We start from the raw sequence: 56,214 nt of genomic DNA, 5'->3' as shown, positions 1-56,214 counted from the left end.
GCTGGAGTCCGCCCAGACCCCGAAGCGCCAGGTGGACTGGCTCAGCCCCAGGCACAGCATCACCACCCAGACAAGTATCCCGAGCTGGGGGTAGCGGAAGTGCGCGCCGACCATCCGGGTCACCCCGATGCCCGCCATCGGCGCGGCGAAGAGCAGGCCGAAACCGATGTGCTTGAAGAGCGACACGGAGGTGTGCAAGTGGATCTGGTAGGCCGGGGCCAGCAGCGCCGTCCCGCACAGGGTCACCGCGAGCAGTGATCGCCAGCGCCAGCCGGGGCTGCTCATACGCAGGGAGAGCGGGGACTCGTTCATCCGGCTCCGCCGGATGTACGACACCAGTCCGCCGAGGGCGGTGAGGAACATCAGCCCGCCCCACTCCCAGGATTTCTCGATGAGCGACCAGGTGCTGTCGGTGCCGTGCTCTCGGTTGGTGGTCGTCTGCTGAACACCGGACAGGACGTCCGTGTACTTCGCCCCGAGCAGGATGAGGCCGCCGACGAAGACGGCGAGCAGCACACCGCGCAGCAGCGCACGCCACTTCCGGTGCGGCCAAGAGGTCAGCACTGCGAGCACGATGATCGTCGGCAGGTACAGGGCTGAGGCGTACTTCACCGCGACGGCCAGCACCGCGATGGGGGCCGCAAGCAGCACGACGGCGATGGGCGCACGGTCGGTACGCACCACGATCCAGGTCGTCAGCGCGAGCAGGAACAGCGCGGCGGCGTCGTACGTGGCGAAGTTGCCCATGACGATCGCCGACTGGGTGACCGCGAACATGGCGGCCGCCACCAGGGCCACCCGTTCGTTGAACATGCGCCGGGTGAAGGTGTAGAGCAGAATCGTGCTGCCCAGCATGAACGCCAGGCTGAGCAGCCGGGCGCCGATCAGCCCGAAGGTGCCGTCGACGGCGGCCGCCAGCACCGGGTACAGCACGGGCGAGCCCGAGAAGTACGTGTTGTAGTTGATCGGGGTGGGAGTGCCGTGCAGGAGGTGGGCGATCTCCATGTGCCCGGCGTAGAGGTAGAGCGCCTCGTCCTGGAAGGCGGTGTTGTCCAGGCGAAGCGACAGCACTGCCTGGATGGCCAGGATGGCCAGCAGGATGGCACGGCTGACCCAGTCCCTGCGGCGGCTGGGCGCCGCGTCCCAGCCGGCCTCGGGGCTCTCCGGCACGTGGTACGCGGGCTCGGGCTCCGGCTCGTGGTCCTGGTGGCCGCCGGCGTCTCCGTACGACTCGTACGACGGGTACGCCTGGTACTGCGGATAGGCCTCCTGCTGCGGGTACGCCTCGTACGTACCGTTGTCCTCGTAGGTTTCTTCCTGCGGCGGGTGGGAGGCGTATGCCGCCGGCTGCCGGTCCCACCTCTGGCGCGCCGCGTAGCGCGCATCGTTGGTCTCAGGTTCCATCACGGTTTCCGGACGTCGAAGCCGAAGCGGTCGTCAGCGGCGAGGCGCTTGAACTCGGCCAGGGCCAGCGGGCTCACCTTCAGCCGCCAGTCGGCGCGCTTGCGGTAGTCGAACCAAACAAATCCGAGGAGATCGTCATCGGCTGCGACGCCCTCGAAGAGATTGCGGACGTCGGCACGCCGGCGCTCACCGGGCTCGGCGGCCGTCTCGACGATGATGAAGGGCTTCTTGCTGAAGGTGCGGACCTGGCGCATCGTCGGGCCGAAGACGCTGTCGAAGGCGTTGTCCGACTGCAGGGTGAAGTAGCCGATCATCCCGACCCAGTCGACGTACCCGTCGCCGGGGTAGTACGGCTTCAACTCGACCTGCTTCACCGGGTTGATCACATTGGGCGACCAGGCCCAGATCACGTTGGCGGCGCCGGCGTCGGCGAAGACGTCGTGGATGTGCCGCCAGGCGGCCACGAACTCGGCGGCCGTGACGTGCTTGGTGCCCCAGTTCTCCCAGCCGCCGTTGAACTCGTCGGCGAAGTCCAGGACGACGGGCAGGTTGAGCTTGCGGACCGCGGTCGCGTACTCCTTGATGTAGTCGTCGTCCTTACCGGCCGCGATGTCGGCCAGGGTGATGTGGAAGGGCTCCCACGACATCAGCGTGAGGGCACCGGACTGCCAGGCATTCCGCACGCCCGAGGCGTCGAAACCAGCACCCCACTCCGCGTAGTACGCCACCAGGTTGGGCTGCTTGCCGGTCATCGCGGCGTACTTCTCCACCGGCGCCATCGAATGCGGCGCCTTGTCCTCGGCCACACCGAGGTACTTCTTGTCGGGCTGCAGCAGCGGACTCACATCGTAGGGAAAGGAGGCCGGAGCGCTCGCCTCGTTGTTGCCGCGCGGCTCGGCGCCCTCCGGCGAGCCGGACCCGGAGGGGCTGCAGGCGGTGAGCGCCAGCAGGGCCGCCGCCACCAGGCCGGCCGATGTCCGGATGATCTTCGCCGTCGGCCTCATGCCGCACTCCCCGCCCGCGGCTGCACCAGTACACGTCCGACGACCACCGCGTAGAAGAGCCCGGACGAGAGGACGAGGGCGAAGTCCAGGGGATCCATCGACAGCATCCGCCACACCGCGACGCCCACCCAGACCAGGGCGGTGCCGCCGCCCCAGGCCCACATGCCGATCCAGAAGCGCCGGGTCTTGTTCTTCTTGGCGCCGGAGGAGCCGGTGGGCTGCCAGCCCATCCGGTTCTTGCGGAGGATGTCCCAGATGGCGAAGACATGCGCCCAGCCGTACATCATGCGCGCGGCCCAGGCCTCGAGACGGTAGGGGGCGCGGTGCCAGAGGGGGAAGATGATCGTGGTGTAGAGGATGCTCGGCACGACGAGCGCCAGGTTCTCCACCCGGAGCTTGTCCGGCATGGCCAGCAGCAGCACGATCGGGATGACGGGCGCCGCGAAGGTGAACAGCGCCGTGTGGATGTAGTAGAAGAAGCCGGACATGTAACACATGCGGCTGGAGAACCTGATCTTCGAGTCCCAGAACTTGCGGCTTCCCAGCAGGCTCATCGAGCCGGAGCACCAGCGGTACTGCTGGTTGAAGAACGCGCCCGCGTTGTCCGGGCACACGCCGGTCGAGACGGGGACGGGCACGTAGCGCACGTCCCATCCGAGGTTGCGGAGGTCGAAGCCGGTGTGCACGTCCTCGGAGTGCTCGATCAGCGTGGTACCGCCGTTGGTCTCCAGCGCGGCCCGTCGGTAGACAGCGCAGCTACCCACACAGATCGCGCCATCACTGCCCTGCCGGGCGACCTGCACGGACCGGTAGAACAGCTCCTGCACGGCGCCGGCGCCCCGCTCGATCCAGTTCTGCGAATCGAGGACGCGGAAGAACTGCGGGGACTGGACGATGCCGATGCGCTCGTCCGCCGCCATATACGGAATTAGCTCTTCCAGAAGATCGGAACGCGGTGTGAAATCGGCGTCGAGGATGAGGATGTACTCCCCATCCGTCTGCGCGAAGCCGAAGTGGAGGTTACCCGCCTTCTTGAACCAGCCGCGATTCTCCCGGGTGCCGTAGCGGAACCCGAAGTCCCTTGCCATGGCGGCCAGCTCGGGGCTCGCACCGTCGTCGAGGACGAAGGGCACGCACCGTCCGGGGTACCGGTCGGCAAGGGCGCGCACATGCGTCCACGTGTTGTGGAGGACCTCGATGGGTTCACCGCACACGGGAAGGAAGACATCCACGGACGGATACACCTGCGGACGCCACTCCCGCACGAGGCGCTTGTGCGCCTTCATGTCGAAGTCCCGGGTCAGCGCGTTGACCCGAAGCGAGATCAGGTAGTACACCACGGTGAAGACCAGCAGTGGCATGTAGATCCACATCCACGGCGTGGACTGTGCCAGCTTGAACTGGCTCACCACCAGGCAGCAGAAGCTGATCAAGGAGAAGACCGTCAGGACCCACAGATGCCGCTTGGCGTACGAATACTTCTCGCGGTCCGTCGGCGGGATCGGCAGCAACCCCACCTGCGGGGCATGCTTGCGCGTCCCGTGACGCCGATTCACGGCAGGCTGACGCCCCCGGCTTCCCCCCGCAAACGCAGGTTGAAGAGAACTCATTTTCACTCCCCGAGCCAGCGGCCCGTATACCCCCACCCTTTACTCGGCCTCCATGAGTCGAACACGAGGCCGAGCATCGGAAGCATATATGAGACTCCCGGCGGCGCCAGATACCCAAGGGGCATCGACTGTCCGTTATGTGCATCTTGCATATAGGAAGAAGCACAAATTTTTCGTTACGGAATGATTGCCACCGGGGATGGCTCGAACTGATCGGCCCAGGCAGACCGTTCCCGGCGAGGGCTGCACGGCGGGCGGACCGGAGAGCGGCGAGAGGTGTCCCACGTCACGCGAGTCGGTCCGGCGTGTCCGCGGCGTCCGGGGCGTCCGGGGCGTCCGCGCACAACAACGGGCCCGGACCACCCATGGCCGGTGTCGCCACGTCCCCGGCCGACCGGACGACGTACACCTCGCCGCCGTGGGCCCCCTCGCGATCGGCTTCGGCGCCCGGTTCGCCCGCATTGCGGTCGACATGCCGCTCGCCCTGGTCTTCGCCGCCGCCCTCACCGCCTCGGGGCGGCACGAGAAGGTCGGCGATGTCCTGACGGTGCGTCCGTCCTCCGGCTGCGCTCCTCCCCGCGGCTCGCCGCTCCGGGCGGGGAATCGGACCGGGAACGCCGGCGAAGTGGCTTTACGGGGGCCCACGATGCTGCTCTAGCATCCGTGGTGTGACTGACCCCGTGGAGAACCCGGAAGACGCGGCTGCCGCTCCTGGGCGGAGCCCCTGGAACACCCCGTCCGCCCCCGAGCCGTCCGCGGCGCCGGGCGGTTACGGGTACCCGCAACAGCACATACCGCAGGAGCAGCAGCCCGGGTACCGGCAGTCCGGCTTCGGGCCGGCCACCGGCTACCAGCAGCCCTCCTACTCGCCCCAGCCCGACTGGCAGGCCCTGGCCGACGCCAACGAGACCACACAACGTCGCCGCCACAGGCTCAGGACGGGTCTGATCGTCCTGGTGGCGTGCGTGCTCGGGGTGGGAGCGGGCGTCGTCGCACTCCACTACACGAAGGACACGAACGGCTCGGCAGCCCCGTCGCCCTCCCCCAGCGCCTCGGCCTCCGCGTCCACCTCCGCCGCGGCCGATTCGCCCACGGTCCCCGGGGAGGACAACGCCCTCGCGGACAAGTCCGGGCAGAACAACCTGATCCTCGGGCCGGACGCCGGGGTGAGCAAGGTGACCAACGGCTTCGTGGTCAGGCTCAGGAGCAACGGCAATTCCTACGCCCAGTCGGCTGACCAACTGATCGACGTCACCAAGAGCTTCACCGTCTCGGCATGGGTCTACAACGAGGCCCCGGGCGGCTCCCGCTCCGCGATCAGCCAGGGTGACGGGGTCTCGCCCTCGTTCAGCCTGGGCCGGGAGGCCTCGGGTGCCGACCGCACGTGGGTCTTCAAGGTGCAGACCGCCGACGGCGGGGCGGACAGCACAATCCTGCAGGCCGAGGCGGCCGCGAACGTCAACACGGTCGGCCAGTGGGCTCTGCTCACCGGCACGTACGACGCCGGGAAGAAGACGATCGCGCTCTACGTGGACGGGAATCCGGCCGATTCCACGAAGGTCCCCGGGGTCTGGGCCGGAAAGGGTCCGCTGCAACTCGGCCGCGTCCGTACGCACGGGGTGTGGGGAGGCTACTGGGCCGGCGTCCTCGGTCACGTCATGGTCTGGGACCAGGCACTGGCACCGGACCAGGTAGCGGGCCTCAAGAAGGGTGCGGCGGGCGGGAGCGCCAAGCCCGTCGCCTCCTGGCTGGTCGGCTGACGAGCGCTTTTGCCCGTTCGCCATCACGAGTTGGTCACACCATCGACTGTGTTTCGCGGTATTGGACTAGAGTCGCAACCGTTCCGCACTTCATCGACTGCCGGATGAGCGGCGGGCTTCGCTGGCCGGAGTTCCCCGTCATCGCCACCAAGCGTCGGCGACCCTTCCCGTGCGCCGAGATGCCTTGCGGAGAAACTCATACGGGCGTGCCGCCCCGACGAGCGCCCGGGGGGGGATGACACATGAGAAGCCTGTCCGGAGTCGTCCCTGCGCGCGGCGAAGTGTCCCCCCTGCCCGGTGCCACGGCCCCGGCGGCCGAGGGCCGGGACTCCGCAGAGCGGTGCGGAACGACATGAACGACCCGGCCGACGAGCCCGACGAGCACGCTCCGGAACCGGACCCCGAACCGGATCAGCCGTCCCCCCGCCAGGCACCTGTGGACCAGCAGGACCGGGGGACACGCCGGCCTCCGGCCTCGCCGAAACGCAGGATGGCCGGTGCGGCGGTGGCCGTGGTGGTCGCCGTCGCTCTGGGGGCGGGGCTCTGGTCGGTGCCGACAGTGCGCACGGTGCTGCTCCAGTCCTTCACCCGGCAGCCGGCCCCGTTCACCGAGATCTACTTCACGGCTGTGCCGCGCTTCGACGGCAGCACGCTGATCGTCCCCGTCGCCGTGAACGCCCACGGCACGGGCCCCGCACCGCTGCGGCTGAGGCTGACACTGGAATCGGCCAGGGGCAAGGTTGTGGCCACCAGGACGGTCGGGCTGAAACCCAAGGACGGCAAGGCCGTACCCGTCGTCACTCGCTTCACCAAGACCACGGGCACGACCCTCGTACGGGTGGCCCTCGTCGGGCACGAGCAGACCTTGCACTACAACTTCGTGACGCCGAAGGCCATGACAGGGCCGCTCGGTACGCCGCCCCCTGACGTACGAGACTGAAGCCTGATGCGACGCACCATTTTGCAGATCACCCCGTACTACCCACCCCACCTCGGCGGGCTCGAACGCGTGGTGGAGCACCTCGCCGTCCAGCTCGGGCAGCGGCACGACGTGCGGGTCATCACCACCGGCCTCGGTGCCGACGGCGGACCGCGCCGCTACGGCGCCGGCCGGGTGACCATACGGCGGCACCGCGCGGTCGAGGTCGCGCACACCGCGCTCGCACCGGGCCTGCCCGTCTCGCTGGCGGTGCGCGCGCCGCGCGACGCCGTGCTGCACGTGCACTGCGCGCACGCGTTGATGCCCGAACTCGTCGCCGTCATCGCCCGCTTGCGCGGACAGCGCTTCATCCTCCATTTCCACCTCGACGTCGAAGCCTCCGGGCGCCTGGGTGGGCTGCTGCCCGCCTACAAGAAGCACGTCTTCGGACGGTCGATGCGCGCCGCCGCCGGGGTGATCGTGCTGACCGAGGAGCAGGGCGCCTTCGTCCGCGAGGCGTACGGCGTCCGGGCGGACAGGGTGTTCGTCGTCCCCAACGGCGTGGGGGCCGGCTACTTCATGCCGGTGCGGGAGACGGCACAACGTCCCCTGCGGTTGCTGTACGTCGGCCGCCTGAGCTCGCAGAAGAACGTGGCGCGGCTGCTGGAGGCGACGGCCCTGCTGCGGGAGCCGGTGCAGCTGCGCATCGTCGGCGACGGCGAGTTGCGGGAGAAGCTGGAGGCGCACGCCGCCGAACTGGGGCTGCGCAACGTCGAGTTCTCGGGCAGGCTGCTCGGCGAGCAGCTGGTGCGGGCGTACGCGGACGCCGACGTCTTCGTGCTGCCCTCGGACCGGGAGGGCATGCCGCTGGTCGCCCTGGAGGCGATGGCCGCCGCCCTGCCGGTCGTCGCGACCGACGTCCCCGGCACCGCCGAACTGCTCAAGGGGGTCGGGCTGCTGGCCGCTCCCGAACCGGCGGCGCTGGCCGCCGCCATCGACTCGGTGGCCGCCGACCCCGGTCTGCGCCTGCGGCTCGCCCGGAGGAGTGCAGCGGCGGCCCCCGACTACTCCTGGGAGGCCGTGGCGGCCCGGGTCGAGCAGGTCTACGCCCATGTCTACCCCGAGCCCGGCGTATGACGGCCCATGGCACGGGAAGCAGCGCTCCGCGCGCAACCTCCCGCCCGTCGTGGGCCGTCGAAGCGGACGGCGCGGATCTGGAGACGGAGAAAGAGCCGGAACCGGAACCGGCCGCGAGCGACGCGGCGGCGGGCGATGCCCAGGCCGCCGGCCTGCGGCTCCCGGGCCTCGTCCGGGGGCGCCTCGGGGTGCTGCTCTCCATCGCGGTGGCCTGTGTTGTGGAGATGCTGCCCGGCGTGCCCGGGGTGCTGCTGACGGTGGCCGGCCTGTGGCTGCTGTTCGGGGCACCCGTCGCGGTGTGGCGCGGCGTCGCCTCCCGGGTCGTGTCCACCAGGGACGGCAGCCTCCTGCTCGCCGTCGGCATGGCGGTCGTCACGGATCTCGTGATCGCCCTCGCCGTGAACACGCTGCTGCCACTGGCCGGGGTGGAACGCCCGCTGACCAGGGTGTCCCTGGCCGGGGCCACGGCGCTCACGCTCATCGTGATCGGCGCGTTCGTACCGGAGGAGGAAAGGGCCGGCACGAGCAGGTCCTGGCTCCGCAACGGGCTGCCGCCGGGCGCAATCCCCGTGGGGGCGTTCGCCGGCGTCGCCCTGGTGCTGTCGGTCGCGGGGCCCATCAGGCTGAACAACGGCTACGGCGGGGCGGTCAGCACGGCCGCGATTCCGGCCGTCATCGCGCTGCTGGTCCTGCTCATGGTCCGCCGCCGGCGCTACCCGGTCACCGTTCTCGAGACCGGCCTGTTCCTCGGCGCGACCGCGCTGCTCATGCTGAACTCGTTGCGCGGCTGGTCCATCACCGGGCACGACATCCAGCGCGAGTACGAGTACTACCGGCTGACGCTCGGCGGATCGCTCTGGGACGTCTCCACGTACCCCGACGCCTACAACGCCTGCCTGAGCATCACGTTGCTGCCGGTGAGCGTGTTCCGGCTCACCGCGATCCCCGACGTCTACATCTTCAAGATCGTGCTGCCGGTGCTGTTCGCGCTCACCCCGGTGCTGGTCCACCGCTCCGTCCGCAACGTCGCACCGCATCTGGTGTCCCTGTTGTCGGCCGTCTTCTTCATGCTCTTCCCCACCTTCCTGTCCGACATGACCTTCCTCGGCCGCCAGGAGATCGCGTTCGTACTGCTCGGCTGCGGCATGGTCGTGCTCACCGACTCCGGGCGGCCCCTGCGCGTACGGCAGCTCGCCTTCGCGGTGCTGTTGGCCGGCATCACGCTCTCGCACTACTCGACGATCTACGTCGTGATCGTCGTCCTCGGGGTCGCCCTCGTCGCCGACGTGATCTGGCGCACGGTGGACCGCTTCACGTCCAGGCGCGGGCGCCGGCGCATACATCGGCCCGCAGCGGCCGCACCCTTCCTGACCTGGTGGATCGTGGTGGGCGCCGCGGTCATGGCACTGGTCTGGGCGGGCCCGGTCACGCACACGAGCGGGCAGTTGCGGAGCACGCTGAACGCGGTCGTGCAGGAGATCAGGAACCCGGGGCACGCGGGCGTCGGTTCGTCCGACACCTCGTACAGCCTCTTCGGAGGCGGGCCCTCGCTGACGGCCGAGCAGCGGCTGGCCGACTACCGCGAGGAGACCGTGCGGGAGACGACCGCCGACCGGGCGAAGGGGACGTATCTGCCCCTCGATACCGTGGACGCCTACGCGACCCCTGTCGTGCCCAAGCAGAACATGGCCCCCACCGCCGCGGGACGGGTGCTGGAGGGCATCGGCCTGAAGGCGACCACGGTCAACTCCCTGCTGCGCCAGTTCACCGCCGGCATGATGCAGCTCCTGCTGATCATCGGTCTCATCGTCATCGACGTCGGGCGACGCGGCGCCTTCCGCCCACAACGCGAGCAGACCACGCTGGCCATCGGCGCCATCGCCCTCCTCGGGGTCCTCACGGTCGTGCCCCAGCTCTCCGTCGACTACGGCGTGCTCCGCGCCTTCCAGCAGGGCCTGTTCTTCTTCGCGCCCTTCATCGCGGCGGGCATGCTCTCCGCCCTGCGCTGGGCCGGGCGCCGTCGGACCGTGACGGTGTACGCGCTGGTGGCGGCCCTCTTCCTGGACCTCACGGGCGTGGTGCCCAAGCTGCTGGGCGGCTATCCGCCGCAGTTGCAGCTCAGCAACGCCGGCCAGTACTACGACGTCTACTACCCGAGCGCAGAGGAGCGCATGGCCGCCTACTGGCTGTCTCAGCGCTTCGCGGCCGAGGGCAAACCGTCCCTGGTGCAGACGGACCGCTTCACCTTCAACCGGCAGCAGACCATCCTGACCGGACCCGTCGTGGGCGATGTCTTCCCGACGGAGCTGCGCACCGACTCCTACGTCCTGCTGGGCACGTCGACCGTGCGCACCGGACGCATGACGTTCTCCTACCGGGGCGACCTCGTCACCTTCCGCTACCCCACGCGCCTCCTCGACACGACGAAGAACGAGATCTACAGCAGCGAGGGGGCGAGGATCTACCGATGAGGGTCCTCCTGGTCAGCCACTACTACCCGCCGCACGTCGGCGGCATCGAGAACGTCGTCCGGATGGAGGCCGTGCACCTCGCCGCGCGCGGTGCCGACGTCACGGTGCTCACCAGCGGCGCGCGCAGCGCGGTCAGCCAGGAGGACGGCGTACGCGTCGTGCGGGTCGCGGCGTGGAACGGCGCGGAGCGGGCCGGCGTGCCCTTCCCCGTCCTGGCGCCCCGGCTGCTGACGGCCGCACTCCGCTGGGCCCGCCGGGCGGATGTGGTCCATGTGCACGACTGCCTGTACCTGACCTCGTGGGCGGCGGGGCTCGCCGGCATGCTCACCCGCACTCCGCACCTGGTCACCCAGCACGTCGCCCTGGTCGAGCACCCGTCCGCGCTGGTGCGCGGGGTTCAGCGGGCCGTGTACGCCGTCGCCGGACGCGGCCTGCTGCGGCGGGCCCGTACCGTGATCACCCTCAACGCCTCGGTCGCGGACTTCGTACTGCGCCACGGCGCCCCTCCCGCCCGGACCCGCCACCTCGCGAACGGCGTGGACACCGCCCTCTTCCGCCCGCCCGCCTCGGTCGAGGAGCGGGCACTGGCCCGCGAGCGCTTCGGGCTGCCCGACAACCGGCCGCTGGTGCTCTTCGTGGGGCGCCTGGTGCCGAAGAAGGGCTACGACCTGCTGCTGTCCGGCCACGACCCCTCCGCCGGCTACGACCTGGTGTTCGCCGGGGACGGCGACTCCGCCGCCCTGGCAGGCCTGCCGGGCGTGCACCACCTGGGCGGACTGCCCCCGCGGGAACTGGCCGAGGCATACCGGGCCTGCGACGTCTTCGCGCTGCCGTCGACCGCGGAGGGCTTCCCCCTCACCGTCCAGGAGGCCATGGCCTCCGGCCTGCCCGTCGTCACCACCGACGACCCCGGCTACGCGCCCTATCGTCTCGACCGGTCGCGCGTCACACTGCTGGACCGGGACGCCGAGGAGATCCGTTCCGCCTTGTCCGCACTCGCCGGGGACAAACAGCGGCGCGAGCGCATGGGCCTGTACTCTCGCGAGCTCGCGACGACGGCCTTCGCCTGGGAGGAGCACGTGAGCGCCCTGTCCGAGTGCTACCGCGAGGCGGTGGGAGCAACCACATATGGCTAGGAACGGCAAGCGCGCCCTGACGCAGGACCAGGTGTACCGCAACTCCTTCTTCCTGATGGCGTCCACGGCGACCACCGCCGGCCTGGGCTTCGTCTTCTGGGTGCTGGTGGCACGCTTCTACAGTCCCGAACAGGTCGGACTGGCCACCTCGCTCATATCGGCGACTTCGCTCATCTCGTACCTGAGCCTGTTCGGGCTCAACAGCACACTGATCCGCTTCCCGGCGCCCGCCGCGTCCCGCAACGGACAGCTGACCCAGTCGATCGTGCTGGTCAGCCTGGTCTCGTTCGTGGTCTCCGCCGTCTACCTGCTCGGGCTTCCGCTCTACGCGGAGAAGCTGACCTTCATCCGCGACCATGCGACGGCGGCCGCCGCGTTCGTGATCTTCTGCATCTGCGCGACGGTGAGCCAGCTGACCTTCTCGGTCTTCGTCAGCGCCCGCATGGCCCATCAGAACGCGCTGGTCTACGGACTGCTCCAGGGACTGGTCAAGCTGGCGCTGCCGGTCGCGCTCGTCGGCTACGGCTCGGTCGGCATTCTCGGTGCCAACGGCGTCGGCTACGTGGTGACGGCGCTGGTCTCCCTGCTCCTGATGTACCGCCGGCTGGGCTTCCGCTTCCATCTGCTCGCCCGGGGCACGCGAATGCGGGAGCAGTTCCGCTTCTCCCTGGCGAGCTACATCTCCAGCCTGCTCAACCTCGCACCGCTCCTGGTCCTCCCGATGATCGTCCTGCAGCAGCTGGGAGCTGCGGCAGCGGGCTACTACTTCATCGCCTTCCAGATCGCCAACCTGCTCAACTCCGTCTCCTTCTCGGTCGGCGAGGCCGTGTTCGCCGAGGTCTCCTACGACCCCTCGCGCTTCTCGGTACTGCTGCGCCGTGCCGCCGGCATCATCGCCGCGGTACAGATACCGTCGGTGGTCGTCGTCGCGCTGGGCAGCGGACTCATCCTGCGGATGTTCGGCGGCCCCTACGCGATCCGTGCGCAATCGCTCCTCGTCGTACTGGCCTGCGGAGCACTTGCCGTCGCACTGAACACATGGGCCAGTTTCGCCCTCAAGCTGGCCCGGAAGATGACGCCACTGGTCCTCAGCAATGTCGTCTACGCCGTGGTGACCATCGGTCTTGCCGCGATGTGGGCGCCGCGCGGACTGGTCTGGCTCGGCTGGGCCTGGGGTCTGGGCAACCTCGCCAGCGGCATCTACGCGGCGGTCGCCCTGCTCGGCCGGCGAACCGCCGTGCCACGATCGCCGGAACCGCCCCCCGGCAACGCCGTGAACGAACCCGAAATGAGCCCAGTCGAGGGGTACCACCGGTGAAGATCGTCGTCATCAACGCCTACGTAAGAGAGAACGCGGGGGACGCGGCGCTGCTGTCCGTCTGCCTGCGCCACGTCAAGGAAGCCTTCCCGGATGCCGCCCTGGCCATCGCGGGCATGGAGGACGCCGCCACCCACCGCTCGTTCGAAGAGGTGGACAACCTCGGATCGATCCGCCGCTATGTCGCCGACGGTGGGGTCCCCCGATCACGGCGGCTGCTGCGCAAGCTCGTGGTGGCCCTGGTGGGCACAACGGCCCTGCTGCTGCCCCGAGCCCTCGCCAACGTGCTGCTGAAGCTGCTTCCCGCGGAGGCCCGCCGGGAGGCCGACGCCGTGTCGCGGGCGGACATGGTGGTGTCCATGGGCGGCGGGTACCTCCTCGCACGACCCGGACTCGACGGGTACCAGAACGTGTTCTTCGTTCTGCTTCCGGTGCTGCTGGCGCAGAAGTCGGGAGTGCCCGTCGTGTTCGCGCCCCAGTCCTTCGGCCCGTTCCCGGGCAAGCCGCAGCGCCGGCTGGTCGGCCGGGTACTGCGCCGCGCGGCCCTGGTCCTCGCGCGCGAGGACGTGAGCGTCGGCCTGCTCGAGGAGTGCGGCGTCCCCGCGCGGCAGGTGCGGCGCGCGGTCGACTCCGGCTTCGCGTTCGCCCCCGAGGTCACCTCGGACTGGCGGAGCAGGCTCGGGATCGGGACGCAGGAGCCGCTGGTCGGCCTCACCGCGCGCCGCTGGCTCGCCCCCGCCGCACAGGAGCGCTACGAGCGCGCACTCGCCGCCACGATCGACGCGCTCCAGGCGGACGGGGCCCGTGTGGTGCTCATTCCGCAGGTGACCACGGACTACCTGGGCGACGACGACCGCATCGTCGAACGGCGGACAGCGGACTACTGCCGGACCTCTCCGCTGCGGATCGAGGAGCGCGTCGACTACCGCGACCTCAAGGGGCTGTACAGCGAGTGCTCCCTGCTCATCGGGACCCGCTTCCACTCGGTGATCTTCTCGCTCACCAGCGGCGTCCCGTGCGTGGCGATCGAGTACGAGCACAAGACCCGGGGCATCATGGCCGATCTCGGCCTCGGGGAGTGGGTCCTGCCGATCGCCGAGGTCACGCACGCGGACCTGTGGGCGCTGGTCTCCAAACTGCGCGCGAATCCCGAGGAGTACCGTATGGCGCTGCAGCAGCGGCTGCCTGCGTACATCGCTCAGGTCGAGGAGTTCCCCGCACTGCTCCGCGCCGCCGCGGGCGCGAACGAGCGCGAGCGGTCCGAGAAGGTCGCGTGATGGCAGGCACGGACCCGTTCCGGGACCGCGGCCGGGGGACCCGCACGGTGGCGGTGGTCGCCCCCTACTACCCGCCCAAGGTGGGCGGCGTGGAGAACTACGCCGCCCGGATCGCCCGCGCCGTCGCCGAGACCCCCGGGCTGCGGCCCGTCGTCATCACCACGCGGCTGTCGGGGCTCCGCACCACGGTGGACACCGAGGAGGGGGTGCAGGTCGTCCGGCTCGGCGCCTGGCTGCGGCTGTCCAACACGCCGCTCAGCCCCCTGTGGCCGCTGCAACTGCGCCGCTGGCTGCGGCGGACCGGCGCCGAGGTGGTCAACGCCCATGCGCCCGTCCCCGGCCTGGCCGACCTGGCGGTCGCCTTCTCCGGGAAGCGGCCCGCCGTCCTGACCTACCACGCGGGCTCGATGCACAAGGGCGAGCCCGGCAGCGGCGCGGCGGACCGGCTCATCGGCATGTACGAACGGCGCGTGCTGCCGCGGGTGTTCCGGCGGGCCCGGGCGCTCGTGGCGGTCTCGCCGGTCTCGCTGGCCGCCGGGCACCCGCACGCGGTCGAGATCAGCCCCGGCGTCGACATCGAGCGGTTCACCCCCGGCCGGCCGGCCTCCGAGCGCCCCCGCACCATCGTCTACGTCGGGCGCATGGACCGCTCGTCGGCCTGGAAGGGCGTCGACGTCCTGGTGACGGCCTTCGCCGAGCTGGCGGCCGAGGTGCCCGGCGTACGGCTGCGCCTGGTGGGCGGCGGTGACGCCGTGCAGGACCACCTGCGGCTCGCGGCGGAACTCGGCGTCGCGGAACGGGTGGAGGCGGCCGGGGAGCTCACCGGGGACGCCCTGGTCGAGGCGGTGCGGACGGCCGCCCTCGCGGTGCTGCCGTCGCGCACCGAGGCCGAGTCCTTCGGCATGGTGCTGGTCGAGGCGATGGCCTGCGGCACCCCGGTGGTGGGCTCCGCCGTGGGCGGCATCCCGCACGTCGTGACGGACGGCGAGACCGGGCTCCTGGTCCCGCCGGGGGACCCCGCCGCGCTGGCCGCCGCCTGCCGCAAGGTGCTGACCGACGGCGTGCTCGCCGACCGGCTGGGCGTAAGGGGCCGGCAGGAAGCCGAACGGCGCTTCGCCTGGAGCGGCCTGATGGAGCGCTACATCAGGCTGTTCCAGGCCTTGTAGCCCCGGCCGGACCGCCGGACGCTCAGCCCTTCTTCGCCTCGTAGGCGGCTATCGCCGCCTTGAACGCGTCGAAGGACGGCTTCTTCGATCCGTCGTAACGGCGCATCCCGTAGTAGAGGGCCCGGTCCTTCTTGTCCCCGGCGATCGCCCCGTCCTGGTCGGTGTACCAGAACATCGCGTCCACGTGCGGGTTCGCCACCGCCGCCGGGATAGTGTCCGTGGCGATCTCGGCCTGGCGGGCCTCGGTCACGTGCGTCGTGCCGGGGGGACTCACCTTGCCGTCCGACGCCGCACCGGGTCCGCTGGTCGGTGCTCCCGTCTCGGTCAGCCAGATGGGGACATCAGGGGTGCCGTACTGGGCGAGGATCCCCACCAGGTTGTCGCGGAAGCCGCTGATCCGCTCGAAGGCCGTTCCCCTGCCAGGTGTGGCGCTGGGCAGGGTGGGATAGTTGAACGGGTGGTAACCGACGGCGTCCACGTACTTGTTGCCGCCCAGCTTGCAGACAGCGGCCAAGAAGTCCGTCTGCGACATCCGGTGGGACTCGGCCTCGGTGTCGGCCACCGCCAGACCGCCCATGACCACGTACGCCTTGGAGTCCGCCGCACGCAGCGCCTGGCTCGTGGCCCGGAGCAGTGCCGTGTAGGCCTTCGGGTCGGGGGCCGGCCGCCAGAAGCCGATGTTCTCCTCGTTCCACACCTCCCAGGTGTGGATCCCCATCGCGGAGTACCGCTCGGCGGCCAGCTTGGCGAAGTCGGCGAAGATCTCGGGGTCGGCGGGTGCGCAGCTCTGGCCGGACGTACAGCCCGCCGCACGCGCCCACTTCGGGGTGTAGGCGAGCACAGGGAGCACCTTGAGACCGCGGGCCTCGGCGGCCTTGGCCACCCGGTCGAAGCGGTGCCACGAGTAGGTGTAGGGCGAGTCCGGCTGGATGTTGTTCCACGACAGGTCCATCCGGACCCAGGTGACGCCGACCGCGACCGCGTCGTCCAGACCCCGCGCGAGGTCCGCGTCCGACTTCCACGTCAGGGTGTCGCCGTACGAGATGCCCATCTTCACCTCGCGCACGCCGCCGGCCTCCGCCCCGGAAGGCGACGACGACGGCTTGCCGGTGACGGGCGGCGAGGCCGCAGGGCTTTTCGACGGCATGGACGCGGCGACGACGGTCGCGACCGCGGACACCACGAACGCCACAAGGGCGACGAGCAGGCGCTGCCGTCGACTGGGATCCTTCACCATGCGCACAGCGTAGGCCAACCATTCATCAGGTCCTCCCGCCCCGGGACGCGCCCGTCAGGCGGTGTAGTGCTCGCTCGGCACTCGTTCCCACTCCGCGTCGCTCACCTGGGACGACTGCGCCGGCCGCTGCGCGGTCATCAACGGCGTCGGTTCGGGCCGCGTGGAACGGTCGTACCACTGGGCCCGGGTGGCGGTGCGCAGCGCGTTGTCCCGGAGCCGGTGGCGGAACAGCTGCGACAGGTTGGCCACGCCGTCGGACAGCGCGTTGAGCTTCACCTGGCCACCGCGGGGCCGGTACTCGATGGGCACCTCCATACAGCGGAAGCCCTCCCGCACGGCGGCGTTCTTGATCTCCTGCGAGAAGCCCATACCGTCGGAAGTGACCTTGAGGGTCTCCCAGATGTAGCGGCGGAACACCCACATGCCGCTCTGGGAGTCATGTATCCCGCTCTTGAACAGCACGCGGCTGAGGAGGCTGAGGGCGTGGTTCGCGACGGTGTGGGAGGGCTTCATCGCCGCACGGTTCTCCCGGCCGAGCCGGTTGGTGTTGAGGAACTCGACCTGGTGCTCGTCGACGATCCTCAGCAGCCGGGGCAGGTCGTCGAAGGGGTAGGTGCAGTCGGCGTCACCGGTGGCGATCACGTCGCCGTACGCCGCGGCGATCCCGGCCTTGTAGGCGTTGCCGTAGCCGCGCAACGGCTGGTGGACGACCCGGGCTCCGTAGGACGCGGCTATCTCGGCGGTGCCGTCCGTGGAACCGTTGTCCGCTATGACCACCTCGACGCCCCAGCCCTCCGCGGCGAGTTCCTCGAGCGGGATCGTCCCGAAGACGTGCGGCAGGTTCTCGGCCTCGTTCAAGGCGGGAATGACGATGGACAGAGTGGACACGGCAGGCTCCCCCAGCTGGCAGTGTGCGCAGAGGCCAAGTCAAGACCCGGCTTCCGTGCTCTCCCACCCCCAGCCGGACCGTCCGATAGCACCAGACACTGTAGACGACGGTCAGCACAGCAGAATCACGGATACGCGATCGTAACCGAAAATCACATGTTCACCAACGGCTCTTAATCTTCCGGTTGTCGCCACTCCCCCCGTAAGTTCATTGCGAGCACCGGTATATGACGGTCCATCGGCGATGAATCCGCCGACGGTTCGGCCGAACACCCCCTGCTCCGTGCGGCATCCGCCGCCCGCGAACGCACCAGGGGCCCGCACCGCCGGCGGCGGTGCGGGCCCCTGAGGGGTGAACAGGCGTCAGCGGTGGTGCGTCGGCGAGACCGTGACCTCGACCCGCTGGAACTCCTTGAGCTCCGAGTAGCCCGTGGTGGCCATCGCCCGGCGCAGCGCGCCGAAGAAGTTCATCGAGCCGTCCGGCGCGTGCGAGGGGCCGAGCAGGATCTGCTCGGTGGTGCCGGCGGTGCCGAGGTTCATCCGCTTGCCGCGCGGCAGCTCCTCGTGGGTGGCCTCCATGCCCCAGTGGAAGCCGCGGCCGGGGGCGTCCGTGGCGCGCGCGAGCGGGGAGCCCATCATCACCGAGTCGGCGCCGCAGGCGATCGCCTTCGGCAGGTCGCCGCTGGAGCCGAAGCCGCCGTCCGCGATGACGTGCACGTAGCGTCCGCCGGACTCGTCCATGTAGTCCCGGCGGGCCGCCGCGACGTCCGCCACGGCGGTGGCCATCGGCACCTGGATGCCGAGCACGCTGCGCGTGGTGTGGGCGGCGCCGCCGCCGAACCCGACCAGGACGCCCGCGGCGCCGGTACGCATCAGGTGGAGCGCGGCGGTGTAGGTGGCGCAGCCGCCGACGATCACCGGGACGTCGAGCTCGTAGATGAACTGCTTGAGGTTGAGCGGCTCGTGCGAGCCGGAGACGTGCTCGGCGGAGACCGTCGTGCCGCGGATCACGAAGATGTCGACGCCTGCGTCGACGACGGCCTTGGAGAACTGCGCGGTGCGCTGCGGGGAGAGCGCGGCGGCGGTGACCACGCCGGCGTCGCGCACCTCCTTGATGCGCTGCCCGATCAGCTCCTCCTTGATCGGCGCCGCGTAGAGCTCCTGCATGCGCCGCGTCACGGAGGCGTCGTCCAGCTCGGCGATCTCGGCGAGCAGCGGCTCCGGGTCCTCGTAGCGGGTCCACAGGCCCTCGAGGTTGAGGACGCCGAGGCCGCCGAGGTTGCCGATGCGGATCGCGGTCTCCGGGGAGACCACCGAGTCCATCGGCGCCGCCAGGAACGGCAGCTCGAAGCGGTAGGCGTCGATCTGCCACGCGATCGAGACCTCCTTCGGGTCCCGCGTACGGCGGCTCGGGACGACGGCGATGTCGTCGAATGCGTACGCCCTGCGGCCGCGCTTGCCCCGCCCGATCTCGATCTCAGTCACTGTCGCTATGCCTTTCCTCGTGTCCTGCCCGACCAGTATCCCAGCCAGGGCAGGCGAAAGCCCGCGACCGTGGAAGGCCGCGGGCTCCGCCGTGTCCGCGCCGTACGCGCACCGCGCGCCGGTCGCGGATCAGCGACCGTGGTAGTTGGGCGCCTCGGTCGTCATCTGGATGTCGTGCGGGTGGCTCTCCTTGAGGCCGGCCGCGGTGATCCGCACGAAGCGGCCCTTCTCCTTCAGCTCCGGGATCGTGGCCGAGCCGACATAGCCCATGGAGGAGCGCAGACCGCCGATGAGCTGGTGGGCCACCGCGGCGAGCGGGCCGCGGTAGGGCACCTGGCCCTCGATGCCCTCGGGGACGAGCTTGTCCTCGGAGAGCACGTTGTCCTGGAAGTAGCGGTCCTTGGAGTACGACTTGGCCTGGCCGCGCGACTGCATCGCGCCGAGCGACCCCATGCCGCGGTACGACTTGAACTGCTTGCCGTTGATGAACATCAGCTCGCCCGGCGACTCCTCGCAGCCCGCGAGCAGGCTGCCCAGCATCACCGTGTCGGCGCCGGCGGCGATCGCCTTGGCGATGTCGCCGGAGTACTGCAGACCGCCGTCGCCGATCAGCGGCACACCCGCCGGGCCGGCGGCCAGCGAGGCCTCGTAGATCGCGGTGACCTGCGGGGCGCCCACGCCGGCGACCACGCGCGTGGTGCAGATGGAGCCGGGGCCGACACCGACCTTGATGCCGTCGGCGCCGGCGTCGATCAGCGCCTGGGCGCCGTCGCGGGTGGCGACGTTGCCGGCCACCACGTCGATCCTGATGTTGGCCTTGACCTTGGCGACCATGTCGAGGATGCCGCGGCTGTGGCCGTGGGCGCTGTCGATCACCAGGAAGTCGGCACCGGCCTCCACCAGCCGCTGGGCGCGCAGGAACGCCTCGTCGCCGACACCGACCGCCGCGCCGACCAGGAGGCGGCCCTCGGCGTCCTTGGCGGCGTTGGGGTACTTCTCCGCCTTGACGAAGTCCTTGACCGTGATGAGGCCCTTGAGCCGGCCCTCGTCGTCGACCAGCGGAAGCTTCTCGATCTTGTGCTTGCGCAGCAGCTCCATCGCCTCGATGCCGGAGATCCCGACCTTGCCGGTGACCAGCGGCATCGGCGTCATGACCTCGCGGACCTGGCGGGAGCGGTCGCTCTCGAAGGCCATGTCGCGGTTGGTGACGATGCCCAGCAGCTTGCCGGCGCCGTCGGTGACCGGGACACCGCTGATGCGGAACTTGCCGCAGAGCGCGTCGGCCTCGGCGAGGGTCGCGTCCGGGTGCACGGTGATGGGGTCGGTCACCATGCCGGACTCGGAGCGCTTGACCAGGTCGACCTGGTTGACCTGGTCGTCGACCGACAGATTGCGGTGCAGCACGCCCACGCCGCCCTGGCGGGCCATCGCGATGGCCATCCGGGCCTCGGTGACCTTGTCCATCGCGGCGGACAGCAGCGGGATGTTCACGCGGACGTTGCGGGTGACCCGGGAGCTGGTGTCGACCTGGTTCGGCACGACGTCCGAGGGCCCTGGGAGGAGGAGCACGTCGTCGTAGGTCAGTCCGAGCAGTCCGAACTTCTCGGCTACTCCGTCGGCGTTCAGCGTCATGACACCTTCCCCATGGTCTTGCCCAGCGAGATGTTCAATGCTAATGGCTCTCGCGGGAAACCTTTTCCGGTCCCGACCGCGGCCCGCGTGACAGGGATGCGCGCCGGGGACGGGAGCGAGGGGCTAGGCGCTCAGCCCGCGGGCTCCCGCGGCTTCCTCGGCGAGCGCGCGCAGCCGGGACAGCGCCCGGTGCTGCGCCACCCGGACGGCCCCCGGGGACATCCCGAGCACCTGTCCGGTCTCCTCGGCGGTGAGCCCGACGGCGACCCGCAGCAGCACCAGCTCCCGCTGGTGCTCCGGCAGATTCGCCAGCAGGCCCTTCGCCCATTCGGCGTCGCTGCTGAGCAGCGCCCGCTCCTCCGGCCCGAGCGAGTCGTCGGGCTGCTCGGGCATCTCGTCGGAGGGGACCGCCGTCGAGCCGGGGCCGCGCATGGCCGCCCGTTGCAGATCGGCGACCTTGTGCGCCGCGATGCCGAACACGAAGGCCTCGAAGGGCCGGCCCTGGTCGCGATAGCGCGGCAGCGCGCACAGCACCGCGAGGCACACCTCTTGGGCGAGGTCGTCCACGAAGTGGCGCGCGTCACCCGGCAGTCGCGACAGCCGGGTGCGGCAATAGCGTTCGGCGAGCGGGTGCACATGGGCGAGCAGGTCGTGGGTCGCCTGCTCGTCGCCCTCGACGGCTCGACGTACGAGAGCCCCTATGGCTGTCTCTGTGCCGGTGGCCTCGTCGCGCATCCATCCATAGTGCCTCGCCGAAGCGCGCTCTGTGGCCTCGGCGGGGTTGTTGTGCTCCGAAGCGTTATGCGAAGCGCCCTGCGGCGCGTTCCGAGGGACCGCACCGGCCGTAGTCATGTCGCGCACCCGCCGCCCCGCCCGCCCGTGTCCCCGAGAGTCCATGCCTCAAGCATGCGCCCTCGGAGCGGAAACCGGTACGAGCGGGGCAGCCCCGCAGCCGCCCCACAGTCCATCGGCCCCTCGCCGCTCAACTCGACGGCCTAGCGCACCAGGCCCCAGCGGAAGCCGAGCGCCACCGCGTGGGCCCGGTCCGAGGCGCCGAGTTTCTTGAACAGGCGTCGCGCGTGCGTCTTGACGGTGTCCTCGGACAGGAAGAGCTCGCGTCCGATCTCGGCGTTGGAGCGGCCGTGGCTCATGCCCTCCAGCACCTGGATCTCACGGGCGGTGAGTGTCGGCGCGGCGCCCATCTCGGCGGAGCGCAGCCGGCGCGGTGCGAGCCGCCAGGTCGGGTCGGCGAGGGCCTGGGTGACCGTGGCCCGCAGTTCGGCGCGCGAGGCGTCCTTGTGCAGGTATCCGCGGGCACCGGCGGCGACGGCGAGCGCCACCCCGTCCAGGTCCTCGGCGACCGTGAGCATGATGATGCGGGCCCCCGGATCGGCGGACAGCAGCCGCCGTACGGTCTCGACACCGCCGAGTCCGGGCATCCGGACGTCCATGAGAATGAGGTCCGAGCGGTCGGCGCCCCAGCGGCGGAGGACTTCCTCGCCGTTGGCCGCGGTCGTTACGCGCTCGACACCGGGCACGGTCGCGACCGCGCGGCGCAGCGCCTCTCGGGCGAGCGGGGAGTCGTCGCAGACGAGAACGGAAGTCATGACCGTCCTCCGCAGCTGATCCGCGTCACGTTGAGCCTCCAGGCTGTACGAATCGTCACTGGTGGGGTCGACGGCCCCGGGCACCTGCCCGATGCGTTCGGCCGCCAACCACTTCCGCACCTTCAACGACCCTCACTCGAAAGAGTTACGGAGTTTGCGGACGCTCTCCGGCACGGTGCGTGCCCGGCTCGCCACGCATCAGCAACACCGCAGGTCGTGACCGTGGGACCGGATACGGAACGAAGGACATCGGGCGCCCGGTTGCCGGACACCCACCCGCCGACCGGGGGGTCAATGTCAGATTTTGCCTGTTTGGCGGCTTTTTACCCGCATGGCGGGAGTTCGTTGGCGATTTTGTGATGAATCATATTTACATCTACTTGGACAGTAGATGTACCGTCGACATCACCTCCCGCAGAGCGTCTGGAGCGTCGCCTGGGAGGCAGTCCCGTGCAGCCCACCTCTCGAGGAGATGAGCAATGGCAGACTTCTCCCGCCTCCCGGGCCCCAACGCCGACCTCTGGGACTGGCAGCTGATCGCCGCGTGCCGTGGTGTGGACAGCTCGCTGTTCTTCCATCCGGAGGGAGAGCGCGGTGCGGCGCGGAGCGCGCGTGAAGCGGCCGCCAAGGAGGTGTGCATGCGCTGTCCTGTGCGCGCCGAGTGCGCGACCCACGCCCTGACGGTTCGCGAGCCCTACGGGGTCTGGGGCGGGCTCACCGAGGACGAGCGCGAGGAGATGATGGGCCGGTCCCGCAACCGGGTCATGAGCTCGCACGCCGCCGGCGGACACTGAACACCGGGCTTCACCCACTGAGGAAACGTTTCCCCCTCCCCGTACCGCGGGGAACCGGACCGGGCGCCCGAGCGGCGCCCTTGTCCTGACGGGCCCCTGGGCCCGCGGGCCGCTTGGAACCGCCGAACCGCAGCCGCACCCCCGCGTCACGGCCGCCCGCCGTGACGGGGCGACGCCGGCACCGCACATCCCCCATGGACTTCGGGCAGCTCTGGGCCCAGGCTGAGGAGCCATGGACCTCACCGGGGAATTCACGTTCGATGCCGGCATCACCTACCTGAACACCGCGTCGGCGGGCGTCGGCCCGCGCCGGGCCGCCGACGTACTGCGCACCGCCGTGGCCGCCTGGTCCGACGGCAGCGACGACTGGGTGCGCAACGAGGCCGTCCTGAACACCACCCGCGCCGCCTACGCCCGGCTGACCGGCGTGACGGCCGACCGGGTCGCCGTAGGCTCCTCCGTCAGCACCCACGTCGGGATGATCGCCGCGGGCCTTCCGGCGGGCGCCGAAGTCGTGCTCGCGGAGGGCGACTTCAGTTCCCTGGTCAACCCCTTCGCCTCCCGCCCCGACCTCGCTGTTCGCACCGTGCCCCTGGAGGGCGTGGCCGACGCCGTGCGCGCCACCACCGCGCTGGTCGCCGTCAGCGCGGTGCAGTCCGCGGACGGCCGCGTCGCCGACCTCGCCGCGGTCCGCGAGGCCGCCGACCGGCACGGCGCCCGCGTGCTGGTCGACGCCACGCAGGCGGTCGGCTGGCTGCCGCTGGCCGCCGGCGCCTACGACTACGTGGTGTGCGGCGGCTACAAGTGGCTGCTCGCCCCCCGCGGCGTCTCCTTCCTGACCGTGCGGGAAGGCGCCGAGGACGGCGTGTCCCCGCACTTCGCCGGGTGGTACGCGGCCGAGGACCCCTGGGACGACTGCTACGGACCGGTGGCCCGGCTCGCCCGCTCCGCGCGGCGCTTCGACGTCCTGCCCCCGTTCCTGCCGTACCTGGCCGGGGCGGCCTCCCTCGGGCTCATCGAGGAGGTGGGTGTCGGGACGATCGGCGCCCACGACATCGCGCTGGCCGAGCGCTTCCGGGCGGGACTGCGCGAACTCGGCCACAAGGCCGTGCCGCCGGGTGCGCACGACTCGGCGATCGTCGCCGTCCCGGGCCTGGGGGACGCGGCGGAACGACTGGCCGCGGCCGGCATCCGCCTCTCGGTCCGCGCCGGGAACCTGCGGGCGGCGTTCCACCTGTACAACACCGAGGCGGACGTGGACCTGCTGCTGCGCGTGCTCGCGCGCTGAGCGGCCGGAAAACGCGTCGCCATGCCACGGGCGGCCGCCGTACCGTCGCGGGATGAGAGTGCTCTCGGTCAACGTGGGACGTCCCCGGCCGAACCCCTGGAAGGACACGGGCGTCACGGGCATCGACAAGCGGCCCGTGACCGGTCCGGTGGCCGTGACCGCGCCGGGCCCCAAGGGCACCGGCGCGGTGGGCCTGGCCGGCGACCGGGCGTACGACATGCGCCACCACGGCGGCCCCGACCAGGCCGTCTACGCCTACGCCCGCGAGGACCTGGACGGCTGGCAGCGGGAGCTGGGCCGGGACCTGCGCGACGGCGTGTTCGGGGAGAACCTGACGACCCTCGGCGTGGACGTCAACGGTGCGCTGATCGGCGAACGTTGGCGGATCGGCGGCCCGGCGGGCGCGGTCCTGGAGGTGTCCTGCCCGCGCGTTCCCTGCGCCACCTTCCAGGGCTGGCTGGACGAGGCCGGCTGGCTCCGGCGGTTCACCCGCGCCGCGCTGCCGGGCGCCTACCTGCGGGTGGCCGAACCGGGCGGGATCCGCGCCGGCGACCCGGTGGAGGTCGTCCACCGTCCCCGCCACACGGTGACCGTCGCCCTGGTCTTCCGGGCGGTCACCCTGGAACCCCGGCTGCTCCCCGCCCTGTTGGCGGCGGACGCGCTCCCGGAGGAGATCCGCGCCGCGGCGCGCAGGCGCACACCGTCCCACTAGCCTTTCGGGGCATGACGACTTCACTCATCACGGGAGCCACCGCGGGCCTCGGCGCCGCCTTCGCCCGCCGGCTCGCGAGCGACGGCCACGCCCTCGTCCTCGTCGCACGCGACGAGCAGCGGCTGGAGGAACGCGCCGCCGAGCTGCGCCGCACCTACGCGGTGACCGTGGAGGTACTGCCCGCCGACCTGTCGACGGACAAGGGCATCGAGGCGGTGGAGACCCGGCTGGGCGACCGCGAGCGCCCGGTCGGCGTACTGGTCAACAACGCGGGCTTCGGCAACCGCGGTGCCTTCGGCGACGTGCCGATGGCCGAGGAGCTGACCATGCTCAAGGTGCACTGCGAGGCCGTGCTGCGGCTGACCGGCGCGGCGGCCGCGGCCATGAAGGAGCGCCGCCGCGGCTTCATCGTCAACGTGGCCTCGGTGGCGGCCTTCGTGCCGCGCGGCACGTACGGCGCGAGCAAGGCGTGGGTGGTCAGCTTCACCCGGGGCGCGGCCCGGGAACTGTCCGGCAGCGGGGTGCGGCTGATGGCGCTGTGCCCGGGCTTCATCCGCACCGAGTTCCACGAGCGGGCCGGCCTGGATACCGCGGGCATCCCCTCCTGGGCGTGGCTCGACGCCGACAAGGTGGTCGCCGCCGCCATCCGCGACCTGGCCCGCGGCCGCACGCTCAGCGTGCCCGACCCGCGCTACAAGGCCGCGGCGCTCGCCGCCAAGCTCGCCCCGAGCGGAGCCATGGGCTCGGTCTCCGCATCGGCGGGACGCCGCTTCGGTCCCCTCTACCCCCGGGACTGACGGGGGCCGCGAGGCTCACCGGGCAGGCCGAAGGCCCCCGTTCCCGCACCGGGAACGAGGGCCTTCGCGCGCACTCAGTGGGAGTGGCCGTGACCGTGGCCGTGACCGGCCTCGGCGGGCTCCTCCTCCTTCTTCTCCACCACGAGGGTCTCGGTGGTGAGAAGCAGGGAGGCGATGGAGGCGGCGTTCTCCAGGGCGGAGCGGGTGACCTTGACCGGGTCGATGACGCCGGCCTTCACCAGGTCGCCGTACTCGCCGGTCGCAGCGTTGAAGCCGTGGCCCTTCTCCAGCTCGGCGACCTTGGAGGTGATGACGTAGCCCTCCAGGCCGGCGTTCTCGGCGATCCAGCGCAGCGGCTCGACCGCGGCGCGGCGGACGACCGCGACACCGGTGGCCTCGTCGCCGGACTTGCCGAGGTTGTCCTCCAGCACCTTGACGGCGTGGACGAGCGCGGAGCCACCACCGGAGACGATGCCCTCCTCGACCGCGGCGCGGGTCGCGGAGATGGCGTCCTCCAGACGGTGCTTCTTCTCCTTGAGCTCGACCTCGGTGGCCGCGCCGACACGGATGACGCACACGCCGCCGGCCAGCTTGGCGAGGCGCTCCTGGAGCTTCTCGCGGTCCCAGTCGGAGTCCGTGGTGGTGATCTCGCCCTTGATCTGGTTGATCCGGCCCTCGATCTCCGAGGAGTCGCCCGAGCCGTCGACGACGGTGGTCTCGTCCTTGGTGACGGTCACGCGGCGGGCGTTGCCCAGCACGTCCAGGCCGACCTGGTCGAGCTTGAGGCCGACCTCCTCGGCGACGACGGTCGCGCCGGTGAGGGCGGCGATGTCGCCCAGCATGGCCTTGCGGCGGTCACCGAAGCCGGGGGCCTTGACCGCGACCGCGTTGAAGGTGCCGCGGATCTTGTTGACCACCAGGGTGGACAGGGCCTCGCCCTCGACGTCCTCGGCGATGATCAGCAGCGGCTTGGAGGCGCCCGCCTGCAGCACCTTCTCCAGCAGCGGGAGCAGGTCCTGGATGGAGGAGATCTTGCCCTGGGTGATGAGGATGTACGGGTCCTCCAGGACGGCTTCCTGGCGCTCCGGGTCCGTCACGAAGTACGGCGACAGGTAGCCCTTGTCGAAGGCCATGCCCTCGGTGAAGTCCAGCTCCAGACCGAAGGTGTTGGACTCCTCGACGGTGATGACACCGTCCTTGCCGACCTTGTCGATCGCCTCGGCGATCAGCTCGCCGACCTGCTTGTCCTGGGCGGACAGCGCGGCGACGGCGGCGACGTCGTCCTTGCCCTCGATCGGGCGGGCCGAGGCGAGCAGCTCGTCCGACACGGCCTTGACGGCGGCGTCGATGCCCTTCTTCAGGGAGGCCGGGGAGGCGCCGGCGGCGACGTTGCGCAGACCCTCGCGGACCAGCGCCTGGGCGAGCACGGTGGCGGTGGTGGTGCCGTCACCCGCGATGTCGTTGGTCTTGGTCGCCACCTCCTTCACCAGCTGCGCGCCGAGGTTCTCGTACGGGTCGTCGATCTCGACCTCACGGGCGATGGTCACGCCGTCGTTGGTGATGGTCGGGGCGCCGAACTTCTTGTCGATGACGACGTTGCGGCCCTTGGGGCCGATCGTCACCTTCACGGTGTCGGCGAGCTTGTTGACTCCACGCTCAAGGGCGCGACGGGCGTCCTCGTCGAACTTCAGGATCTTGGCCATACCGGCGGAATTCCTCGTCTTTGGGTTCTCGTCAAAGACCGCGCCCCGGGCCCCCGGTCCGTGCGTGGACTCGGTGTGCCCGGGGCGTGGTCACGGCATTTCTCGGTTACGAGCGGCGCCGGATTTACTTCTCGACGATCGCGAGGACGTCGCGAGCCGAGAGGACGAGGTACTCCTCGCCGCTGTACTTGACCTCGGTGCCGCCGTACTTGCTGTACAGCACGATGTCGCCGACCTTGACGTCGAGCGGGATGCGGTTGCCGTCCTCGAAGCGACCCGGACCGACGGCCAGGACGACGCCCTCCTGGGGCTTCTCCTTGGCGGTGTCCGGGATGACCAGGCCGGAGGCGGTGGTCTGCTCGGCATCCAGCGGCTGGACCACGATGCGGTCCTCGAGCGGCTTGATGGCAACCTTGGTGCTGGCGGTCGTCACGATCCGACCTCCCCCTTCAAAGGGCTCACGGGAGTGTCTGTCTGGGGTGGCGACCTGGTAGGCCCGTCGTCGCGGGTGCCGGACCTGCCCGTCGCTTTGTTGCTGGCACTCGACATGGCCGAGTGCCAGGTCTGAGATTATGACGCGCTTAGCACTCGGTCAAGCGGAGTGCCAACGCCGCGCCGTACGCGGTCGACCGGGACCGGGGCAGCCACCGCGGCGCGGGACAATGGACGACGTGGATCTCGACGCGTTCTCCGCCCTGCTGACCGACGAGGGGCAGCGCCTGCTGGCCGCCCTCCGCGACTACGACCCCGCGGACGAGATCGCCACCGCGACCCGGCTGCGGCGCGCGCACGACGCGGCCCTGGTCTCCGCGGCGCTCACCCAGGCGCGGCTGCGGCAGCGGGCCGAGGCGAAGTTCGGCGAGGACGCGTACGCGATGTACTTCACGCCCCACGGGGTGGAGCAGTCGACGCGGGCATCGGTGGCCCGGCACCGCGCGGAGCGCTTCGCGGCCCTCGGCGTGCGGCGGCTGGCCGACCTGTGCTGCGGGATCGGCGGCGACGCGATCCCGCTGGCGCGGGCCGGCGTGGACGTGCTGGCCGTCGACCGCGATCCGCTGACGTGCGCGGTGGCCCGGGCCAACGCGCGGGCGCTGGGGCTCGCGGAACGCATCGAGGTGCGCTGCGCCGACGTCACCGAGGTGGCGGCGGACGGCTTCGACGCGGTGTTCGTGGACCCCGCCCGGCGCGGCGGCCGCGGCAGGATCTTCGACCCCGAGGCGTACTCCCCGCCGCTGTCGTGGGCCGTCGCGGCAGCCCGAAAAGCGCCGCTGGCCGCGCTCAAGGTCGCGCCGGGCATCCCGCACGAGGCGGTGCCGCAGGACGCGGAGGCGGAGTGGGTCTCCGACCACGGCGACGTGAAGGAGGCCGTCCTCTGGTTCGGCACGGCCGCGGGTACCCGCCGGGCGACCCTGCTGCCCTCAGGCGCCTCCCTGCCCGCCGCGGGCCTCCCCGACCCCGCCGTCCGCCCGGTCGGGCGCTGGCTGTACGAGCCCGACGGCGCCGTCATCCGGGCCCACCTCGTCGCGGACGTCGCGGCGCAGGTCGGGGGCGGGCTCATCGACGCGACCATCGCGTACGTCACCTCCGACGAACCGCGCCCGACGCCCTGGGCGACCGCGTACGAGATCACCGACGTGCTGCCGTTCAGCCTCAAACGGCTCAAGGCGCTGCTGCGGGAACGGGAGGTGGGCGTGCTGACCGTCAAGAAGCGGGGCTCCGCGGTGGAACCGGAGGAGGTGCGCCGCAAGGTCCGGCCACAAGGGCCGAACGCGGCGACGGTGTTCCTGACCCGGGTCGCGGGTGCGCCGAGCATGCTGCTCGGCTCGCCTGTTACCCCGCCCTCCCTCCCGTGTGCCCCGTGAAGTCCGTTCGCCCCGACGCGCGTTGTACGGGGGCCGGGTCCGGGGCCTCCGGGGCTGCCATTCTGGACAGCACATTTAGGTGCCTCAGGCACCCGGCCTGATCACCCCGGGTCATGCACCCAAATATGCTCCAGTGTCCAGAACGCCACCCCTCCGACCCCGCCCCCTCCGTGAGTTGTCGCGCCTGATCCCCGGTGGGTGGTCTGAAGCGGCACCGTGCTCGGCGCCGCCGTCGGCGCAGCGCTGTCGATTGCGGGGGAACGGCCACCCGGCACCGCTGAGTACGGCCCGGCGGTCCGATCTGAACGCCTCCTGGGTGCGTCACCCGGCGGTCCTTGCGACGCTTCCTGGGGCGTTGGTGGGGCGGCGCGGTCTGAGGACCCTCAGGCGGCGATGCGCTGAAGGTGCGTTCCGGGGATGCGGCGCGGCCGCGCCGCGCCGACGGATGGCCTGAGCACGGTGCCGCTCCACACCCCCCACCGGGGATCAGGCGCATGACGAGACCTGAGGGGGCGGGGTCGGAGGGGTGGCGTTCTGGACACTGGAGCATATTTGGGTGCGTGACGGCGGTGCTCAGCGGAAAGCCCCTGAGGCACCTAAATGTGCTGTCCAGAATGGCAGCCTCGGAGGCCTCGAACCCGGCCCCCACACAACGCGCGTCGGGGCGCCCTGACTTCACAGGGCACACGGGCGGGAGGGCGGGGAAAAAACCTGACCGGACGCGAAGCGTCAGGGCACGGGCTCGAAGCGCCAGCGGTGGACACCCCGCCGGCACAGCGCCAGCGGCGGATCCGGCAGTTCGGGGAGTTCCGCGTCGTACGCGGCGTCCCACCAGGTGATGACCAGCACCCGGTCCTGGGGGGCCGAGAAGGTCTCCCGGCGCAGCGGGGCGGGCGTCAGCGTCCGGGCGCGGACCCACGCGAGGAGTTCGGGCCCGCGGCCCTCCGCGGCGCGGGCCTCCCACATCAGGGCGACGGTCATGAAGAGTAGAGGTTGTCCTTGCTGAGCTCGTGCACGTGGTCGTGGTCGTGGGTGTGGGTGTGGCCCGGCACGGACACGTCGGTGACCAGCAGCGAGGAGTCGGCAGGGAGGTCCCACGTCGAGGACGGGCGGTTGCGGGCGACCATCTCCGCGCCGAGTGCCGCCACCATCGCGCCGTTGTCGGTGCACAGCTTGGGCCGGGGCACGCGCAGCACGATGCCCGCGTCGTCGCAGCGTTCCTGGGCCAGTGAGCGCAGCCGGCTGTTGGCGGCGACACCGCCGCCGATCATGAGGTGGTCGACGCCGTTGTCCTTGCAGGCGCGGATCGCCTTGCGGGTCAGCACGTCGGCCACGGCCTCCTGGAAGGAGGCGGCGACGTCGGCGACGGGCACGTTCTCGCCCTCGCGGCGCTTGGACTCGATCCAGCGGGCCACGGCCGTCTTCAGCCCGGAGAAGGAGAAGTCGTACAGCGGGTCCCGCCCGCCCGTGAGGCCGCGGGGGAAGCGGATCGCGGCCCGGTCGCCCTCGCGCGCGACGCGGTCGATGGCGGGGCCGCCGGGGAAGCCGAGGCCGAGCACGCGGGCGACCTTGTCGAAGGCCTCGCCCGCCGCGTCGTCGATGGTCGCGCCGAGCGGACGGACGTCGCCGGTGATGTCGGGGGCCAGCAGCAGCGAGGAGTGCCCGCCGGAGACCAGCAGCGCCATCGTGGGCTCGGGCAGGGCGCCGTGCTCCAGCTGGTCGACGCAGATGTGGGAGGCCAGGTGGTTCACGCCGTACAGCGGCTTGCCGAGGGCGTAGGCGTACACCTTGGCGGCCGAGACGCCGACCAGCAGCGCGCCCGCAAGGCCGGGTCCGGCGGTGACGGCGATGCCGTCCAGGTCGGAGGCGGCGACGCCGGCCTCCTTCAGCGCGCGCCGGATGGTGGGGACCATCGCCTCCAGGTGGGCGCGGCTGGCGACCTCGGGGACGACGCCGCCGAATCGGGCGTGCTCGTCCACGCTGGACGCGACCGCGTCGGCCAGCAGCGTGTGTCCGCGCACGATGCCGACACCGGTCTCGTCGCAGGACGTCTCGATGCCGAGGACAAGGGGCTCGTCAGCCATGGGTCGTCTCAGTTCCTTGTAGACCTGGTGCTTCTCGTGTGTCCGCCGTCAGATCGCCGAGCCGCATGACCAGGGCGTCGACGTTGCCGGGCTGGTAGTAGCCGCGCCGGAATCCGATGGGCTCGAAGCCGAAGCGCTCGTAGAGCCGCTGGGCGCGGATGTTGTCGACCCGCACCTCCAGCAGCACCTCGTGGCACTCGAACGACGTGGCCTGGTGGAGCAGTTCGCGCAGCAGGCGGGCGCCGAGGCCGGTGCCCCACTGGTCGCGGGCGGCGGCGATGGTCTGTACGTCGCCGGTGCCGGCCACGGCGGCCAGACCGGCGTAGCCCACCAGGCGCCCGTCCTTCTCGGCGACGACGTAGTGCCGGGTCGCGGCCGGGTGCCGGGCGTCGGCGAGTTCGGACCAGAACATGCCGCGCGACCAGGCGTCGTCGGGGAAGAGCAGGTGCTCCAGCTCCATCACCGGCTCCAGGTCCCACCAGCGCATCTCGCGCAGGACGGCGGTCACTGCGGCAGGACCGCCTTGTAACCGGCCGGCACCTGCGCGTCGGGGCGGCGCAGGTAGAGCGGAAGCGGGGGGAGGAAGTCCTCGCCCTCGGCCAGCTTCGCCGCGGCGAGCGCGGCGAGCGCGCCGGCGGACTGGTCGGCGGGCGGGCGGACGTCGGTGAAGACGCCCGGGTACAGCGCGGCGCCCGCGCCCACCGCGGGCAGGCCCGCGACGTGCTCGGCGATCTCGGCCGGGTGGTCCACCGCCGGGTCGCCGACGCGGCCGCGCGGGCCCTCGTAGCGGGCCCAGTAGACCTCCTTGCGGCGGGCGTCGGTGGCCACGACGAAGGGGCCGTCGATCCCGGCGGCGTAGGCGAGGCCGTCCAGCGTGCACAGTCCGTGCACGGGCACCCCGAGGACGTCCCCGAAGGCGGCGGCGGTCACCAGGCCCACGCGCAGACCCGTGTAGGGACCGGGGCCGACGCCGACCACCAGTCCGGTCAGGTCGGCCGGTTCGGCGCCGGCCTCGCGCAGCACGCGGTCCACGGCGGGCATCAGCAGCTCGCCGTGCCGGCGCGCGTCGATCTCCGTCGACTCGGCGAGCACGCGCCGCCCGTCGTGCAGGGCGACGGTCACGGCGGGGGTGGCGGTGTCGAAGGCAAGCAGCAGCACGCGTTCAGCCTACGGCGTTCACCGGGGCGGCCCTGCCGCCACCGGGGTCCCCGCCGGTACGGGGGCGGCGCTCGGGTCCCGCCCGCACCGGCTGCTAACGTCAACCTGAGTCTGACGCCCCACTTCCGGAGGACCCCGTGGCAAGGATCGGTTCAGGGACGATCGTGGCCGGACTGACCGCAGCCGCCCTGGCCGCCGTCGGCGTGCTCGCCGTCCAGGCCTCCAGCTCCGCCACGGAGGTGACCGCGGGCGGCGCGGCGGTGTCCACGGACGACGGCACTTCGCCCTCCGGCACCACGTCCCCCTCCGCGGGCAAGAAGCTCCTGCTGCCCGCCGCCTCGGGCAGCGGCCGCCGCGTGGTGTACTCGCTGCGCCAGGACCGCGTCTGGCTGGTGGGCGACGCGGGCACGGTGAGCCGCACCTACGTCGTCGTGCCGGGCACGGTGGACCCGGACCCGGGGACGTACGACGTGACGACGCGCAGTGCCAGCGGCACCGGCGGCGACGGGGTCCCGATCGAGCACGTGGTGCGTTTCGCGTCGGTGGACAACGTGATCGTCGGCTTCAGCGCCGCCCGTGACGGGTCGCTGCCCAAGCCGGACCCCTCGCAGCAGACCGGCGGTATCCGCGAGAAGCGCCCGGACGGCGTGGCCCTGTGGAAGTTCGCCACGATCGACACCAAGGTCGTGGTCGTCCGCTGAGCAGGCCGCTCACGCCGGCGCCAAGGAATCACCCGACCGAGTGAACGGCTCAGGCCGCGTCCGCCTCGGGTGCTGTCCCGTCGGGGGTCCGCGGGTCCGGGACGTCGGGCTCCGCCGGCTGCTCCGGCGGCGTAGGGGGCGTACTGACCGCGTTCGCCGCGGCACACGCGGCGAGCAGTGCCTCCACCGAGTAGCCCGGCTCCGGCTCCGGCACCTTGTGGGCCGACATGGTTGCCTCCTGGGGCGGGGGGCGGTGTGGTCCGAGGGGCTGGAGGTTAGGCAGCCCTAACTTCTCCTCGCACCTCCAGAAGAACACGTGACCCGTGCCCGGCGCAACATCTTCCCGACAGCTTGTCGGAACGGTTACGCGCCCAGCGCCACCAGGTCCTCCCCGGCCCAGCGGGCGCCGACCCCGGTGACGACCACCTCGCGCACGTCGTGGTCCTCCTGCCCGTTCCCGGACGCGATCTCGCCCACGGCACGGTGGATCACCAGCTGGAGGCGGTCCTCGGACAGCTCCTCGACCTTGCCCTCGCCCCATTCGACGACCACGACCGACTCCGGGAGCGAGACGTCCAGGTCCAGGTCCTCCATCTCGTCCAGACCGCCGGCGAGCCGGTACGCGTCGACGTGCACCAGAGGCGGACCGCCGGTCAGCGACGGATGGACCCGCGCGATCACGAAGGTCGGCGACGTCACCGCGCCGCGCACGCCCATGGCCTCGCCCAGGCCGCGGGTCAGTGTCGTCTTGCCCGCGCCCAGGTCCCCGCTGAGCAGGACGAGATCACCCGCCCGCAGCAGCGGTGCGAGGCGCTGCCCCAGCTCCCGCATCTGCTCGGGGGTCCTGACGACGACCCGGATCGCTTCCCTGCCGATGGCTTCCATGCCCATGGGCCCGAATGCTACGCGCCGCCGGTGACCGTCCGGTCGGACCGGCCCTGCTGCCGCGGCACCGCCGGCCGCGCCGCGGCCAGCTCGCGCAGCACCTGCGGCACGGGCGCGCGCGAGGCGTCCGCCGCCTCGGCGAGCACCGCGGCGAGGTGTGTGTTGACCAGGTCCGGCTCCTCCAGCATCACCAGGTGGCCGGCGCCGGGGACGACGACCAGCTCGGTGTCGGGCAGCCGCTCGGCGATGGCCCGGCTGTGCTCACTGGGCGTCAGCAGGTCCTTGTCCCCGGCGAGCACCAGTCCGGGCAGGCCGTCCAGGACGTCCAGCGCCTCGCTCTTCTCGTGCTCGGTGAAGGCCGGGTAGAACTCGGCGACCACGTCGATCGGCGTCGACTCGATCATCCGCTCGGCGAACCGCGCGACCGCCGGGTCGACGTCCGAGCCGAACGAGTAGCGCTTGATGATCCCGGCGAAGAGGTCGGCCGTCGCCCGGCGCCCCCGTTCCACCAGGTCCACCTGGGTGCCCAGAATGCGCAGCACCCCCGGCGCCAGCGCCCGCAGCGCCCGCGCGCCCACCGCCGGCAGGCCCAGCGTCACACTGGCGAGCTTGCCGGAGGACGTGCCCACGAAGGCGAAGCCCACGACGCGCTCCCGGACGAACTCGGGGAACTGGTCGGCCAGCGCCATGACCGTCATACCGCCCATGGAGTGCCCGACGAGCACCACCGGGCCCTCCGGCACGGCGGCGTCGACGACCCGCATCAGGTCGCGGCCGAGCTGGTCGATGGTGGCGCGCCCGCCGTCCGCCTGGTCGTTGCCGCGGGCGGAGCGGCCGTGGCTGCGCTGGTCCCAGTACACGGCGCGCACCGCACCGCGCAGGGCCGCGCGCTGGAAGTGCCAGGAGTCCTGGTTGAGGCAGTAGCCGTGGCTGAAGACCACGGTGAGCGGGGCGTTCTGCCCGGGGCGCCGGAACAGGCCCCAGCGGCGGGCCGGCGCGACCGGGTCGGCGGCGACCGGATCGGCCTCCTCGACCTCGTAGTACAGCTCGGTGCCGTCCTCGGCGGCCACCCGCCCCGGCATCCCGCGCAGCGACCCGTAGGGCCCGGACACATCGAGGGCGAGCCGCGCGCGCCGGCGCATGCTGCGGCCGACGGTGACGCGCTCCAGCGCCACGCCGGCGGCGGCACCCGCCGCCACGACTCCGATGGCCGCGCCCGCTATCCCCGCGCTGCGCCAGCGGCCGGACGACAGCACGCCGCCCAAACCACCCGTCACGGCCTCCGCGACCGCCTCGGCGGCCCCGGCCACCGCCTCGGCCGCCTCCACCGCTCTCCCCGCCGTGCTACCGCTCTCGGACCCGGTCATGTCGTCTTCGCTGCTTCCCCTCGGCTACGCGGTTACGTACCCACGTAGACGCGCGGCACCCGGCTCCCGATCCGGGTGACGATCTCGTACGCGATGGTGTCGGCGGCACGTGCCCAGTCCTCGGCGGTCGGCTCGCCGCGGTCGCCGGGACCGAACAGCACGGCCTCGTCGCCGGCCTCGGCGTGGTCGCCGCCGAGGTCCACGACGAACTGGTCCATCGCCACCCGGCCCGCGGCGGTCCGCCACTTGCCCGCCACCAGCACCGGTCCGGTGCCCGAGGCGTGCCGCGGGACACCGTCCGCGTAGCCGAGGGGGACGAGGGCGAGGGTGGTGTCGCCCGGTGTCGTGTAGTGGTGCCCGTAGCCGACGCCGTGTCCGCCGGGCACCCGCTTGACCGAGGCCAGGCGGGCGGAGAGCGTCATCACGGGCCGCAGCCCGAACTCCGCCGGGCCGCCGACCTGCGGGACCGGCGAGATCCCGTACATGGCGACACCGGTCCGCACGAGGTCGAAGTGCGCCTCGGGCAGGGTGAGCGTCGCCGGGGAGTTGGCCATGTGCCGCACCTCGGGGCGCAGCCCGGCACGTTCGGCGGTCTCCAGCGCGGTGCGGAAGACGGCCAGCTGGGCGGCGTTGGAGGGGTGCCCGGGCTCGTCGGCGCACGCGAAATGCGACCACAGGCCGGTCACCTTGACCAGCCCCGCCTCCTCGGCGGCGCGGGCGGCGGTCACCAGGTCCGCCCAGTCGGCGGGCTGGGCGCCGTTGCGGCCCAGCCCGGTGTCCGCCTTGAGCTGCACCCGGGCGGTGCGGCCGGCGGCCTCGGCCGCCGCGGCCGCCTCGCGCAGCGCCCACAGCCCGCTGACCGTCACGTCGAGGTCCGCCTCGACCGCGTCGCGCCACGGCCCGTTCGGCGTCCAAAGCCAGCACAGCACCGGGGCGGTGATCCCCGCGGCCCGCAGCGCCAGCGCCTCCTCGGGCGTGGCGGCCCCGAGCCAGGCGGCGCCGGCCTCCAGCGCCGCCCGGGCGGCCGGGACCATGCCGTGGCCATAGGCGTCCGCCTTGACCACGGCCATCAGCCCGGAACGGGGCGCACGGGCGCGCAGCGCCGCGACGTTCGACCGCAGCGCGGCGAGATCGATCGTGGCCTGGGCACGCAGATTCGTCTCATCCATCGCGCCCAGTGTCTCAGGCCCGCCCGGTGCCCCCGTCACGTGCCGGACTTGTGCCCGAAGACATGCACCTGGTCATGGAGCTTCAGGATGTTCCACAGCCGGCCCGCGTCGGGCGTGGACAGGTTCACGCAGCCGTGCGAGCCCGGCGGGCGGTAGACGCTGCCGGTGATGGCGTGCAGGGCCTGGCCGCCGCTGAAGAACTGGCTGAAGGGCATGGGCGCGTCGTAGAGGTCGGACACGTGGTCGCGGTGGCGCCAGTAGACCTTGAAGCGCCCCGTGCGGGTCGCGAAGCCCGTACGCCCGCTGCGCATCGAGACCGGCCCGAAGACCACGTTCGACGCACTGGTCTGCACCCACACGATCTGCCGGGTCAGGTCCACGCACGCGACGCGCTGCCCCTTGGCCGGGGTCATGCACTGGCGGCCCGCGTTCGGGCCCTGGCGGATGGCCAGGTCCAGGCGCAGGTGGCCGAAGGTGGTGGGCCCGGCGAACCCGGTGTCGGGCAGGATCTCGCTCTCCTGCTGGTAGCGCTGGATGGCGTAGCAGTCGTCCTCGGACTGCTTGCCGTCCACCGGCAGCCCCAGCAGCCTCTCCACGTCCCGCTGGTACGGGCCGGCGAGCGGGGTGCAGTACGGCGACAGACGTCCGGCGGCGGCCTCGTCGGGGGGCAGCCACTCGACCTGCTGCGGGTCGATGGGCGCCTGCTCCTCCTCCGCCTCCTCCTCGTCGTAGTCGCCGCGGTTCTCCTGGGCGTCGTGCGAGTGGTCCACGTGCTTGGGCGGCAGCCCCTGGTCCGGGGTGTCGGCGGGCCCCGGCAGGTCGTACTGCTGGAACGGGACCCCGGCGACGTAGTCTTCCAGCTTCACGGGGTGGTGATCATCGGCGGAGGCCGTCGTCTCTGCGCCCAGGGCGGACAGGACGACCAGGGCGGCGGTGCACAACCGCGCCCCCCGGCAGGCGTACGTTCTTCCCATGCCTTGACGGATAGACGCGACGCCGCCCGCCGGAACACTCCGCGCGCGGACTCCACCCGTTTCGCCCAGCTACGATCTGACGCTCCGCCAGGCATCGGGAACCGCGTCGGCCACGTCGTGCGCCGCGACCGGTGCCCCCACCGCCCCGGCTGCAACGCGCGCCGCGAGACCGTGCAGATACGCGCCGGCCGACGCGGCGTCACGCGCCGCGAGGCCCGCGGCGAGCAGCGAGCCGGTGATGCCGGACAGCACGTCCCCGCTGCCGGCCGTGGCCAGCCAGGGCGTCCCCGTCGGATTGACCCGTACAGGCACGCCCGCCTCCGGGTCCGCCACCAGCGTCGTCGAGCCCTTCAGCAGCGCCGTCGCGCCGAACTCCGCCGCCAGCCGCCGTACGAAGACCAGCCGGGACGCCTCGACCTCCTCCCGGGCCACGCCCAGCAGCGCCGCCGCCTCGCCCGCGTGCGGGGTCAGCACGGTGGGCGCGGAACGCCCGCGCACGGCCGCGCGGTCCAGCAGCCGCAGCCCGTCGGCGTCCACCAGCACCGGGACGTCCGAGGCGAGCACGTCCGCCACGGACTGCCGCGCCTCCGACCCGTCGCCGAGCCCCGGGCCGACCACCCAGGCCTGCACCCGGCCCGCCTTGTGCGGCGGCCCCGCCGACACCAGCGCCTCCGGGAAACGCGCGATCACCGCCCGCGCGCCCGGGCCCACGTACCGCACGGCCCCCGCGCCGGCGCGCAGCGCGCCCGCCACCGCGAGCACGGCCGCGCCGGGGTAGCGCTCCGACCCCGCGACCACGCCGACCACCCCGCGGCGGTACTTGTCGCTCTCCGCCGACGGATGCGGCAGCAGCGCCGCCACGTCCACGTGCTGCAACGCCTCCAGGTCCGGGGCGGGCGGCTCCAGGCCGATGCCGATCAGGCGCAGGGCGCCCGCGTACTCGGCGGCGGGGTCGATCAGCAGACCCGGCTTGTACGTACCGAACGTCACCGTCATGTCGGCCCGCACCGCCGCGCCGCGGACCTCACCGGTGTCCGCGTCCACACCGCTGGGCAGGTCGACGGCGACCACGATCGCCGGCGCCGCGTGCGCGGCCTCAGCCAGCGGCACCGCCTCCGGGCGCAGACCGCCCTTGCCGCCGATGCCCACGATGCCGTCCAGGACGAGGTCGGCGCGGTGGATCAGCGCCTCGGCGTCCACGTCCGCCGGCGTCACCGCCCGGCCGCCGGCCGCGCGCAGCGCGGCCAGCCCGCCGGGGTGCGCCTTCTCCGGGGAGAGCAGCACGGCCGTCACTCCCGCCCCGCGCCGGGCGAGCCGCGCGCCCGCGTACAGGGCGTCGCCGCCGTTGTCCCCGCTGCCCGTCAGCACGACGACGCGGGCGCCGTACGCGCCACCGCCGAGCGCTGTCGCGCAGGCGGCGGCGAGGCCTGCGGCGGCACGCTGCATCAGTGTGCCGTCCGGCACACGGGACATGAGCTCGCGCTCGGCGGCCCTCACGGTGTTCACGTTGTGCGCAACCCGCATGGGGCCCATGTTCCCATCCCCGCGCGTATGTTGCTGCCCGGGTTTCTCCCCCCACCCACCCGCCCGTGAGCCCTGTGAAGTCACGCGCCCCGACGCGCGTTGTCCGGGGGCCGGGTTCGGGGCCTCCGGGGCTGCCATTCTGGACAGCACATTTAGGTGCCTCAGGTACCCGGCCTGATCACCCCGGGTTGTGCACCCAAATATGCTCCAGTGTCCAGAACGCCACCCCTCCGACCCCGCCCCCTCAGGTTTCGCCATGCGCCTGATCCCCGGAGGGTGGTGTGAAGCGGCACCGTGCTCGGGCACCCGTAGGCGCCGCGCCAGCGACCTGCTCCGCCGTCGCCGCCAACAGACACCCCACCGGCCGTCAGTCGCCCCAACCGGCCCGGGAGGGGGTGTGGCGGGGTGCGCCCGGTGGGGGCACCTCCCAGCGGTAGCTGGGGGAGACGAGCGGCGACTGCGGTACCCAGGACGTTGGCGTAGCCCGCGAGCGCTGTGGGGGTCCCCCCAGCCGAAGGCTGGGGGAGTACCCCGGCGCGGCACCGACCCCCAAACGCACGCAGCGCAGGGCCCGCACTTACCGCGCCGGGCTGGGGGCACCCCCGGCCGAAGGTTGGGGGAGGGCGGGAGGGCGGGGAAAAAGGCCTGGGCACGGTCAGGCGAAGCGCAGCGTTACCCCTCGGCGATCACCATTGCCGACGCGACGCCCGCGTCATGACTGAGCGACACGTGCCACACCCGCACCCCCAGCGCCTCCGCCGCCGCCGCGACCGTCCCCCGTACGACGAGACGGGGCCGCCCGGAGTCCTCCGTGACGACCTCCGCGTCCGCCCAGTGGAGCCCCCCCGGGGCTCCCAGCGCCTTCGCGACGGCCTCCTTCGCGGCGAAGCGCGCCGCGAGGGAGGCGGTGCCGCGGCGCGCCCCGCTGGGGAGGTGGAGTTCGCCGGGGAGGAAGAGGCGTTCGGCCAGGCCGGGTGTGCGCTCCAGGGACTCGCCGAAGCGGTCGATCTCCGCGACGTCGATGCCGACCCCGATGATCACGCGGCCCCCCGGCTCATTCGACGGTGACGGACTTCGCGAGGTTGCGCGGCTGGTCCACCTCGTTGCCGCGGGCCGTGGCGAGTTCGCAGGCGAAGACCTGCAGCGGCACGGTCGCGACCAGCGGCTGGAGCAGGGTCAGCGTCTGCGGCACGCGGATGAGGTGGTCGGCGTAGGGGACGACGGACTCGTCGCCCTCCTCCGCGATGACGATCGTGCGGGCGCCCCGGGCCCGGATCTCCTGGATGTTGGAGACGATCTTGTCGTGGAGCACGGACCGTCCGCGCGGGGAGGGGACGACCACGACGACCGGCAGGTCGTCCTCGATGAGCGCGATGGGCCCGTGCTTGAGCTCGCCGGCGGCGAAGCCCTCCGCGTGCATGTAGGCGAGCTCCTTGAGCTTGAGCGCGCCTTCGAGGGCGACGGGGTAGCCGACGTGGCGGCCGAGGAAGAGGACGGTGTTCTTGTCCGCCAGGGAGCGGGCGAGTTCGCGCACCGGCTCCATGGTCTCCAGGACCTGCTCGACCTGCCGGGAGATCTGCGAGAGCTCGCGGATGACGGCGTTGACCTCGTCGCCCCACTTCGTGCCGCGGACCTGGCCGAGGTAGAGGGCGACGAGGTAGCAGGCCACCACCTGGGTGAGGAACGCCTTGGTGGAGGCGACGGCGACCTCGGGGCCGGCGTGGGTGTACAGGACCGCGTCGGACTCGCGGGGGATGGTGGAGCCGTTGGTGTTGCAGATCGCAAGCACCTTGGAGCCCTGTTCGCGGGCGTGCCGCAGGGCCATGAGGGTGTCCATGGTCTCGCCGGACTGGCTGATGGCCACGACGAGGCTGCGGGAGTCGAGGATCGGGTCGCGGTAGCGGAACTCGCTGGCGAGTTCGACCTCGCAGGGCACGCGGGTCCAGTGCTCGATCGCGTACTTGGCGATCATGCCGGCGTGGAAGGCGGTGCCGCAGGCGACGATCACGATCTTGTCGATCTCGCGCAGCACGGAGGCGGGGATGCGGACCTCGTCGAGCGTGAGCTGGCCGCTCGCGTCGATCCGGCCGAGCAGCGTGTCGGCGACGGCCTTGGGCTGCTCGGCGATCTCCTTGAGCATGAAGTAGTCGTAGCCGCCCTTCTCGGCGGCGGAGGCGTCCCAGTCGATGTGGTACGGCCGGACCTCGGCGGGCTTGCCCTCGAAGTCGGTGACGGTGACGCCCTCCCGGCGCAGCTCGACGACCTGGTCCTGGCCGAGCTCGATCGCCTCGCGGGTGTGCTCGATGAAGGCCGACACGTCGGAGGCGAGGAAGTTCTCGCCGTCGCCGACGCCCACGACGAGCGGGGAGTTGCGGCGGGCGCCGACCACGACGTCCGGCTCGTCGGCGTGGACGGCGACGAGGGTGAAGGCGCCGTCCAGGCGGCGGCACACCTGGCGCATGGCCTCGGTGAGGTCGCCGGTGGAGGAGTAGGCCTCGGCGAGGAGGTGGGAGACGGCCTCGGTGTCGGTCTCGGAGTGCAGGTCGTGGCCGCGCTCGGCGAGTTCCGCGCGCAGGGCCGCGAAGTTCTCGATGATGCCGTTGTGGACGACGGCGACCCGGCCCGCGTTGTCCAGGTGCGGGTGCGCGTTGGCGTCGGTGGGGCCGCCGTGGGTGGCCCAGCGGGTGTGGCCGATGCCGGCCGGGCCGGTCGGCAGCGGGCGCTCGTCGAGCAGCTTCTCCAGGTTGGCGAGCTTGCCCGCCTTCTTGGCCGCCGCCATGCCCCCGTCCGCCAGGACGGCGACGCCGGCGGAGTCGTAACCCCGGTACTCCAGGCGCTTGAGCCCTGCGATGACCACGTCGAGAGCGGACTGCCCGCCCACGTATCCCACGATTCCGCACATGAGGAGAACTCTAAGCGGCGAACCCGGAGCGGGGCGCCCGGATGCCCGGGAGGCCGGGCATCCGGGGCACCGGGAGGCGCTCGGTCAGGTCCGCGCGCGGTAGGCGCGCATCACCAGGGGGACGAACACCACGGCGATTCCGGCGGCCCACAGCAGCGACCACATCACCGGGCCGGCGACCTCGCCGGTGCCGGTCGTCAGGGCCCGCACCGCGTCGGCCAGACGGGTGACGGGATTGACGTCGGCCCAGGCCTTGAGCCAGCCGGGCATCGTGTCGGCCCGCACGAAGGCGCTGGAGGTGAAGGTCAGCGGCATCACCAGGACGAAGCCGAAGGTCATCACCTTCTCCGGCTCGGAGACCAGCATCCCGATGAGCAGCGTCATCCACGACATCGCCAGGGCGAAGACCAGCAGCAGGCCCGCCGCGCCGAGCACGCCGGGGACGCCGCCGTTCACGTCGAAGCCCATCAGCATGCCGAGGCCGAGCATCAGCAGCAGCGACCACAGCTGTTTGCCGAGGTCGGCGACGACGCGGCCCATGAGCGGGGCGGAGCGCGCGATGGGCAGGGAGCGCAGCCGGTCCAGGACGCCCTTGGTGAGGTCGATGTTCAGGCCCATCGCGGTGTTCATCGTGGCGAACAGCGCGTTCTGCACGATGATCCCGGGGAGTGCGTACTGGAGGTAGGCGTCCGGCGAACCGGCCATCTGGCCGCCGAAGACGTAGGTGAACAGCAGGACGAACATGATGGGCTGGACGCTGAGGTCCATCAGTTCCATCGGGTTGTGCTTGATCTGCACCAGGTTGCGCCAGGCGAGGGTGCCGGTCTGCTGCAGCCCGTCCCAGGGCCGCACCTTGGCGGCCGGCGGCGTCACGTCCAGGGTCACGGCGGTCATACCAGCGCCTCCGTCTTGTCCTCGTCGGTCGTCGTGCCGTCCATCGCGCGGTGCCCGGTCAGGGAGAGGAACACCTCGTCGAGGCTGGAGCGGCGCAGGGTGAGCTCGCCCACCTGCACCCCGGCCTCGTCCAGCCGCCGGACGACGGCGGGCATCAGCTCGGGGTCGTTCACGGGGGCGGTGACCGCGCCGTTCTCCACGGTGGCGGCGGGGCCGGCGATCACCGAGACCATGGCGTGCACCTTCGGCAGGTCGTCGGCGTTCATCGGGCGCACCTGGAGCACCTGGCCGCCGACCTGCTCCTTGAGGCCGTCGGGGGTGCCCTCGGCGATCACGCGGCCGCGGTCGATGACGGCGATGTCGTCGGCGAGCTGGTCGGCCTCCTCCAGGTACTGCGTGGTCAGCAGGACCGTCGTGCCGTCCCCCACCAGGGTGCGGACGATGTCCCACAGCTCGTTGCGGCTGTGCGGGTCCAGGCCGGTGGTGGGCTCGTCGAGGAAGAGGATGCGGGGCCGGCCGACGAGGCTCGCGGCGAGGTCGAGGCGGCGGCGCATGCCGCCGGAGTACGTCTTGGCGGCCCTGCCGCCCGCGTCCGACAGCCGGAAGTCCTCCAGCAGGCCGGTCGCCCGGGCCCGGGCCTCGCGCCGGGGCAGTCCGAGCAGGCGGGCGATCATCAGCAGGTTCTCGTGGCCGGTGAGCATCTCGTCCACCGCGGCGTACTGCCCGGTGAGTCCGACCAGGGCGCGCACCGCGCCCGCCTCCCGCACGACGTCGTGCCCGCCGACCAGGGCGCGGCCGCCGTCGGGCCGCAGCAGCGTGGCGAGGATGCGCACCGCGGTGGTCTTGCCGGCCCCGTTGGGGCCGAGCACACCGAGCACGGTGCCGGTCCGGGCGGCCAGGTCCACGCCGGACAGGGCCTCCGTCTCCTTGAAGCGTTTGACCAGGCCCTCCGCCTGGATCGCGTAACTCATCCGCGATGTCCTCCCCGTGCCGGTTCCTGCGGTCTTCGTGCGATGCGCACCACTGTCCTCTCCCCCACTGACAACGGGCCGACAGGCGGCTGACAGCGGATGTCGGCCGCCCCGGGCGACCCCGCCGCGAACGCCGTTCATCCCGGCGCAACAATGAGTCCGTGCCGCCGACGACTTCGCCCCACCCCATGCGCCGCCGCGCCGAGCCGACCCCGTACGTCGACCTGACCCGGGCCGAGTGGAGCGCGCTGCGCGACCGCACCCCGCTGCCGCTCTCGGCCGAGGAGGTCGAGCGGCTGCGGGGCCTCGGCGACGTCATCGACCTGGACGAGGTGATCGACGTCTACCTGCCGCTGTCGCGGCTGCTGAACCTGTACGTCGGCGCCACCCATGGCCTGCGCGGCGCGGTCAACACCTTTCTGGACGACTCCGCGGGCGGCCACGGCGCCCAGTCGGGCACGCCCTTCGTCATCGGGGTCGCGGGCAGCGTGGCGGTCGGCAAGTCCACCACCGCCCGCATCCTCCAGGCGCTGCTGGCCCGCTGGCCGGAGCACCCGCGGGTGGAACTGGTCACCACCGACGGCTTCCTGCTGCCCAAGGCCGAGCTCCAGCGCCGCGGGCTGATGTCCCGCAAGGGCTTCCCCGAGTCGTACGACCGGCGGGCGCTGACGCGTTTCGTCGCCGATGTGAAGGCCGGCAAGGACGAGGTGCGGGCACCGGTCTACTCCCACCTGATCTACGACATCGTGCCCGGTGAGGAGCTGGTGGTCCGGCGCCCGGACATCCTCATCGTCGAGGGGCTCAACGTCCTCCAGCCGGCCCTGCCCGGCAAGGACGGCCGCACGCGTGTGGCACTGGCCGACTACTTCGACTTCAGCGTGTACGTGGACGCGCGCACCGAGGACATCGAGCAGTGGTACCTGGCGCGCTTCCGCAAGCTGCGCGAGACCGCCTTCCAGAACCCGCGGTCGTACTTCCACCGGTACACCGAGGTCTCCGAGGAGGAGGCCATGGAGTACGGCCGGCACACCTGGCGCGCCATCAACCAGCCGAACCTGCTGGAGAACGTGCTGCCGACCCGCGGCCGGGCCACCCTGGTGCTGCGCAAGGGCGCCGACCACAAGGTGCAGAAGCTGTCCCTGCGCAAGCTCTAGGGGGGCGCCGGGCCCGGTAGCCTGCGCGCATGCTGCATCTTCGGATGATCGTCCCGGAGGCCGACACCGACCGGGTGGTCTCGCTCGTGGAACGGACCGTGGGCACCGCCCACGTGGCCGTGCTGGCCGGCGCCGCGCGCAACCCGCGCGGCGACGTCGTGCTGTGCGACGTGGCCCGCGAGTCCGCCGACGAACTGCTGCACGGTCTGCGGGGCCTCGGCATCGCCGACACCGGCGCGATCACGGTCGAGCAGATCGACCTCACGCTCTCCCGGCGGGCCGACAAGGCCGAGCAGGAGGCACCGGGCGAGGGCGCGGACGCCGTGCTGTGGGAGTCGCTGACCGAGGCGACGCACGAGGAGTCCACGCTCACCGTCACCTACCTGGCGTTCCTGTCGGTCGCCACGATGCTGGCCGCCTGCGGCGTGATGCTGGACAGCGCGATCCTCATCGTGGGCGCGATGGTCGTCGGCCCCGAGTTCGGCCCGCTGGCCGGAGTGTGCACCGGACTGGTACGCGGGCGGCTCGCGCTGGCCCGGCGCTCGCTGGTCGCGCTGCTGGTCGGCTTCCCGCTCGCGATGGTGCTCACGGGCGGCTTCAACTACCTGATGGACGTGCTCGGGGTCTTCAGCGAGGCGGCCTTCACCGCGCCCCACCCGTCCACCGAGTTCATTTGGCAGCCGGACCTGAGCTCCCTCGTGGTGGCGCTGCTCGCCGGGGTCGCCGGCATCCTCTCGCTGACCTCCGCCAAGTCCGGGGCCCTGGTCGGGGTGGCGATCTCGGTGACGACCGTCCCGGCCGCCGCCAACGCCGCCCTGGCGCTGAGCTACGGCGACTACCGCGAGCTGTGGGGCTCGTCGGCCCAGCTGGGTGTGAACCTGGCGGGCATCGTCATCGCGGGCGTCCTGACGCTGCTCGCCCAGAAGGGCTTCTGGGCGGTGCAGCGCAGGCGGCGTACGGGACCGGGGTCGTTCGCGGTCTAGCCGAGCGCGGACTTCACCACGTCGGCGAGCCGGCCGGCGACCGAGCGGGCGTGGTCGATGTCGGCGGCCTCGACCATGACGCGCACCAGCGGCTCGGTGCCCGAGGAGCGCAGCAGGACGCGCCCGGTGGTGCCCAACTCGGCCTCGGCCTCGGCGACGGCGGCGGTGAGCTCGGGCGAGGAGTGCACGCGGTGCTTGTCGACGTCGCGGACGTTGATCAGCACCTGCGGCAGCCGCTCCATGACCTGCGCCAGGTCGGCCAGCGTGCGGCCGGTGGCGCTGATCCGGGCGGCCAGCATGAGGCCGGTGAGGGTGCCGTCGCCGGTGGTGGCGTGGTCGAGGATGATCACGTGCCCGGACTGCTCGCCGCCGAGCGCGTAGCCGTGCTCCTTCATGGACTCCAGCACGTAGCGGTCGCCGACGGCGGTCTGGATCAGGTCGATCCCCTCGCGCTCCATGGCGAGCTTGAAGCCCAGGTTGGACATGACGGTGCCGACGACGGTGTTCTTGCGCAGCTGGTCGGCCTCGCGCAGGGCGAGCGCCAGGACGGCCAGGATCTGGTCGCCGTCGACCTCGTTGCCGAGGTGGTCCACGGCCAGGCAGCGGTCGGCGTCGCCGTCGTGGGCGATGCCGAGGTCCGCGTGGTGCTCGATGACGGCGGCCTTGAGCAGTTCCATGTGGGTGGAGCCGCAGCCGTCGTTGATGTTGAGGCCGTCCGGCTGGGCGCCGATGGTGACCACTTCGGCGCCGGCCCGGGCGAAGGCCTCGGGCGAGACGCGGGCAGCCGCGCCGTGCGCCTCGTCCAGGACGATCGTCAGCCCGTCGAGGCGGTTGGGCAGCACGCCGATCAGGTGGGCGACGTACTGGTCGAAGCCCTCGTCGTAGTCCCGGACCCGGCCGACGCCGGCGCCGGTCGGGCGGTCCCAGGGGGCGCCGGTGCGGTGCTCCTCGTAGACGGACTCGATGCGGTCCTCCAGCTCGTCGGCGAGCTTGTGGCCGCCCCGGGCGAAGAACTTCACGCCGTTGTCGGGCATCGGGTTGTGGCTCGCGGAGAGCATCACGCCGAGGTCCGCGCCGAGCGCACCGGTGAGATACGCCACAGCCGGGGTCGGCAGCACGCCCACCCGCAGAACGTCCACGCCCGCGCTGGCGAGTCCCGCCACCACGGCCGCTTCCAGGAACTCTCCGGACGCCCGGGGATCACGCCCCACCACGGCCACCGGCCTGTGGCCCTCGAACGTGCCCGCCTCGGCCAGCACGTGCGCTGCCGCGACCGACAGCCCGAGCGCCAGCTCGGCCGTCAGATCGGCGTTGGCGACGCCGCGCACACCGTCCGTACCGAAGAGTCGTCCCACAGTATTCCCTCCGAGATGTTGCCGTGCGTCGCCCCGTGTCCAGCGGGCGTTCGTCCGGTTATACGCCACTATCCCCCGAAACACGTACGCCCCGGAGACGCAGAAAGTGTCTCCGGGGCGTACGCGCAGCGCAGCACGCGGGTTGATCAGCGCTTGCTGTACTGAGGCGCCTTGCGGGCCTTCTTCAGACCGGCCTTCTTCCGCTCGATCTCGCGAGCGTCGCGGGTCAGGAAGCCGGCCTTCTTGAGCGGGCCGCGGTTGTTGTCCACGTCCGCCTCGTTCAGCGCACGGGCGACGCCCAGGCGCAGCGCACCGGCCTGGCCGGAGATGCCGCCGCCGTTGATGCGGGCGATGACGTCGTAACGGCCGTCGAGCTCAAGGATCTTGAACGGCTCGTTGACTTCCTGCTGGTGCACCTTGTTGGGGAAGTACTCCTCAAGGGTGCGACCGTTGATGGTCCACTTGCCGGAGCCCGGGATGATCCGGACGCGGGCGACGGACTCCTTGCGGCGGCCCGTGCCGGCGGCCGGCTGGGGCTCGCCGAAGCGGGATGCGAGGGACTCGGAGGTGTACTCCTCCGGGATCTCGATGGTCTCCACGATCTCGCCGTCCTCGACGAGAGGGGTCTCAGCGGTGGTCTCGGCCACGATTCTCCTCAGATGCTTTCTGTGTTGACGGTGGCCGGGACTAGCCCTGCGCGACCTGGCTGATCTCGAACGGAACCGGCTGCTGAGCGCCGTGCGGGTGCTCGGCACCCGCGTAGACCTTCAGCTTCGAGAGCATCTGGCGGCCCAGGGTGTTCTTGGGCAGCATGCCTCGGACGGCCTTCTCGATGGCCTTCTCCGGGTTCTTGTCGAGCAGCTCGTCGTAACGAACGGAGCGCAGACCGCCGGGGAAGCCGGAGTGGCGGTAGGCGAGCTTCTGCTGCTTCTTGTTGCCGGACAGGTGCACCTTGTCGGCGTTGATGATGATGACGAAGTCACCAGTGTCAACGTGAGGCGCGTACACCGGCTTGTGCTTGCCCCGGAGGAGGGACGCGGTGTGGGCCGCCAGTCGGCCCAGGACGACGTCCTGCGCGTCAATGACGTGCCACTGGCGCTGGACATCGCCGGGCTTGGGGCTGAACGTACGCACGGTCGTAGCCTTCGCTTCTTCAGTGAGTGGGTACTGACAAGGCCACCCGGACGATCACGACAGCCCTGTCGTCCTGCGGCGACGCAACCGCTGGACGAACGCTGGTCATCGGCCCGGTGGACCGGCGTAGCGGCCTCTCACGTGAGAACGAGCAAGCCAATACGCATAACGAACCTGCAGAATACCCGCGCCGCCCTGTTCGGGTCAAAACGCGCCGCCGACCGCCGTGTGCGGGCCCCTCCGCACACGGCGTACGCGCCGCTCGGCCGGCCGTTCGGGCGGCTAGCGCTCCCGCGCCACGCGTGTCTCGTCCCACACCGGCTCCGGCACCTCCCGGACGACCCCGTCCGACCCGAAGACCAGGAAGCGGTCGAAGCTGCGGGCGAACCAGCGGTCGTGCGTCACCGCGAGCACGGTCCCGTCGAACGCCTCCAGGCCCTCCTGGAGCGCCTCCGCCGACTCCAGGTCCAGGTTGTCCGTCGGCTCGTCCAGCAGCAGCGCCGTGGTGCCGGACAGCTCCAGCAGCAGGATCTGGAAGCGCGCCTGCTGCCCGCCCGACAGCTGGTCGAAGCGCTGGTCGCCCTGGCGGTCCAGCTCGTACCGGCGCAGGGCGGACATCGCCTTGCCCCGGTCGCGGGCGTGCTCCGTCCACAGGATGTCGACGAGCGTGCGCCCGAGCAGCTCCGGGTGCGCGTGGGTCTGCGCGAAGTGCCCCGGCACGACCCGCGCGCCCAGCTTCCACTGCCCCGTGTGCCGGACACCGGCGTCCCCCGCCAGCAGCCGCAGGAAGTGCGACTTGCCGGAGCCGTTCGAGCCCAGCACCGCGACCCGCTCGCCGTAGAAGACCTCCAGGTCGAACGGCTTCATCAGCCCGGTCAGCTCCAGGCGCTCGCAGGTGACGGCGCGCACGCCGGTGCGCCCGCCGGACAGCCGCATGCGGATGTCCTGCTCGCGCGGCGGCTCCTGCGGCGGGCCCGCGTCCTCGAACCTCTTCAGCCGGGTCTGCGCGGCCCGGTAGCGGGACGCCATGTCAGGGCTGATCGCCGCCTGCTGACGCAGTGTCAGCACCAGCTTCTTCAGCTTGGCGTGCTCCTCGTCCCAGCGCCGCCGCAGCTCCTCGAAGCGGGCGAAGCGCTCGCGGCGCGCCTCGTGGTACGTGGCGAAGCCGCTGCCGTGCACCCACACGTCCGACCCCGCCGGACCCGGCTCGACGGAGACGATCTTCTCGGCGGAGCGGGCCAGCAGTTCGCGGTCGTGGGAGACGAAGAGCACCGTCTTGCGGGTCTGCCGCAGCTGCTCCTCCAGCCAGCGCTTGCCCGGAACGTCCAGGTAGTTGTCCGGCTCGTCGAGCAGCAGCACCTCGTCGGTGCCGCGCAGCAGCGCCTCCAGGACGAGGCGTTTCTGCTCGCCGCCCGACAGCGTCCGCACCTCGCGCCACTGCGCGCGCTCGTACGGGACGCCGAGGGCGGCCATGGTGCACATGTCCCAGACCGTCTCGGCCTCGTAGCCGCGCGCCTCGGCCCAGTCGCTCAGCGCCTGCGCGTACGCGAGCTGAGCGGCCTCGTCGTCCTGCGCCATGATCTCCAGCTCGGCGGCGTCGACCGCCGCGGCCGCCTCGCGGATGCGCGGCGGGGAGACCGACACCAGCAGGTCGCGCACGGTGCGGTCGTCCCGTACCGAGCCGACGAACTGCGGCATCACGCCGAGTCCGCCGCCGACGGTGACCGTGCCGCCGTGCGGCTTCAAGTCCCCCGAGATCAGGCGCAGCAGCGTGGTCTTGCCCGCGCCGTTCGCCCCCACGAGGGCCACCGCGGCGCCCTCGCCCACCCGGAACGAGACATCGCCGAGCAGCACCCGCCCGTCCGGCAGGTAGTACTCCAGATGTGCAACGTCGACATGTCCCATGTCCTGGATTCTCGTTGCGCGGCCGCCCGCCGCCAAACGGGTTTTCTCCTCTATAGAATCCGCGCCATGACTGAAGGGCCGCAGCAGCCGCACAACCCGGACCGGGGACGGACCGCGCCACCGGGACCGCACAGCGCGTCCCGGACACCCGCGGGAGAGCGCCCGGCCCTGCGCGGCGACCTCGCCGGCGGCCCCGGCCTCCGGGCCCCGCGGCCGGACTGGGCGGCGCTGGCGGACCGGGCGGAGCGGGCGAGGTACCGCGCCCGGCGCCGCAGGCTCGCCCTCACGGGTGGCGGCGTCCTCGCCGCCGTCGCCGCCGTCACGGGGATCGTCGCCACCGCCGTGGCCGGCTCGTCCGCCCCCTCCGGGGTGGCGCTGCCGCCGGCACCCTCGTCCTCCGGGGTCTCCGCGCCGCCGCTCGACCCGCTGGCCTACATCTCCGACCGGGGCAAGGACACCGCCCCGCTGACGGTGGCGGGTCTGTTCCCCGGCAGGCAGCTCGTGCGGGGCGGCCGCACGTACACCAAGACCGGCGCCGAGGAGGGGAACTGCTCCTCCGCGACCTCGGCCGAGCTCGCCGCCGTGCTGCGCAGGAACGGCTGCGGCAGGCTCCTGCGCGTCACCTACACCGGCGGCCGGGCCGCCGTCACCGTCGGTGTGGCCGTCTTCGGCGACCCGTCCGCGGCCGGCCGGGCCAAGTCGCAGGCCGAGGGGTACCTCAAGCCGCTGCCCGGCGGCGGCGCGGGCGCCTTCTGCCGGGCCACCTCGTGCCGTACGACCAGCAACGCCACGGGCCGCTACGCCTACTTCACCATCGCCGGACTGAAGAACAACGCACGCGTCACCGCCTCCGACACCGTTGCCAGGCAGGCGGGCACGGACGGCTCCGACTACGCCTTCCACCGGATCGTCCAGCGCGGAAGGTCCCAGGCCGCCGCCGCGGCGACCTCCGCCACGGCCTCCCCGGACAACTGACCCGCCCCTCCCCCGCCCCCCGGACCGGAACGGCATGCCCTCCTTGCGAACGCTGCTGACCCTCCCCCGCATGCTCCGCCACGGCACCGCCGTCGGCGCCGGGCTGCCGCCGGACGAGGCCGTCGTGCTCGACGTGCCCGGCGCCCCGCTGCGCGCCGCGCTCGCCGCGGCGGGCGCGGGCGACCACACCCCGGCCCGGGACCTGCTGTCGGCGACCCGGCTGGGCTGCGAGTGGGAGCGGCGGGACGTGTACGTGGCGGAGATGGCGCAGTTCGCGCTGCACAACCCCGGCTGGCTCGACGCCTGGCTGGCGGCCTCCCCAGCCGACCCGGACGCGACCCTGGTCAAGGCCGACCTGTCCCTCCTCCAGGCATGGGAGATACGCAGCGGCGCCCGCGCCCAGGACGTCGAACCCGAGCAGTTCAAGGCCTTCTTCGCCCTGCTCAAGGACGCCGTCCCGGTGATCGGCAGCGCCGCCGAGCTCAACCCCTCCGACCCCGTGCCGTGGCGCATCGCGCTCACCCACGCCCGCGGCATCCAGGCCTCCCGCGAGATCTTCGACGCGTACTGGTCCGAGGCCGTCGAACGCTCCCCCCACCACTACGGCTGCCACGCCACCGCGATGCAGTACCTGTGCGCGAAGTGGTACGGCTCCCACGAGGAGATGTTCGACTTCGCCGAGCAGGCCGCCGAGGAGGCGCTGCCCGGCTCGTTGATCAACTCCCTGCCGCTGCTGGCCGCCGTCGAGTACGACATCGTCGCCGGCGGCGCCCCCGACGACGGCGAGGACGTCATCGACCCGGCCCGCATCGCCGCCGCCGTCGACCGCGCCCTGGAGCTGTCCACCTGGTACGAACCCGGCGACCCGGAGGCCGCGGGCTTCCGCAACCACCTCGCCCTCATGCTGCTCCGGACGAGCCGCTGGGACGAGGCGCTGGCCGTCTTCCGGGACATCGGCGTCCACGCCACCAGCCTCCCCTGGGCCTACCTGGGCGCCGACCCGCGCCAGGAATTCCTGGACTTCCGCACCGGCGTGCGCATGCAGGTCGCCATCCGGACCCGCTTCTTCCACGCCCCGCCGCGGCCGCCGGCCCCGGCCAGTCCGCCGGAGTGGGCGCCGCGCGCCCTCGCGGTGGCCGCTGCGCCGCTGCCCGCCGTCGCCCAGGCCGCGCTGCTCTGCCGCGCGGGGCTGCGGCTGGCGCCCGCCGGTGGGCGCTTCACGTATGTGGAACTGACCGGCGAGGGCAGTCTCGCGGGCGTGGTCGACCTGTTCACGGCGGGCGAGAAGTGGCCGGCCGTCGTCCTCCAGAGGTCCGGCGACCGCTACGGGATCACGCTCTCCTCCCGCGGCAGGAGACTGGCCGCCCACGAATGGGCACCAGGCGCGCCCGTCCCCTCCCTCGACAGGGCCGGCTCCACCGCCGCGGCGCTCGCGGCCGCCTTCGGGATACCGGACCCGCGGCCCCTGACATCCCTACTGCGCGGCACGGACGCCCCCGCACGGCGGCTCGCGGACACCGCCGCGGCACTGGGCCTGCCGGCCCTCCCGGAAGGCTTCGGGGACCATCCGGGCGTCCTCGACGGGCTGCCCGGCGCGCGGATACTGGCCCAGCGGGGCTTCCTGACCGGCGTCAAGGACTCGCTCACCGCGGACGAGAGCGCCCTGGCGTTCCCCGCGCCGGGCACCCCCGTCCGGCTGCCCCACGGCTGGTGGCTGCTGCGCGCGCTCTACCTGTTGTTCCTGCTGCCGGGCGCCGCGTTCACCTGGTACAGCGCCTTCCACGGGCACGTGCGGACGATCCCGCTCGTGGTGACGTCACTGGGCGCGGCGTACGTGCTGGCGCAGGTGGTTGCGGCGCTGCGTCGCCGGTAGACCGGAAACGGCTGCGTGGGCCGGCTGCGTGGGCTGGCTGCGTGCGTCCGGCGCGGGTCCGCTCGGGCTGGTCGCGCCGTTCCCCGCGCCCCCAGGGAGCACGCTCGCCCGCCACGCCTCGTTCCCCGAGGGGGCATGCTCACCCCCACCGATCACGCCCGCCACGGTTACCCGCGGGCCGGCCTGCGTGGGTCCGTGGCGGGTCCGCCCGGGCTGACCGCGCCGTTCCCCGCGCCCCCAGGGAGCACGCTCACGCCCCGTGCCTCGCCCCCGAGGGAGCGCAGGGGAGGGTGCGGAGGTTGCGGGCTTCGAGGTTGCGGGCGGCGAGGAGTTCGTCCGCGGGGTAGCCGACCTCCTCCAGGGTCAGGCCGTGCGGCCGCACGACGTTGACCGCCGAGTGCCGGACGCGGCCGGCCAGCACCTCGCCGGGGAAGCCCTCGGGGCGGTGTCCGTCACCGACCAGCAGCATGGCTCCGACCAGGGCGCGCACCATGTTGTGGCAGAACGCGTCCGCGCGGACGGTCGCCACGGCCACGCCGGAGGGGTCGCGCTCCCAGTGCAGTTCCAGCAGGGTGCGGATGGTCGTCGCGCCCTCGCGCTTCTTGCAGTAGGCCGCGAAGTCGTGCTCGCCCAGCAGCTTTCGCGCCGCTTCGTTCATCAGGTCGACGTCGACCGGCCGGTCGTGCCACAGCACATGGCCGCGCAGCAGCGGGTCGACCCCGCCCTGGTGGTCGCCGACCCGGTAGGCGTAGCGCCGCCAGATCGCGGAGAAGCGCGCGTTGAAGCCCGCGGGGGCCCGCGAGACCCTCCACACCCGTACGTCCCAGGGCAGCCGTCCGGCCAGCCGGCGCAGCAGCTTGTCGCCCTCCGCCGCCCAGGCCTCCTCCGGCAGGTCCACGTGCGCGACCTGTCCGCGGGCGTGCACGCCCGCGTCCGTCCGTCCGGCCACGGTCAGTTCGACCGGGTCGGGCAGCCGCAGCACGGTCTGGAGGGCCGACTCCAGCTCGCCCTGCACGGTCCGCCGGCTGCGCTGCTTGGCCCACCCGGAGAACTCGGCGCCGTCGTACGCCAGGTCCAGCCGCACCCGGACCAAGCCGGGAGCCACCTCGTCACTCACCCGTCACTCCACCTGTCCTCAAACGGAACGGGCCCGCCCCCAGGAATCTGGGGGCGGGCCCGTCCGAGTACGCCTTACGCGTCCTTGGACTCCTCGGCCGGAGCCTCGGCAGCCTCGGCCTTGTCCTCGGCCTCGGCCGGAGCCTCGGTCTTGGCCTCGGCCTCCTTGACCGCGCGCTTGGTCGCGGCCTCCGCCTCGCCCGTGGCCTGCTGGGCCACGGTCAGCGCCTCCACCAGCTCGATGACCGCCATCGGCGCGTTGTCGCCGCGACGGTTGCCGATCTTGGTGATGCGGGTGTAGCCACCCGGGCGGTTCTCGTACCGCGGGGCGATCTCGGTGAAGAGCGTGTGGACGATGCTCTTGTCCGTGATCGTCTGCAGCACCAGGCGACGGTTGTGGATGTCGCCCTTCTTCGCCTTGGTGATCAGGCGCTCCGCGACCGGACGCAGACGGCGCGCCTTGGCCTCGGTGGTGGTGATGCGACCGTGCTCGAACAGCGACTTCGCGAGGTTCGCGAGAAGCAGACGCTCGTGCGCGGCGCTGCCGCCCAGACGGGCACCCTTGGCGGGCTTCGGCATGGTGTTTCTCCTCAATCTCTGCACCGGCCGTGTCAGGTACCGGTGTCAGGGCCCCCCAAGCGGGCGCCTGGGGGCAGTCAGATCAGTACTGCTCGGTCTCGACGAAGCCGGCGTCGACGTCGTCGTCCGCGCCGAAGGCGTCGGCGGCGGCGGTCGGGTCGAATCCGGGCGGGCTGTCCTTGAGGGCCAGGCCCATGCCGGCCAGCTTCGCCTTGACCTCGTCGATCGACTTCGCACCGAAGTTGCGGATGTCGAGCAGGTCGGCCTCGGAGCGCGCCACGAGCTCACCCACGGAGTGGATGCCCTCGCGCTTGAGGCAGTTGTAGGAACGGACGGTGAGCTCGAGCTCCTCGATCGGGAGCGCGAGGTCGGCCGCCAGGGCGGCGTCCGTCGGGGACGGGCCCATGTCGATGCCCTCGGCGTCGACGTTCAGCTCGCGGGCGAGGCCGAACAGCTCGACGAGGGTCTTGCCCGCCGACGCCACGGCGTCACGGGGACGCATGGCCGGCTTGGTCTCGACGTCGACGATCAACTTGTCGAAGTCGGTGCGCTGCTCGACACGGGTCGCCTCGACCTTGTAGCTGACCTTGAGCACCGGGCTGTAGATGGAGTCGACCGGGATGCGGCCGATCTCCTGGCCCTGCTGCTTGTTCTGCACGGCGGAGACGTAGCCGCGACCGCGCTCGACGGTCAGCTCCATCTCCAGCTTGCCCTTGCCGTTCAGCGTGGCCAGGACGAGGTCGGGGTTGTGCACCTCGACACCGGCCGGGGGCGCGATGTCGGCGGCGGTGACCACACCGGGGCCCTGCTTGCGCAGGTACATCACGACCGGCTCGTCGTGCTCCGAGGAGACGACCAGCTGCTTGATGTTGAGGATGAGGTCGGTGACGTCCTCCTTGACGCCCGGCACGGTGGTGAACTCGTGCAGGACACCGTCGATCCGGATCGAGGTGACGGCGGCACCCGGGATCGAGGAGAGGAGCGTGCGGCGGAGCGAGTTGCCGAGGGTGTAGCCGAAGCCCGGCTCCAGCGGCTCGATCACGAACCGGGAGCGGAATTCGTCGACGACCTCTTCGGTCAACGAGGGGCGCTGAGCGATCAGCATGGATGAAGCCTTCCAGTCATCGGCACCCGCTATTTGATGCCGAGCCGCCGGGCGTGTGCCCGATATCGATACTGCAAGGGTACGGGCGGTGGGGGGGGGGTAGCGCCCCCCCCCCCCGCACCCCCCGGATAAACCCGGGCCCGGCGCCCGCCCCACCCAAGTGACAAACCGCGGCGCGTGGGGCGGGGGGCGCACGTGT

Annotated in this window: 51 protein-coding genes (1 of these 51 only partly in view); 19 read left to right on the top strand and 32 right to left on the bottom strand. The window is 71.9% G+C overall.

Going from position 1 to position 56,214, the window contains the following annotated elements:
• The 3 genes in view from ACIP9H_RS08150 to ACIP9H_RS08140 are tightly spaced (each overlapping or abutting the next) and all read right to left on the bottom strand, a layout consistent with a single transcriptional unit that may run on beyond the window.
• Positions 1–1,404 carry the 5' portion of an ArnT family glycosyltransferase gene (locus ACIP9H_RS08150; protein ID WP_401595069.1) on the bottom strand. 357 nt of this gene lie to the left of the window's left edge, so 1,404 of the gene's 1,761 nt are visible here — the first part of the coding sequence; the start codon lies at positions 1,402–1,404; its stop codon lies beyond the left edge, outside the window.
• Complete coding sequence (locus ACIP9H_RS08145; RefSeq protein WP_401595071.1) at positions 1,404–2,408, bottom strand: glycoside hydrolase family 26 protein; 1,005 nt, start codon at positions 2,406–2,408, stop codon at positions 1,404–1,406. Before ACIP9H_RS08145 ends, ACIP9H_RS08150 begins: the two co-directional genes overlap by 1 nt.
• Positions 2,405–3,820, bottom strand: a complete 1,416-nt coding sequence (locus tag ACIP9H_RS08140; RefSeq protein ID WP_401595191.1) for a glycosyltransferase family 2 protein — start codon at positions 3,818–3,820, stop codon at positions 2,405–2,407. Before ACIP9H_RS08140 ends, ACIP9H_RS08145 begins: the two co-directional genes overlap by 4 nt.
• Positions 3,821–4,436: 616 nt before the next feature.
• Between ACIP9H_RS08140 and ACIP9H_RS08135 the strand changes: the two genes are divergently transcribed.
• From ACIP9H_RS08135 to ACIP9H_RS08095, 9 genes are all read left to right on the top strand, one after another.
• Positions 4,437–4,676: a hypothetical protein gene (locus ACIP9H_RS08135; RefSeq protein WP_401595073.1), complete on the top strand. Its 240-nt coding sequence runs from the start codon at positions 4,437–4,439 to the stop codon at positions 4,674–4,676.
• 10 nt (positions 4,677–4,686) lie between these two features.
• Entirely contained in the window at positions 4,687–5,778 is a 1,092-nt protein-coding gene (locus tag ACIP9H_RS08130) for a LamG-like jellyroll fold domain-containing protein (RefSeq protein WP_401595075.1), read from the top strand.
• A 352-nt stretch (positions 5,779–6,130) separates the two neighbouring features.
• On the top strand, positions 6,131–6,718 hold the full coding sequence (locus tag ACIP9H_RS08125) for a hypothetical protein (protein ID WP_401595078.1): 588 nt from the start codon (positions 6,131–6,133) through the stop codon (positions 6,716–6,718).
• 6 nt (positions 6,719–6,724) lie between these two features.
• On the top strand, positions 6,725–7,834 hold the full coding sequence (locus ACIP9H_RS08120; protein WP_401595081.1) for a glycosyltransferase family 4 protein: 1,110 nt from the start codon (positions 6,725–6,727) through the stop codon (positions 7,832–7,834).
• Positions 7,831–10,305 (top strand): DUF2206 domain-containing protein, encoded by a 2,475-nt coding sequence (locus ACIP9H_RS08115; protein WP_401595084.1) that lies wholly within the window; start codon positions 7,831–7,833, stop codon positions 10,303–10,305. Before ACIP9H_RS08120 ends, ACIP9H_RS08115 begins: the two co-directional genes overlap by 4 nt.
• A complete protein-coding gene (locus tag ACIP9H_RS08110) occupies positions 10,302–11,441 on the top strand; it encodes a glycosyltransferase family 4 protein (protein WP_401958226.1) in 1,140 nt (379 codons plus the stop codon). The genes ACIP9H_RS08115 and ACIP9H_RS08110 overlap by 4 nt, the downstream gene beginning before the upstream one ends.
• Complete coding sequence (locus tag ACIP9H_RS08105; RefSeq protein ID WP_401595095.1) at positions 11,434–12,759, top strand: lipopolysaccharide biosynthesis protein; 1,326 nt, start codon at positions 11,434–11,436, stop codon at positions 12,757–12,759. The genes ACIP9H_RS08110 and ACIP9H_RS08105 overlap by 8 nt, the downstream gene beginning before the upstream one ends.
• On the top strand, positions 12,756–14,036 hold the full coding sequence (locus tag ACIP9H_RS08100; RefSeq protein ID WP_401958223.1) for a polysaccharide pyruvyl transferase family protein: 1,281 nt from the start codon (positions 12,756–12,758) through the stop codon (positions 14,034–14,036). Before ACIP9H_RS08105 ends, ACIP9H_RS08100 begins: the two co-directional genes overlap by 4 nt.
• Entirely contained in the window at positions 14,036–15,202 is a 1,167-nt protein-coding gene (locus ACIP9H_RS08095; RefSeq protein WP_401595101.1) for a glycosyltransferase family 4 protein, read from the top strand. The genes ACIP9H_RS08100 and ACIP9H_RS08095 overlap by 1 nt, the downstream gene beginning before the upstream one ends.
• A 22-nt stretch (positions 15,203–15,224) precedes the next feature.
• Here the strand turns inward: ACIP9H_RS08095 and ACIP9H_RS08090 are convergent, their stop codons facing one another.
• From ACIP9H_RS08090 to ACIP9H_RS08065, 6 genes are all read right to left on the bottom strand, one after another.
• Entirely contained in the window at positions 15,225–16,439 is a 1,215-nt protein-coding gene (locus ACIP9H_RS08090; protein ID WP_401595103.1) for a cellulase family glycosylhydrolase, read from the bottom strand.
• A 54-nt stretch (positions 16,440–16,493) separates the two neighbouring features.
• Positions 16,494–17,327, bottom strand: a complete 834-nt coding sequence (locus ACIP9H_RS08085; protein WP_401595106.1) for a glycosyltransferase family 2 protein — start codon at positions 17,325–17,327, stop codon at positions 16,494–16,496.
• A gap of 363 nt (positions 17,328–17,690) precedes the next feature.
• Positions 17,691–18,812 (bottom strand): GuaB3 family IMP dehydrogenase-related protein, encoded by a 1,122-nt coding sequence (locus ACIP9H_RS08080; RefSeq protein WP_360902374.1) that lies wholly within the window; start codon positions 18,810–18,812, stop codon positions 17,691–17,693.
• Between the two features lie 129 nt (positions 18,813–18,941).
• Complete coding sequence (gene guaB / locus ACIP9H_RS08075; RefSeq protein ID WP_401595109.1) at positions 18,942–20,444, bottom strand: IMP dehydrogenase; 1,503 nt, start codon at positions 20,442–20,444, stop codon at positions 18,942–18,944.
• Between the two features lie 123 nt (positions 20,445–20,567).
• Positions 20,568–21,179 (bottom strand): sigma-70 family RNA polymerase sigma factor, encoded by a 612-nt coding sequence (locus tag ACIP9H_RS08070; RefSeq protein WP_360902380.1) that lies wholly within the window; start codon positions 21,177–21,179, stop codon positions 20,568–20,570.
• A 260-nt stretch (positions 21,180–21,439) separates the two neighbouring features.
• The gene (locus ACIP9H_RS08065) at positions 21,440–22,051 is read right to left on the bottom strand and encodes a response regulator transcription factor (RefSeq protein ID WP_003948568.1); all 612 of its coding nucleotides are present in this window, start codon (positions 22,049–22,051) and stop codon (positions 21,440–21,442) included.
• A gap of 479 nt (positions 22,052–22,530) precedes the next feature.
• Here ACIP9H_RS08065 and ACIP9H_RS08060 point away from each other — a divergent pair, with 479 nt between their 5' ends.
• From ACIP9H_RS08060 to ACIP9H_RS08045, 4 genes are all read left to right on the top strand, one after another.
• Complete coding sequence (locus ACIP9H_RS08060) at positions 22,531–22,845, top strand: WhiB family transcriptional regulator (RefSeq protein ID WP_360902383.1); 315 nt, start codon at positions 22,531–22,533, stop codon at positions 22,843–22,845.
• Between the two features lie 232 nt (positions 22,846–23,077).
• A complete protein-coding gene (locus ACIP9H_RS08055) occupies positions 23,078–24,133 on the top strand; it encodes an aminotransferase class V-fold PLP-dependent enzyme (protein WP_401958218.1) in 1,056 nt (351 codons plus the stop codon).
• A 52-nt stretch (positions 24,134–24,185) separates the two neighbouring features.
• On the top strand, positions 24,186–24,845 hold the full coding sequence (locus ACIP9H_RS08050) for an MOSC domain-containing protein (protein ID WP_401595117.1): 660 nt from the start codon (positions 24,186–24,188) through the stop codon (positions 24,843–24,845).
• 11 nt (positions 24,846–24,856) lie between these two features.
• A complete protein-coding gene (locus ACIP9H_RS08045) occupies positions 24,857–25,642 on the top strand; it encodes an SDR family NAD(P)-dependent oxidoreductase (RefSeq protein WP_401595120.1) in 786 nt (261 codons plus the stop codon).
• 74 nt (positions 25,643–25,716) lie between these two features.
• Here the strand turns inward: ACIP9H_RS08045 and groL are convergent, their stop codons facing one another.
• Both groL and groES read right to left on the bottom strand, forming a co-directional pair.
• Positions 25,717–27,345 (bottom strand): chaperonin GroEL, encoded by a 1,629-nt coding sequence (groL, locus tag ACIP9H_RS08040; RefSeq protein WP_401595122.1) that lies wholly within the window; start codon positions 27,343–27,345, stop codon positions 25,717–25,719.
• Positions 27,346–27,469: 124 nt separating this feature from the next.
• Positions 27,470–27,778, bottom strand: coding sequence for a co-chaperone GroES (groES, locus tag ACIP9H_RS08035; RefSeq protein WP_018562788.1), 309 nt, complete (start codon positions 27,776–27,778; stop codon positions 27,470–27,472).
• A gap of 229 nt (positions 27,779–28,007) precedes the next feature.
• Here groES and ACIP9H_RS08030 point away from each other — a divergent pair, with 229 nt between their 5' ends.
• The gene (locus tag ACIP9H_RS08030) at positions 28,008–29,207 is read left to right on the top strand and encodes a methyltransferase domain-containing protein (protein ID WP_401958214.1); all 1,200 of its coding nucleotides are present in this window, start codon (positions 28,008–28,010) and stop codon (positions 29,205–29,207) included.
• Between the two features lie 729 nt (positions 29,208–29,936).
• On the opposite strand, the gene ACIP9H_RS08025 is transcribed toward ACIP9H_RS08030, so the two are convergent.
• Genes ACIP9H_RS08025 through tsaB form a run of 4 tightly spaced genes read right to left on the bottom strand, consistent with a single transcriptional unit; the run spans position 29,937 to position 32,449 of the window.
• Positions 29,937–30,188: a hypothetical protein gene (locus tag ACIP9H_RS08025; protein ID WP_401958211.1), complete on the bottom strand. Its 252-nt coding sequence runs from the start codon at positions 30,186–30,188 to the stop codon at positions 29,937–29,939.
• A complete protein-coding gene (tsaD, locus tag ACIP9H_RS08020; RefSeq protein ID WP_401958208.1) occupies positions 30,185–31,291 on the bottom strand; it encodes a tRNA (adenosine(37)-N6)-threonylcarbamoyltransferase complex transferase subunit TsaD in 1,107 nt (368 codons plus the stop codon). Before tsaD ends, ACIP9H_RS08025 begins: the two co-directional genes overlap by 4 nt.
• Entirely contained in the window at positions 31,284–31,778 is a 495-nt protein-coding gene (gene rimI, locus ACIP9H_RS08015; protein WP_360902952.1) for a ribosomal protein S18-alanine N-acetyltransferase, read from the bottom strand. Before rimI ends, tsaD begins: the two co-directional genes overlap by 8 nt.
• Before the next feature lie 17 nt (positions 31,779–31,795).
• Complete coding sequence (tsaB, locus tag ACIP9H_RS08010; RefSeq protein WP_401958205.1) at positions 31,796–32,449, bottom strand: tRNA (adenosine(37)-N6)-threonylcarbamoyltransferase complex dimerization subunit type 1 TsaB; 654 nt, start codon at positions 32,447–32,449, stop codon at positions 31,796–31,798.
• A 137-nt stretch (positions 32,450–32,586) separates the two neighbouring features.
• Here tsaB and ACIP9H_RS08005 point away from each other — a divergent pair, with 137 nt between their 5' ends.
• The gene (locus ACIP9H_RS08005) at positions 32,587–33,150 is read left to right on the top strand and encodes a hypothetical protein (RefSeq protein ID WP_401595136.1); all 564 of its coding nucleotides are present in this window, start codon (positions 32,587–32,589) and stop codon (positions 33,148–33,150) included.
• A 49-nt stretch (positions 33,151–33,199) separates the two neighbouring features.
• On the opposite strand, the gene ACIP9H_RS08000 is transcribed toward ACIP9H_RS08005, so the two are convergent.
• The 10 genes from ACIP9H_RS08000 to ACIP9H_RS07955 all read right to left on the bottom strand — a co-directional run bounded on the left by ACIP9H_RS08000 (position 33,200) and on the right by ACIP9H_RS07955 (position 43,836).
• Entirely contained in the window at positions 33,200–33,379 is a 180-nt protein-coding gene (locus ACIP9H_RS08000) for a hypothetical protein (RefSeq protein WP_401958202.1), read from the bottom strand.
• Between the two features lie 134 nt (positions 33,380–33,513).
• The gene (gene tsaE, locus ACIP9H_RS07995) at positions 33,514–34,041 is read right to left on the bottom strand and encodes a tRNA (adenosine(37)-N6)-threonylcarbamoyltransferase complex ATPase subunit type 1 TsaE (protein WP_401595140.1); all 528 of its coding nucleotides are present in this window, start codon (positions 34,039–34,041) and stop codon (positions 33,514–33,516) included.
• An 11-nt stretch (positions 34,042–34,052) separates the two neighbouring features.
• Positions 34,053–35,402, bottom strand: a complete 1,350-nt coding sequence (locus tag ACIP9H_RS07990) for an alpha/beta fold hydrolase (protein WP_401958198.1) — start codon at positions 35,400–35,402, stop codon at positions 34,053–34,055.
• A 32-nt stretch (positions 35,403–35,434) separates the two neighbouring features.
• Positions 35,435–36,571 carry an alanine racemase gene (alr, locus tag ACIP9H_RS07985; protein WP_401958196.1) on the bottom strand — a complete coding sequence of 379 codons (1,137 nt, stop codon included), beginning with the start codon at positions 36,569–36,571 and terminating at the stop codon, positions 35,435–35,437.
• 35 nt (positions 36,572–36,606) lie between these two features.
• Positions 36,607–37,545, bottom strand: a complete 939-nt coding sequence (locus tag ACIP9H_RS07980) for a L,D-transpeptidase (RefSeq protein ID WP_401595146.1) — start codon at positions 37,543–37,545, stop codon at positions 36,607–36,609.
• Positions 37,546–37,614: 69 nt separating this feature from the next.
• Positions 37,615–39,069 (bottom strand): NAD(P)H-hydrate dehydratase, encoded by a 1,455-nt coding sequence (locus tag ACIP9H_RS07975; protein WP_401958193.1) that lies wholly within the window; start codon positions 39,067–39,069, stop codon positions 37,615–37,617.
• A gap of 672 nt (positions 39,070–39,741) precedes the next feature.
• Positions 39,742–40,110 carry a holo-ACP synthase gene (locus ACIP9H_RS07970; RefSeq protein ID WP_401958190.1) on the bottom strand — a complete coding sequence of 123 codons (369 nt, stop codon included), beginning with the start codon at positions 40,108–40,110 and terminating at the stop codon, positions 39,742–39,744.
• Between the two features lie 13 nt (positions 40,111–40,123).
• On the bottom strand, positions 40,124–41,971 hold the full coding sequence (glmS, locus tag ACIP9H_RS07965) for a glutamine--fructose-6-phosphate transaminase (isomerizing) (RefSeq protein WP_401595152.1): 1,848 nt from the start codon (positions 41,969–41,971) through the stop codon (positions 40,124–40,126).
• Positions 41,972–42,055: 84 nt separating this feature from the next.
• Positions 42,056–42,865 (bottom strand): ABC transporter permease, encoded by an 810-nt coding sequence (locus tag ACIP9H_RS07960; RefSeq protein WP_401958187.1) that lies wholly within the window; start codon positions 42,863–42,865, stop codon positions 42,056–42,058.
• Positions 42,862–43,836, bottom strand: a complete 975-nt coding sequence (locus ACIP9H_RS07955) for an ATP-binding cassette domain-containing protein (RefSeq protein WP_401595157.1) — start codon at positions 43,834–43,836, stop codon at positions 42,862–42,864. The genes ACIP9H_RS07960 and ACIP9H_RS07955 overlap by 4 nt, the downstream gene beginning before the upstream one ends.
• Positions 43,837–44,024: 188 nt before the next feature.
• Between ACIP9H_RS07955 and coaA the strand changes: the two genes are divergently transcribed.
• Both coaA and ACIP9H_RS07945 read left to right on the top strand, forming a co-directional pair.
• A complete protein-coding gene (gene coaA / locus ACIP9H_RS07950) occupies positions 44,025–44,990 on the top strand; it encodes a type I pantothenate kinase (RefSeq protein ID WP_401595197.1) in 966 nt (321 codons plus the stop codon).
• Between the two features lie 29 nt (positions 44,991–45,019).
• On the top strand, positions 45,020–45,973 hold the full coding sequence (locus tag ACIP9H_RS07945; RefSeq protein ID WP_401595160.1) for a DUF389 domain-containing protein: 954 nt from the start codon (positions 45,020–45,022) through the stop codon (positions 45,971–45,973).
• Here ACIP9H_RS07945 and glmM read toward each other — a convergent pair.
• From glmM to ACIP9H_RS07925, 4 genes are all read right to left on the bottom strand, one after another.
• Complete coding sequence (gene glmM / locus ACIP9H_RS07940; protein WP_401958182.1) at positions 45,970–47,328, bottom strand: phosphoglucosamine mutase; 1,359 nt, start codon at positions 47,326–47,328, stop codon at positions 45,970–45,972. The genes ACIP9H_RS07945 and glmM overlap by 4 nt on opposite strands.
• 146 nt (positions 47,329–47,474) lie before the next feature.
• Positions 47,475–47,975 carry a 30S ribosomal protein S9 gene (gene rpsI, locus ACIP9H_RS07935; protein WP_360902447.1) on the bottom strand — a complete coding sequence of 167 codons (501 nt, stop codon included), beginning with the start codon at positions 47,973–47,975 and terminating at the stop codon, positions 47,475–47,477.
• A gap of 40 nt (positions 47,976–48,015) precedes the next feature.
• Entirely contained in the window at positions 48,016–48,462 is a 447-nt protein-coding gene (gene rplM, locus ACIP9H_RS07930; protein ID WP_401595167.1) for a 50S ribosomal protein L13, read from the bottom strand.
• A gap of 282 nt (positions 48,463–48,744) precedes the next feature.
• A complete protein-coding gene (locus tag ACIP9H_RS07925) occupies positions 48,745–50,367 on the bottom strand; it encodes an ATP-binding cassette domain-containing protein (RefSeq protein WP_401595170.1) in 1,623 nt (540 codons plus the stop codon).
• A 66-nt stretch (positions 50,368–50,433) separates the two neighbouring features.
• Here ACIP9H_RS07925 and ACIP9H_RS07920 point away from each other — a divergent pair, with 66 nt between their 5' ends.
• Positions 50,434–51,342: a hypothetical protein gene (locus tag ACIP9H_RS07920; protein WP_401595173.1), complete on the top strand. Its 909-nt coding sequence runs from the start codon at positions 50,434–50,436 to the stop codon at positions 51,340–51,342.
• Between the two features lie 34 nt (positions 51,343–51,376).
• Positions 51,377–53,215, top strand: coding sequence for a hypothetical protein (locus tag ACIP9H_RS07915; protein ID WP_401595175.1), 1,839 nt, complete (start codon positions 51,377–51,379; stop codon positions 53,213–53,215).
• A gap of 250 nt (positions 53,216–53,465) precedes the next feature.
• Here the strand turns inward: ACIP9H_RS07915 and truA are convergent, their stop codons facing one another.
• The 3 genes from truA to ACIP9H_RS07900 all read right to left on the bottom strand — a co-directional run bounded on the left by truA (position 53,466) and on the right by ACIP9H_RS07900 (position 56,015).
• A complete protein-coding gene (truA, locus tag ACIP9H_RS07910; protein ID WP_401958178.1) occupies positions 53,466–54,332 on the bottom strand; it encodes a tRNA pseudouridine(38-40) synthase TruA in 867 nt (288 codons plus the stop codon).
• 74 nt (positions 54,333–54,406) lie between these two features.
• Positions 54,407–54,910, bottom strand: a complete 504-nt coding sequence (gene rplQ / locus ACIP9H_RS07905) for a 50S ribosomal protein L17 (protein WP_401595179.1) — start codon at positions 54,908–54,910, stop codon at positions 54,407–54,409.
• An 82-nt stretch (positions 54,911–54,992) separates the two neighbouring features.
• The gene (locus ACIP9H_RS07900) at positions 54,993–56,015 is read right to left on the bottom strand and encodes a DNA-directed RNA polymerase subunit alpha (RefSeq protein WP_319658499.1); all 1,023 of its coding nucleotides are present in this window, start codon (positions 56,013–56,015) and stop codon (positions 54,993–54,995) included.
• Between the last annotated feature and the right edge of the window lie 199 nt (positions 56,016–56,214).

Origin of the sequence: Streptomyces sp. NPDC088732 (assembly GCF_044751205.1) — a bacterium.
Classification (GTDB): Bacteria; Actinomycetota; Actinomycetes; order Streptomycetales; family Streptomycetaceae; genus Actinacidiphila.
This window is presented reverse-complemented; position numbering and strand designations above follow the sequence as displayed.

What these genes read in the sequence shown, in the direction of transcription:
- ACIP9H_RS08045 (WP_401595120.1), top strand. Translation starts at nt 24,857, where the DNA reads ATGACGACTTCACTCATCACGGGAGCCACCGCGGGCCTCGGCGCCGCC.
- ACIP9H_RS08105 (WP_401595095.1), top strand. Translation starts at nt 11,434, where the DNA reads ATGGCTAGGAACGGCAAGCGCGCCCTGACGCAGGACCAGGTGTACCGC.
- ACIP9H_RS07945 (WP_401595160.1), top strand. Translation starts at nt 45,020, where the DNA reads ATGCTGCATCTTCGGATGATCGTCCCGGAGGCCGACACCGACCGGGTG.
- rimI (WP_360902952.1), bottom strand. Translation starts at nt 31,778, where the DNA reads ATGCGCTGGTGGGACCTGGAGCCGGTGATGGAGCTGGAGCACCTGCTC.
- ACIP9H_RS08000 (WP_401958202.1), bottom strand. Translation starts at nt 33,379, where the DNA reads ATGTCGGCCCACAAGGTGCCGGAGCCGGAGCCGGGCTACTCGGTGGAG.
- rplQ (WP_401595179.1), bottom strand. Translation starts at nt 54,910, where the DNA reads ATGCCGAAGCCCGCCAAGGGTGCCCGTCTGGGCGGCAGCGCCGCGCAC.
- alr (WP_401958196.1), bottom strand. Translation starts at nt 36,571, where the DNA reads ATGGATGAGACGAATCTGCGTGCCCAGGCCACGATCGATCTCGCCGCG.
- ACIP9H_RS07920 (WP_401595173.1), top strand. Translation starts at nt 50,434, where the DNA reads ATGACTGAAGGGCCGCAGCAGCCGCACAACCCGGACCGGGGACGGACC.
- ACIP9H_RS08115 (WP_401595084.1), top strand. Translation starts at nt 7,831, where the DNA reads ATGACGGCCCATGGCACGGGAAGCAGCGCTCCGCGCGCAACCTCCCGC.
- guaB (WP_401595109.1), bottom strand. Translation starts at nt 20,444, where the DNA reads ATGACGCTGAACGCCGACGGAGTAGCCGAGAAGTTCGGACTGCTCGGA.
- glmS (WP_401595152.1), bottom strand. Translation starts at nt 41,971, where the DNA reads ATGTGCGGAATCGTGGGATACGTGGGCGGGCAGTCCGCTCTCGACGTG.
- ACIP9H_RS08050 (WP_401595117.1), top strand. Translation starts at nt 24,186, where the DNA reads ATGAGAGTGCTCTCGGTCAACGTGGGACGTCCCCGGCCGAACCCCTGG.
- ACIP9H_RS08145 (WP_401595071.1), bottom strand. Translation starts at nt 2,408, where the DNA reads ATGAGGCCGACGGCGAAGATCATCCGGACATCGGCCGGCCTGGTGGCG.
- ACIP9H_RS08110 (WP_401958226.1), top strand. Translation starts at nt 10,302, where the DNA reads ATGAGGGTCCTCCTGGTCAGCCACTACTACCCGCCGCACGTCGGCGGC.
- ACIP9H_RS07955 (WP_401595157.1), bottom strand. Translation starts at nt 43,836, where the DNA reads ATGAGTTACGCGATCCAGGCGGAGGGCCTGGTCAAACGCTTCAAGGAG.
- ACIP9H_RS07925 (WP_401595170.1), bottom strand. Translation starts at nt 50,367, where the DNA reads ATGGGACATGTCGACGTTGCACATCTGGAGTACTACCTGCCGGACGGG.
- ACIP9H_RS08120 (WP_401595081.1), top strand. Translation starts at nt 6,725, where the DNA reads ATGCGACGCACCATTTTGCAGATCACCCCGTACTACCCACCCCACCTC.
- tsaD (WP_401958208.1), bottom strand. Translation starts at nt 31,291, where the DNA reads ATGGCTGACGAGCCCCTTGTCCTCGGCATCGAGACGTCCTGCGACGAG.
- ACIP9H_RS08060 (WP_360902383.1), top strand. Translation starts at nt 22,531, where the DNA reads ATGGCAGACTTCTCCCGCCTCCCGGGCCCCAACGCCGACCTCTGGGAC.
- tsaE (WP_401595140.1), bottom strand. Translation starts at nt 34,041, where the DNA reads ATGGGCATGGAAGCCATCGGCAGGGAAGCGATCCGGGTCGTCGTCAGG.
- ACIP9H_RS08070 (WP_360902380.1), bottom strand. Translation starts at nt 21,179, where the DNA reads ATGCGCGACGAGGCCACCGGCACAGAGACAGCCATAGGGGCTCTCGTA.
- ACIP9H_RS07980 (WP_401595146.1), bottom strand. Translation starts at nt 37,545, where the DNA reads ATGGGAAGAACGTACGCCTGCCGGGGGGCGCGGTTGTGCACCGCCGCC.
- ACIP9H_RS07990 (WP_401958198.1), bottom strand. Translation starts at nt 35,402, where the DNA reads ATGACCGGGTCCGAGAGCGGTAGCACGGCGGGGAGAGCGGTGGAGGCG.
- ACIP9H_RS08090 (WP_401595103.1), bottom strand. Translation starts at nt 16,439, where the DNA reads ATGGTGAAGGATCCCAGTCGACGGCAGCGCCTGCTCGTCGCCCTTGTG.
- ACIP9H_RS07960 (WP_401958187.1), bottom strand. Translation starts at nt 42,865, where the DNA reads ATGACCGCCGTGACCCTGGACGTGACGCCGCCGGCCGCCAAGGTGCGG.
- ACIP9H_RS08065 (WP_003948568.1), bottom strand. Translation starts at nt 22,051, where the DNA reads ATGACTTCCGTTCTCGTCTGCGACGACTCCCCGCTCGCCCGAGAGGCG.
- ACIP9H_RS08030 (WP_401958214.1), top strand. Translation starts at nt 28,008, where the DNA reads ATGGACGACGTGGATCTCGACGCGTTCTCCGCCCTGCTGACCGACGAG.
- coaA (WP_401595197.1), top strand. Translation starts at nt 44,025, where the DNA reads ATGCGCCGCCGCGCCGAGCCGACCCCGTACGTCGACCTGACCCGGGCC.
- ACIP9H_RS08055 (WP_401958218.1), top strand. Translation starts at nt 23,078, where the DNA reads ATGGACCTCACCGGGGAATTCACGTTCGATGCCGGCATCACCTACCTG.
- ACIP9H_RS07900 (WP_319658499.1), bottom strand. Translation starts at nt 56,015, where the DNA reads ATGCTGATCGCTCAGCGCCCCTCGTTGACCGAAGAGGTCGTCGACGAA.
- ACIP9H_RS07915 (WP_401595175.1), top strand. Translation starts at nt 51,377, where the DNA reads ATGCCCTCCTTGCGAACGCTGCTGACCCTCCCCCGCATGCTCCGCCAC.
- ACIP9H_RS08125 (WP_401595078.1), top strand. Translation starts at nt 6,131, where the DNA reads ATGAACGACCCGGCCGACGAGCCCGACGAGCACGCTCCGGAACCGGAC.
- ACIP9H_RS07975 (WP_401958193.1), bottom strand. Translation starts at nt 39,069, where the DNA reads ATGCGGGTTGCGCACAACGTGAACACCGTGAGGGCCGCCGAGCGCGAG.
- ACIP9H_RS08095 (WP_401595101.1), top strand. Translation starts at nt 14,036, where the DNA reads ATGGCAGGCACGGACCCGTTCCGGGACCGCGGCCGGGGGACCCGCACG.
- ACIP9H_RS08025 (WP_401958211.1), bottom strand. Translation starts at nt 30,188, where the DNA reads ATGACCGTCGCCCTGATGTGGGAGGCCCGCGCCGCGGAGGGCCGCGGG.
- groL (WP_401595122.1), bottom strand. Translation starts at nt 27,345, where the DNA reads ATGGCCAAGATCCTGAAGTTCGACGAGGACGCCCGTCGCGCCCTTGAG.